The sequence below is a fragment of the Dyadobacter bucti genome (assembly GCF_005869225.1).
Classification (GTDB): domain Bacteria; phylum Bacteroidota; class Bacteroidia; order Cytophagales; family Spirosomataceae; genus Dyadobacter; species Dyadobacter bucti.
Window position 1 is genome coordinate 114,959 of record NZ_SWFP01000003.1, and the last position, 57,671, is coordinate 172,629.

Consider the following 57,671-nt stretch of genomic DNA (forward strand, 5'->3'; position numbering starts at 1 on the left):
CAAAAAACTTTCAAAAGATCTGTTTGCTTCAAAACGAATCCACTCATGATTTCGATATCCCCATATATTCAAGAAATCCTTCATCTCAACTACGACTTTGCCGATAGCAATCTGGTAAAGCCGTGTCCTTGACTTGGTATTGCCCGTCAGAACAATATAGCGGCTCGGATGTTCTTTTAAATACTCAAGAATTACTGCCATCACTGTTGCCAACACCTGGGGTAAATCACCATTGTCAGTGACAGTATCGTCAACGTAATCTTGCGTTACGGGATCCAGATCCAGTAGCGCAAGATTATATATTTGGTCAGTTAAAGGCGAAAATGCAACAGCCTTTTCAAAAATGCCGCGTTTGCCAGTGCTCTGAAATTTATAGTGTGTGTTCGTTTCATTGAGAATGAACGGATATGCCTCGTAATTCATTACGAAACCACCTCGATCTTTACTTTTAACAGAAACTCATCCATTTCAATTTCAGTTGCTTCTCCGTTCAGGTCGCCTACCAGGTTGAGGTCGAGGGCCTGTACTTCCTGGCAGATGTAATCTTTATTGGCTGTCACAGCATTGGCGAGCAGGCTGTCATTGTTTTGTAAAGTAATCCTGATTTTATCCGTAACATCAAAGCCGCTGTCTTTGCGCAGGTTTTGAACACGGTTCACAAAATCACGTGCTATGCCTTCCAGGCGAAGATCTTCTGTAATGCTGATATCCAATGCCACTGTAAGGCCTCCTTCGCTAGCTACGAGCCAGCCCGGAACGTCCTCAGCGATGATTTCCACGTCGGAAATAGAAATTTCAATAGCAGCAGGATTCAATACAATGGAGCCTTTTTGCTCGATTTCTTTAATCTCCAATTCGGTCATCGCCGAAATAGCGGCCGCAACATCCTTCATTTTAGGCCCGAATTTCGGCCCCAGGGTCTTAAAGTTCGGCTTGATTTTCTTTTTCAGGATCCCGCTGTCATCATGCACAAACTCGACAGTTTTGACATTTACCTCATTCAAAATAATAGAAGTAACCTTTTCAATCTGAAGTTTTGTTTTATCGCTTAAAACCGGGATCAGGATTTTGGACAACGGCTGACGTACTTTGATCTTATGGCCTTTCCGGATAGAGTGTACCAGCGAGCTTATTTTCTGCGCCAAATCCATCGATTCTTCCAGGTCTGTATCTACCAATTCACTTTCAATTTTCGGCCAATAGGTCAAATGGACGGACTCGTATTTAAACGCTGTATTGTTTTTGACAGAAGCCTCACGGTCAATGTCTGTCAGGTTTTTATATAACCATTCGCCGAAGAATGGCGCGATAGGCGACATAAGCTGGGCTACTGTTGCAAGACAGTGCTGCAAAGTTTCATAAGCCGCCTGTTTGTCCTCGGTAAGTCCGGTACCTTGTTCCTGTGATGGGTTCCAGAACCTGCGGCGATTGAGGCGGATATACCAGTTTGAAAGCTGATCCGTAACAAAATCCTGCACCAGGCGACCCGCTTTTGTAGGATTGTAATCGTCAAACTGCTCGCCAACTTCCCTGATCAGCGTATTCAGTTTTGACAAAATCCAGCGATCCAGCTCCGTGCGTTTTTCAACCGGAACAGAATTCGCCTCATGGAATTCGTAGTTGTCCAGATTGGCATACAAAGCGAAGAAATTATAGGTATTCACGAGCGTACCGAAAAATTTCCGTTGTACCTCTCCAATTCCTTCAATATTGAATTTCAGGTTATCCCAGGGCTCGGCGTTGGTGATCATGTACCAGCGGGTTGCGTCAGGCCCATAGTGCGCGAGCGTCGTGAACGGGTCGATTGCATTTCCGAGGCGTTTGGACATTTTGTTGCCGTTTTTATCCAAAACCAAACCGGTAGAAACTACATTTTTAAATGCAACAGAATCGAACAGCATTCCAGCGATGGCATGAAGGGTGAAAAACCAGCCACGTGTCTGGTCAACACCTTCCGAAATAAAATCGGCCGGATAGCTTTTGTTGAAGATTTCCTGGTTTTCAAAAGGGTAATGCCATTGCGCATAAGGCATTGCACCGGAATCAAACCAAACGTCGATGAGGTCTGGCTCGCGGTGCATCACATGGCCCTTTTTGGAAACCAGCACAACATTGTCCACATAAGGACGGTGCAAATCAAAATCGCCGTTTTCTAACTTTAACAGATAATCTGAGTTCTTGGCAGCCTGCTCCCGGGTCAGGTTTCCCGACATCAATGCATTTTCAAGCTCATCTATAAGCTGTTCGATGGATCCTATGCAGATCTCTTCGCCATGTTCGCTTCTCCAGATCGGCAGCGGTGTTCCCCAGTATCTTGAACGTGACAAATTCCAATCAACCAGATTCTCCAGCCAGTTGCCGAAACGCCCGGTTCCGGTACTTTCAGGTTTCCAGTTGATCGTTTTGTTCAGCTCAACGAGCCTGTCTTTTGCCGCAGTTGTTTTGATAAACCAGCTGTCCAGCGGATAATAAAGTACCGGCTTATCTGTGCGCCAGCAATGCGGGTATGGGTGCTCGTATTTTTCAACTTTAAAAGCCTTTCCTTCTTCTTTCAGTTTTATTGCGATCAGAACGTCGGTTGGCCGGAATTCAGGATTGTTTTGTTCTTCATCAGAATAATACTCAGGCTTCACATAACGTCCTGCGTAATCGGTGATCTCCTTTACAAAGCGTCCCTGTCTGTCCACGATCGGAACTTCCTTGCCTGTTTCGTCCCGGACCATGATAGAAGGAATTCCATTGGCTTGTGCCACCCGGAAGTCGTCCGCGCCAAATGTAGGAGAGGTATGCACCACGCCGGTACCATCTTCGGTAGTTACAAAATCGCCGAGAATAACCCGGAATGCAGGCTGATCAGACAAAGGCTGGACATAGGGAAGAAGCTGCTCGTACTGAACGCCTTCCAAGTCTTTTCCTTTGAATTCCTTGATAACAGACCAGGGAAGTAACTTTTTGTCGCTGGCAGCAAACCCTTCAAAATCACCATCAAGACCTTTATCTGAGAAGTATTTACCGATCAGGTCCTTAGCCAGAACCACATGAACCGGCTCATACGTATAGGGATTGAAGGTTTTTATAAGAACATAATTGATGTTCGCGCCAACAGTCAGCGCAGAGTTGGCAGGGAGTGTCCAGGGAGTGGTTGTCCAGGCGAGTATACGGATATCCGTATCTTCCATACCTTCAAAAACCGCATAGCTGCCAGCCGTCTTCACCTTGAACATCGCCACGATTGTGGTGTCCTTCACATCTTTATATGTGCCGGGCATGTTCAGCTCGTGGGATGAAAGTCCGGTTCCTGCGGCGGGAGAATAGGGCTGAATGGTATATCCTTTGTACAATAAACCTTTGTCATACAGCTTTTTAAGCAGATTCCAGAGGCTTTCTATGTATTCACTTTTGTAGGTAATATACGGATCGTCCAGATCGACCCAATAGCCCATTTTTTCGGTCAGGTCGTTCCACTGATCCGTAAATTTCATCACAGTCTGGCGGCACCTTTCATTGTATTCTTCAACCGAGATCGTTTTACCGATATCCTCTTTGGTAATGCCTAATTCCTTCTCAACCTGCAGTTCCACGGGAAGTCCGTGCGTATCCCAGCCGCCTTTTCGTTTTACCTGAAAGCCCTGCAACGTTTTGTAACGGCAAAAAATATCTTTGATAGACCGCGCCATCACGTGGTGTATTCCCGGGGTTCCGTTTGCAGACGGCGGGCCTTCGTAAAATGTAAATGAGGGCGCTCCTTCGCGGGTTTCTACGGACGCTTCAAATATCTTTTTATCTTTCCAGAATTGTAGTACCTCGTTTCCGATTTGCGGATAACTCAGATTTTTATATTCGTTGTATTTCATGTTAGCTGTCGGCTGTTAGCAGTTGGCTACCAGCGTTGTAATGTAAAAGCGATTTATTTCTTGGCCCTATCAGGGATTTTAAGAGTGCAAAATTACAGATTTTTTCGGCTAAAGGAATGAGATGATTTTAAGGATTATGTGATACATTGTATTATTGCAGCGTCAACGGCCTTGATAAAATCGAGTATCTCAACACCAAACTCACATGGAATTATACCATAGACTATTACTTGCCAACAAGACCTGGGCGGCAAAGCAGCTCGACCTGGACGAAAAATACTTCGAGAATCTGTCCAAAGACCAGAAACCTGATTTCCTCTGGATTGGCTGTTCTGACAGCCGTGTGCCTGCCGAAGATCTGACGGGATGCAGCCCGGGTGAAATGTTTGTCCACAGAAATGTCGCCAATCTGGTTGTACATACAGATATGAACATGCTGAGTGTCCTTCAGTATGCAGTGGAGGTATTGAAGGTGAAACACATTCTGGTCGTCGGGCATTATCAGTGCGGAGGTGTAAAGGCATCTATGACGCACGATGACCTTGGTCTGATCAACAACTGGCTCAGGAATATTAAGGATGTTTATGATAAACATGCCGGAGAACTTAATGCGATAGAGGAAGAAAAAGCGCGATTCGACAGGCTTGTAGAGCTGAATGTAGTGGAGCAGGTCCGCAATCTGGCGAAAACAAACATTATTCAGCAGGCATGGCATAAGAAGCAACCTGTGCATTTGCACGGCTGGGTTTTTGGGATGCATGACGGGATCATCAAACCTATTCTCAGTATGCCGGCCGGAAGTGAGGTAGAAGGTATTTTTAAGTTTGATTTTTAGAGAAAGAACCTGCTGAAACGTCGGCAGGTTCTTTTTTTGTCCTTTCAGCCCGGTTTCCAGAAGCAATTTTCCTGTTTTTTGAGATGAAATTATTATCAAAAAGAATAGATGCCTTAAATTAGTAGCTGTAACAAGTCTAAATATAGATTTCAATGACTTTTAAAAAGCTGGCCGGAAAAGTGCATCTGATTCTGGGACTTACCTCGGGTGTCGTCGTGTTTGTGGTAGCTATAACCGGGTGTATACTGGCTTTTGAGCAGGAAATAAAGAGCATCATACAACCATACAGGTATTCAGACGCTCGACCCGCAACAAGCATATTGCCTCCGTCAGCTCTAAAGGCTTTTGCAGAGAAGGCGCTGCCGGGAAAAAAGGCAAACGGGGTTTTGTACAATGTGCCCGGCAGGAATGCGGAAGTAGGCTTTTACAATATTGATCCGGAATATTACAATGTAGTTTATCTCAACCCTTACACCGGAAAAGTGGCCAAGGTATGGGACGAAGACGAAGACTTTTTCCATTTTATACTTCACGGGCATTATTACCTGTGGTTACCCGAAACCATTGGACAGTTTGTCGTAGCTTCCTTTACATTGGTTTTCCTCGTGATGATGATCAGCGGGCTGGTTTTATGGTGGCCCAGGAATAAAGCAGCCAGAAAGCAAAGGTTTTCGGTTAAATGGGATGCGGCGTGGAGGCGCAAGAACTATGATGTGCACAATGTCTTCGGATTTTACATGATGTCCATCGGGGTTATTTTTGCGGTTACGGGCTTGGTTTGGGGTTTTCAATGGTTTTCTCAGGGATTGTATACAGTGACGGGTGGAAAAGGATCCGACGAATTTAAGATTCCGCCTTCAGATACGATTTCTACTTCGGTTGTTTCATCGCCGGCAGAAGCTACGGACCGGGCATGGTATGCTTTGAAAAAGGAATATCCTGAAAATGAGGGTATCAATATCTCATTTGCCACACAGAAAGCGGAGTCGATTTACTCTTATGTTAATTTTCGGGACGGGACTTATTATAAAGTCGATTACAACTATTTTGATCAATATTCACTGAAAAAAATAACTGTTGACGGACCTTATACCGGGAAATACAGCGAGGCTAATTTGGGCCAGCTGCTGCGCCGTATGAACTATGATATCCATACGGGGGCGATTCTCGGCTTGCCGGGAAAAATTCTTGCTTTTCTTGCCAGTCTGGTCTGTGCTACGCTGCCAGTTACCGGGTTTATGATTTGGTGGGGCAGGCGAAAAAAAGGAAGCAAAAAAAACGTAAGAAAATTAAGAGCCATGAAGCCGGATCTGATGAGTAATAGCACCAACTGATTGTTCAGTTAAACAGATTCAGATCAAAAACCCGGTCGGCGGCCATGAGTAACCGTACAGGAAATGGTTCTACCCAGATAATCCTGTTAAATCCCATCGTGAATAAAAGCGGGTGGAACACACATATAAATGCCGCAACAAACAGGATCCCCCGCATCACAGGGAGTGAAGCCTCCTTTGATAAAATAAACAGCCCCATTAAAAGAAAGGGGAATCCGTATGACAAAGCCCGGTCAACGTCCTGCACGTAAACGGCAGTGGATATCAATACTGTAAATCCTGCGGCCAGGACAAAGAGCAGTGCGTACTTTCGGGTTAAACAGAGTGCGAGTACCCCAGCGCCAATTATAAGCCACATTCCTTCAAAAACCGTCCACAGGCTGCTTCCAAGTCCGTAACGATTCAAGTCTTTCAACATGATCGGCGCCCAGTCGTAGGTGTATCTGTGGTTGGGAAAGTAACTTTTTCCAATATAATAACGGAGGGCAAAATACAAAATCCAGGACATCCATATAATCTGGCTTTTACCCAGAAATGCATTTTTGATCAGTGTTTTGAAACGAAAATCGCCTGTTTCATAGGCTTTGCGCAGCATCCACCAAAGCAGGACATATCCGCCCGCGACCACTGCCCGCTCATCGGTAAAGAATGCCATCATCAGAAAAACGGAAGCTAAAGCCCGGCTGCGTGCAAGGACAGCGATCAGCAGGAAAGAATAGGCGAATGTGTCTCCGTAGCCATGAATATCCACAAATGCCCAGGAGCCGATAAATATATTTGAAAAGGCCAGAGCAAAAAGGCAAGCGGTCACCTTATCGTTCGACTGTGCATATACGTACCTTGCAATCAGATAAATGTTTCCTATACCCAGCAAAGCCTGAAGAAAGATGATCAAAATGATATTATGCCCTGTAATAAAGGATAGAAAGGGCAGCGTCCACCTGTAAATAACGGCGTTTCTGCGCGAAAAAACGCCATAGCCGATCTCTTTGGGATGTAACAGATTATCGGCCTGATTGTGTACAAATGTCCAGGCATCGAGAACACCGGAATGTTGATAAATGTACTCATGTAGCAGGGTATAAGGCGGGAAAGCCAGAAAAATGGAAACAGCCACGCACCAGAAGGTGAGCGTAAGCAGCCAGTTTCCCGATTTTAGCTTTTCTTCAAGCCAAAGCAGCGTCGATTTGTAAAAGTCTTCAAAGATCATTAAAATGATTTTTAAATATTCAGCTGGCAAATTCAAATCGAAAACTTCGTGGGCGCAGACTTGTTATTTCCAAATGTAATGAAAACAGGGAATCAAAAATATAGTCCTTGTAAGGACTTAGTTTGCGGTGTTTTGTTATTGAATATCTATATTCCCGGAAACAGAATGGATTTACCTTCGTTCTGTTAATTTACGTAGCAATTATTTTTTTGTATGAATAAAGTCGTTGAGATAGCAAGGAAATCAGGGTTAGACGGATTCATGCTCGCATTGCTGAGTATGATTCTCCTGGCTTGGTTGTGGCCCTTTCCTGGTATGAAAGAAAGCCCTGTTCCGTTGTCGGAGATCTCCACTTATGCAGTTTCGTTGATCTTCTTTTTCTATGGATTGCGCCTCAGCCCGGAGAAGCTGCGTGCCGGGCTTGTGAACTGGAAACTTCATACCATGGTGCATTTGTCTACTTTCGTCCTTTTCCCACTGATTGCCCTGGCTTTTCGTCCATTCTTTAAATCGGAAGAAGGGGAGACGCTTTGGCTTGCTATCTTCTTTTTAACAGCCCTTCCGTCTACTGTATCGTCCTCGGTAGTAATGGTTTCCATTGCCAGAGGTAATATTCCGGCGGCCATATTCAATGCAAGTATTTCAAGTTTGCTCGGCGTTTTTATTACACCGCTCTGGTTGGGGCTGGTTATGGAGTCCGGAGCTGAACATTTTGACCTTTTGTCCGTAGTCGGAAAGTTGTCATTGCAAGTACTATTACCGGTGTCGGCAGGCATCATGCTGAATAAGCGTTGGGGTCATTTTGCTGAGACAAATAAAAAGTATATCCGCTATTTTGATCAGTCTTCTATCTTGCTGATTGTGTATACATCCTTTTGTGAATCCTTCGGCGAAAACCTGTTCAGTGCGCTCGGATTAAAAGATATTGTATTTTTAGGGATAGGAATGCTGGCTTTGTTTTTCGGCATTTATTTTTTGCTGATCTTCATCAGTGATTTATTAGATTTTAGCCGGGAAGATAAGATTACTACCGTATTTTGTGGCTCCAAAAAGTCGCTGGTACAGGGTGCCGTGATGGCGAAAGTGCTGTTTCCGGGGCCGCAGGCAGGTGTTATGCTGTTACCCATCATGATCTATCATGCCCTGCAGCTGATTGCAGCCAGTATCCTCGCCCAACGACTGGCGCAGGAACCCTTGCAGCCAGAGGAGGATAGAATTATAGTTAAAAATTAACGTATGCGGTTGATATCCCTTGTGGTGCGTTTGGCAGTATTGGTTCTTTTGCTGATGGGAATCCAGTCTTTGTGGACTAATTTTCGTTCGGGAAACTGGTTTCCCGACTGGATCGGCGGCGAGGATAAAACGGAAGCTGTACATACGGTGGTTTTACAGGAGATTAGTGCAATGGGCAAGCTTGAACTTGTGAAATACAATTTCAAAGATGTGGTGGAGCAGGAAATTGTAAAAATGTGGCTTCCTAATGCCAAGGCTGTGCTGATTGTTCAGGGAGAAGCGATCGGCTGCGTGGATCTGACCAAAATCGCGATTGCCGACATTAGTTCCAATGATACGACTCTGGTGGTGAACATGCCCGATCCTGAATTATGTGTATTTAAAATAGACCACGAAAAGTCAAAGGTTTACAATACCGAATATGCTTTCATGGAGGAAGCAAGGCTGGTGCAGGAAGCCTATAAACAAGCTGAAAAACAAATCCAGAAGTCAGCATTGGATATGGGCATTCTGGATCAAACGCGGGAAAATGCAAGAAAAATCCTGACACCTGTGCTGGAAAAAGCTTCGGGAAAGAAAGTGGTCCTGAAATTTCCGATGCATGCCAAAATAGACAAGTTACGCTAAACATAGACCCGTAAAACCAAGCCCTTCTGATGAGTAAAAAAGGATTTCTGACACAACAAGAACTTGAAAGTAAAGTAGAAGACGGTTTAATTGAAACCATTGTTGTGGCTTTCACAGACCATTACGGAAGGTTGATGGGGAAGCGGGTAGATGCGGATTATTTTCTGGAAACGGTCATTAAATCGGGTACCCACGGATGTAACTACCTCCTCACTACGGACATGGCGATGGAACCGGTCCCTGGCTATGAATATGCAAACTGGGAACTTGGTTACGGGGATTTTCATCTGGTCCCGGATCTGGCAACGCTTAGAATCGCCGACTGGCTCGACAAAACAGCTTTGATCATCTGCGATCTTCATAATGAAAAATCACATGCATTAGAATCCATTGCGCCGAGGTCAATCCTGAAAAAACAGCTTGACGAACTTGGAAAGGATGATATGCAATGTTTCGCAGCGTCCGAGCTGGAATATTATCTTCTGGAAAACAGTTACAAGCAAGCTTTTGAACAAAATTATCATAATCTGACACCTGCGGGTTATTACCTGGAAGATTACCATATCATGCAGGGCACACGAAATGAAAAGTATACATCCGCCGTGCGGCGGCACCTCAAAAATTCAGGCATACAGGTTGAAACTTCAAAAGGAGAGTGGGGATTGGGGCAGCATGAGCTGAATGTCAAGTATTCGGAAGTGTTGCCGATGGCGGACAATCACATTGTTTATAAGCAATGTATGAAGGAAGTTGCGGATGCGATGGGGCTGTCGGTTACGTTTATGGCGAAATTTGTTTCTGATCAGGCAGGTTCGAGCAGTCACATTCACATGAGTTTATGGAAAGATGGTAAAAATGCATTTTCCGGAGATACTTCATTCGGCCCGGTAAAAGGTTCGGATTTGTTCCGGTGGTTTCTGGGCGGGTGGATCAAACACGTACCGGACGTGATGCCGTTTTATGCGCCGACGATCAATTCATATAAAAGATTTGTGGATGGTTCATGGGCGCCTACACGTCTGGCGTGGAGCTACGACAACCGTACTGCGGGTTTCAGAGTTGTAGGAAGCGGACAAAGCCTGCGCATCGAATGCCGTATACCAGGGGCAGACTGTAATCCTTATCTCGCGTTTGCGGCATCTCTTGCATCAGGTTTGGATGGAATACGGAATAAAATTGAGCCGCCGGAATGTTTTGTGGGGGATATTTATGCTGCGGCGCATTTACCCCGCGTCCCCTACACGCTGGCCGAGGCGACAGCCATGTTTGAGCATAGTAAGTTTGCGAAGGAAGTGTTTGGAAAAGAAGTAGTTGAACATTACACGCATTTTTTCAAAACCGAACAAAGGGCGTATGATACCTATGTGACGGACTGGGAAAGAAAAAGATATTTCGAGCAGATATAGCAAATAATGTTATCTCACTCGTAAAGAAAGAAAAACCGGCCACAGCGTGGCCACCCATTATTAACTAAAACATATCCCAATGCGCTTAGAAAATAAAGTAGCCCTCATTACAGGTGGAAGTGGTGGAATCGGACGGGAAACCGCCTTGTTATTTGCCAAAGAAGGAGCCAGAATTGTTGTTACCGACGTAAACGATGCAGCCGGTCAGGAAACGGCTGATGAAATTAAAAGCAATGGGGGAGAAGCCTTTTTCCTTCATTCCGATGTCTCGAAAGCGGCTGACTGTGAAGCGGCAGTTGCATTTGCAGAAGAGAAATTCGGGAAACTGAATATCATTTTCAATAATGCGGGTATTATGCATAGCGACGATGATAACGCCATGACGACGGAGGAGTCTATCTGGGACCTGACGATGAATATCAATGCCAAAGGCGTTTTTCTGGGTTGCAAATATGGTATTCCGGCTTTGCAAAGAGCAGGTGGCGGCTCTATTATCAATACGGCATCCTTTGTAGCAATTCTTGGTGCGGCAACTCCGCAGGTGGCATACACTGCGAGTAAAGGTGCTGTTCTTGCACTGACACGTGAACTGGCAGTTATCCACGCCCGGGAAAACATCCGTGTCAATGCTTTATGTCCCGGTCCGTTGCGTACTGAGCTGTTAATGAAGTTTTTAAATACAGAAGAGAAAAAGCAGCGCCGGTTAGTGCACATTCCGATGGGGCGGTTTGGAGAGGCAAAAGAAATGGCTTACGCCGCACTTTTCCTGGCATCAGATGAATCATCATTTGTTACGGGAACCGATTTCCTCGTCGATGGCGGAATTACTTCTGCTTATGTGACGCCGCTCTAAACGGGAGAAATGGGAGGAGGGAAGAAAGGGGCGAGGAGAAAATCGAGGAACCGATAAATTTATTAAATTAAAAAAAGAGCGAATCAGGGATTAGGGAATATGGTACTTCCTCCATCCTCCCTTTCCTCCTTCCTCCATCTAATAATATGTCAATACAAAAAACAATCAGCCCTATTGACGGCTCGGTCTATGTGGAACGCGAGCTTGCCGATTCTGCCGCGGTGGAATCAGCTTTGAGTAAAGCTGTGCTGGCGCAGAGAGAGTGGCGCAAAACTTCGTTGGCAGAACGGGAAGCAATTTGCCGGAAAGCCGTTGAATATTTTCTGAACAACGCGGATGAAATTGGTCTGGAACTTACCTGGCAAATGGGCCGGCCCGTGAGATATACTGCGAATGAGATCAGAAAAGGGTTTCAGGAGCGGGCCAACTATATGATATCTGTGGCAGAACAAGCGCTGGCGGATGTGGAAGTTGCCGAAATTTCAGGCTTCAGGCGGTTTATACGCCGCGATCCTTTGGGAGTAGTATTTGTAGTGGCTCCCTGGAATTATCCCTATCTGACATCGGTCAATTCGGTTATCCCGGCTATTATGGCTGGCAATGCAGTGATTTTGAAACACGCGCAGCAGACACCGTTGTGTGCCGAGCGTTATGCAGCTGCATTTGAATATGCCGGTTTACCAGAGGGCGTTTTCCAGTACCTGCATCTCAGCCATGAACAGGTGGCTGGCGTGATCGGTGACAGCAGGATCGATTATGTGGCATTTACCGGTTCGGTTGAAGGCGGACATGCCGTACAGAATGCAATCAATGAGCGGTTTATTATCGGTGGCCTGGAACTGGGCGGGAAAGATCCAGCTTACGTACGTGCCGATGCCAATTTGGCTGATGCCGTTGAAAACCTGGTGGACGGGTCCTTCTTTAATTCAGGACAATCCTGCTGTGGAATCGAGCGGATTTATGTTCATAAAGATGTTTACGACCAGTTTATAAATGATTTTGCCGAACTGACAAAAACGTATACGCTGGGTAACCCGCTGGAACAGGCTACTACGCTGGGACCGATGGTCAGGACGTCGGCGGCGGATTTTGCCCAGAAGCAAATTGATGAAGCTGTTCAAGCCGGCGCCAAAGCATTGATTGATCCGGCCCTTTTTCCTGAACATAAATCTGGCACTCCCTATCTCGCGCCTCAGGTATTGGTGAATGTGGATCATTCCATGCAGGTGATGACGGAGGAAACTTTTGCCCCGGTAGTCGGTATTATGCCTGTGGACAGTGATGAAGAGGCGATCCGATTGATGAATGATAGCCAGTATGGCCTTACTGCTTCAATCTGGACAACCGATCTTGATACTGCTTTACAAATTGGTGAACAAGTGGAAACAGGGACGTGGTTTATGAACCGTTGCGATTATCTGGACCCTGCACTTGCCTGGACGGGCGTGAAAAATTCCGGTCGCGGATGTACACTTTCGACGGTCGGTTATGAAGCGTTGACCAGGCCGAAATCATTCCATTTGAAAATTAACGCCTAATACATCGGATTGAAATGAAAGTCGGACTACTGGAATGCGATCATGTTCGGGAGGAATTGCTGCAAATTGGAGGGGACTATAATCAGATGTTCCCGTCCTTATTTTCAAAAGTGGCGCCTGATTGGGAGTTTGAATTCTACGACGTTTGCAATAATATTTTTCCCGGGTCCGCAAATGCATGCGATGTTTACATTTGCACGGGATCCAAAAGTTCTGTTTACGACGATGAGCCATGGATTGCCAGGTTGAAAGAATTTGTCCGTGAAATCCAGCACTCCGGCAAAGCATATGTCGGAGTGTGTTTCGGGCATCAGATGCTGGGCGAAGCATTGGGTGGAAAGGTCCGGAAATCGGAGGTTGGCTGGTGTGTGGGTGTGCATCATTTTGAAACAATAAAATTTCAGAACTGGATGATGCCGGCCCGGTCTTCGTTCGATCTTCTGATGATGTGCCAGGATCAGGTCGTGGAGCTTCCCGAGGGCGCAGTACTGCTCGCTGAGACTTCTGATTGTCCCTTTGCCATGTTTCAGGTTGGCGACAATATGCTGGGAATTCAGGCCCATCCCGAATTTCCAAAAGCATATGATCAGGCTTTGATGGAATTACGGGTGGAGCGGATAGGGAATGCAAAAGTAGATCTTGGAATAGCCAGTCTTGAACTCCCCACACATGAAATCATCGTGGCAGAATGGATAAAGAACTTCGTTACGTTATGAAGTAGCGCGATGTATTCTTAATTTTACGAAGGCTTAGTTTAGTACCAATCAGACTTAAAATGACCAGCAGCAGCACTATTTCCCGGAGGCAGATACTCAGTTCCCACCAGACGGGTCAGAAAATCCGGCGGATTGCTTTTGAAATATATGAGCAGAATTTTGAGGAAAAAGGTATCATCATCGCAGGTATTGCTGGCGAAGGGTATGCTTTTGCCAAAAGGCTTGCTGCCGAACTCAGTGACATTTCTCCCCTTGACGTTCAGTTCATCGAACTCCGTTTTGACAAACATATTCACCACCAGAGCCCGATCTTGTTTGATAAAGACATAGTTGTCGAAGACCAGGTGATAGTGATCACCGATGACGTACTTAATACCGGAAGGACGCTGGCTTTTGCTTTGGAGCCGTTTTTGAAAGTCAGGATGAAAAAGGTGCAAGTTGCTGTTATTGTTGATCGCAGCCACCACCTTTTTCCGGTTCATGCTGATTACGTAGGATATTCGCTCAGTACCACCCTCACGGAACATGTGGAGGTGATCCTCAGTCTGCCGGAGGAAGAAGGTGTTTATTTGAAATAGGATTACATTTTTCTTTTCTGATCCAAATATTCACACTTACAACATAGGCATAGATGGCCCAAGGGACGAAACTCAATTTAATGCCATTCAGCTCAACTGTACCTTCTTTGTCTATTGTTGTTACCAATGCGGATTTCAGGTTGTTCTTTTCACAGAACTGGAAAAGGCTTTTTGATTCCTCGGCTCTTGCAAAATAACGATTACTCCATTTGACCTCAATGGTCCAGTTGGGCTTCTGGGATTTTTCATCGAGGCTTACCATGTCCACCTCTCCGTTGAATTTACCGGACGACCATCTTGCATACCAGGGAGTAAACCAGTCGCGGTGCATCCATTGGGAGAAAATGGCGGTTTCTACCATAGTACCGATGGCATCGTCCGTTGCCTGCAATGGCGAAAAAGTGCGCTTCGGAGCGACGGATTTGTGAGGAATACCTTATAAAAATTTGCTCTCTGGAATCGTTTGGGATTGTCGTCGATCCGGTGGACAAGGCGTATAAGAAAAGCCGCTTCCAGATATTCGAGGTATTTTTTCAAAAGGTTCTTATCAATTCCGCTGTTTTTAGATAAGGCATCCAGTGATACTTCTGTCCCGCAGAAATATACCAGCGTCGGAAAAAAAGCATTTAATTCCTGAACATCCTGAATTCCGTACAAGCTGGGCAGATCGCGAAGCAATACTTTGTCTACAATGTCACTTTTGATATACCTAATTTAATGTAGATCGATCTATACTAAATTGACATTTTTGTCGGAATGAGAAAAACCCTATGATTTTGATTCTTATTTTCACTAATTATAAACCCGTCTCAGTTTAATGTTTTCTACCGGACGGATAATCAGCGGTACTTTTTCAATTTTTACGGAACTGCTGTCCAGTCCAAACCACTTGTCTTCCGGCGTCGTAAAGTCTTTGACAAAGAAGTAAGTTTTCATGACGAGCTGTTCAACGAAAGGCAGGTCGTTTTCAAAAGAAAGAAAGCGTTCGAGTACAACGAAACGAAAATCCCCGGTAATGTTCTGGCGGTTCAGGGATTCATACCGGCTGGTAATGTCCACTTCTTTGTTCATCACCATATCTTCCACTACTTTCCTGAAGAACATATTGATCCGCTGGTCAACCCTGAACCCCAGCCTGAAATTAATTTTGATGACATTATCATTGTTATCATCGTCGGAAAGGACCTTGTATTCCATAGTGTACGGATCATCGGTAGTATCCACGTGGATAAACCAGTACACATCCGCACGCTTCGGCCTTTTCTGAAAAATCGAATAAATAACCTTGGTTTCAATTTCCGTTGCCCGGGAGGCATTGGTCATAAACACAAGGTGTGTAGTGTATTTCGGGATGCTGATATCCCGGCTGAGCTCGTGCAGCGCTGGAAGATATTTTTCAAGCTTGGTATATTCAGTCAGACGCAGTTTGATATAGAATGCTTTCAGCCAAACGGTCATCAAGCCAGCGACCAGTGCGCCGATCATGATTGTAAACCAGCCGCCGTGCGTAAATTTAAGCAGGTTGGCGCCGAGGAACATACCTTCGATACACAGGTACAAAAGCATGAAAGCAATCACGATCCAGAGATTGACCCTTTTGATATACAAATAGTAAGAGAACAAAATGGTGGTCATGATCATTGTGAGTGTGATCGCCAGACCGTAAGCAGCCTCCATATTAGATGATTTTTCAAAATAGAGCACTACTCCCGAGCAGCCCAGCCATAAAAGCCAGTTGATACTCGGTACATACAATTGTCCTTTTTGATCACTAGGGTAAACCAGGCGGACTTTTGGCCAGAAATTCAGCCGTATAGCTTCGGAAATGAGTGTAAATGAACCTGTGATAACGGCCTGGCTTGCTATAATGGCGGCCAATGTAGCGATGGCAACGCCTGGTAACAGCCACCATTCAGGCATGATTTCATAAAAAGGCTTGCGGGAATTCAGCAGATTTCCCATTTCGGAAATAAGCCATGCACCTTGCCCGAAATAGTTGAGCAACAGACATATTTTGACAAATATCCAGCTGATCCTGATATTCTCGCGTCCGCAATGTCCCAGGTCGGAGTACAATGCCTCGGCTCCGGTCGTACACAAAAACACAGCTCCAAGTATCCAGAAACCACCAGGGTGCTTGGCAATAAGGTCAAAACCATAGGCAGGATTAAACGCTTTGAGGATTTCAGGATGCTCAATAATCTGAAAAAGACCGAGCACGCCCAGCATGACAAACCAGGTGACCATAATCGGACCGAATGCACGGCCGACTACTTTGGTACCAAAAGCCTGGATGACAAATATCAATGTGAGAATCCCGATAACAATGGGGATAGTCTGGATGTTGGGATACAAAAGCTGTAAACCCTCCACAGCAGAGGAAACTGAAATGGGCGGGGTTATGATACCGTCGGCTAAAAGCGTACTACCTCCGATCACCGCCGGAATGGTCAGCCATTTGGCGTGCTTCCTAACCAGCGCGTAAAGTGCGAATATCCCTCCTTCGCCTCTGTTATCGGCACGTAAAATAAGGATTACATATTTGATGGTGGTCTGGAGGGTCAAAGTCCAGAAAATGCAGGAGATAGCCCCGTAAATAATTTGCTCCGTTATCTTCTCACCGAGAATAATGGCCTGCATTACATATAGCGGAGAGGTTCCTATATCGCCATAAATAATGCCAAATGCAACGAGTACTCCTGCGGCGCTAACCTTGTCGGTATGATGTTTGGATTCCATTAACCTTTTTTGAAAAAATCGTTGAAAGTTAGGAAACCAAAGTCAAAGAAGATATCTGAAGCCGCAAATTTAATTTACGCACCGGTTTTTATCCGCTGAAAGTATTGAAAAGGAGGTAGCCGTTCAAGGCGATGATAATCAGTGTAATTATCCAGCTTAATGCAGTAAGGAGTTTAGAGTTCGCAAAGCTGCCCATGATTTTACTTTGAGATGTAAAAAATACGAGCGGCACAACTGCAAAACTCAGTTGTAAGGATAAAATTACCTGACTGAAAACAAGCAGCTCAGCAGTACCTTTTTCTCCGTATAGTGAGGATACGATCAAAGCAGGAATAATTGCGATGCCGCGGGTAATCAGCCGTCGCAGCCAAGGTTTCAGGCGGATGTTCAGGAAACCTTCCATCACAATCTGTCCCGCCAGCGTGCCCGTCAGGGTCGAACTCTGGCCTGACGCCAGTAGTGCCAGGGCAAAGAATATGCCTGCCATGCTCACGCCGAGCACAGGGTCCAGTAAATGATAAGCATCGGTAATGTCGGCAATTTCAAAATGCCCGTTGGCATGAAAAGCAGAAGCAGCCAGAATGAGGATCGATGCATTGATAAAAAATGCGAGTGCCAGTGATACCGTGGAGTCAATCGTAGCAAAACGAATAGCCGTTTTTTTGCCTTCCTCATCTCTTTTAAAAGCACGGGTCTGAACAATGCTGGAATGCAGGTACAAATTGTGCGGCATAACCGTCGCACCGAGGATTCCGATAGCAATATAGAGCATGCCGGGATTGGTGATGATATCTTTTTTAGGCAACAATCCATTCGTAATTCCTGCCAGGGAAGGTTCTGAAACAATCATTTCATACAAAAAGCTTAGCAGTATGATGCTCATCAGACCAGCCACGATGCTTTCGATGATCCGGAAACCTTTTTGCTGAAAATATAGCACAATCAGAACATCAAAAGCGGTAAACAAGACGCCTACCGGCAAAGGGATACCGAACAAAAGGTTGAGCGCAATCGCAGACCCGATCACTTCTGCCAGGTCGGTTGCAGCAATTGCAATTTCTGAAAGCACCCAAAGCACAAAGGACACCGGCCTGGAATAATAATCGCGGCAGGCCTGCGCAAGGTCCCGTCCGGAAGCAATCCCGAGTTTGAGCGACAGGTGTTGCAAAAGCATCGCAAAAAGATTTGAAATCAGGATTACCGACAATAATGCATATCCAAACCGGGAACCACCTTCGATATCAGTTGCCCAGTTGCCCGGATCAATGTAGCCCACGGCGACCATCAGCCCTGGCCCGGTGAAAGCCATCAGTTTTTTCCAAAAGCCAGCTCCTTCCGGGACTTCAATAGTAGAATGGACCTCTGAGAGTGAAGCCAGCTGATTGGAGTCATCCATTCCTTTTTTCTGCAGAGATTCTTTCAATTTTATGTGGTCGATCATTTTACGAGCCTTCGAAATAAACAATTCACTAGTGCTGAAATCAAAGATAAGGAAAATGTTGGTTTCATTTTTAGGGTAGTCTAAATTTTTTTTATTATGGTTTGTAAATTGTACTTTTACCAAATAGTAAGATAGAAATCGGTGTATACCTGAGATGCAAAATTCCTTCACAGAAGAAAATTACCTAAAAATTATCCACGCGCTTTCCGGAAGGGACGGCCTGGAAGTGAGCACAAACGCCCTGGCGGAGAGTACTGCTACCCGTGCAGCGTCGGTAACAGACATGCTGCGGAAACTAGCAGAGAAAGGCTTGATCCATTATAAAAAATATCAGGGAGTGAGGCTCACGGAGCTAGGCGAAAAAGTAGCCATCAAAGTGATCCGAAAACACAGGCTCTGGGAAGTTTTTCTTGTAGAAAAGCTAGGTTTTGGCTGGGACGAAGTGCATGATATCGCAGAAGAACTTGAACATATTCCCTCGGAAATCCTGGTTGAAAAGCTGGACATGTTTCTGGGGCATCCGCGTTTTGACCCGCACGGAGATCCTATTCCCGACGCCAAGGGCAATCTCACAGACCCGGACTATCATGTGCTGACGGACATCAAGCCTGGTGAAAAGGTTTTGATGATGGGTGTTCTGGATCACGCGCCTTCTTTTTTACAGCATCTGAACAGGTCGGGTATTACACTGGGCTGTGTAATTGAAGTGAAGGAAATAAATGAATATGATAAATCTGCTTCCGTACAAATAAATGGCGAACAGACGTTGTTTATCAGTCTCGAGGTATCTAAAAATTTACTGGTACAATTTCGGTGAGACGCCCCAGCCATGAGATTTAAAATATTGGACCGTTATCTGATCAAGAATTTTCTGATAACGTATGTGTTTGTTGCTTTCGTGATCGTGCTGATCATCTGTATGATCGACTATACAGAGAAAGTCGATGACTTTCTGGATAAAAAAGCGCCGCTCAATGAAATCATCATTGATTATTATCTTAATCTGATTCCTTACTGGATCAACTATATCAGTCCGCTGATGGTTTTCATCGCGACTGTTTTTTTTACTTCACGCATCGCGGCCCGCACCGAAATTGTTGCCATGCTGAGCAGTGGAATTAGTTTTGGTAGAATGCTTTTGCCATATATGGCGGGGGCGGTTGTGCTGGGGATCCTCACTTTTGTACAGGTCGGCTGGATTTTACCGAAGGCAAATAAAATCCGTAACAGCTTCGAAAAAACTTACGTGAAGCAGGAATTCTATTTCAGCGGGCACAATGTGCACATTACGATAGCACCGGATGTATACGCTTATCTTGAAAGTTACAATACTGCAACACAGACAGGAAACAAATTCACGCTTGAAACGATCAAGGGAAATCAGCTGATCCAGAAATTTTATGCTGACAAAATTGTCTGGCAGCCCAAGAAAGGAAAATGGACTTTACAGAATTATCAGGTCCGTACACTCGACAGCCTCGGTGAAAAACTGAGCAGCGGTATGGAGATAGATACCACCATTAATCTTTCCCCCAAGGATTTTGAAAGTGATTATAATCTTTTTGAGACATTCACGCTGCCGGAACTGAACGCTTACATTGATCTGCTGAAAAGCCGGGGCGCCGACGGTCTGGAAGTTTATCTGATCGAAAAATATATCCGGTTTACGCAACCCTTTGCAATTCTGATCCTTACGGCCATAGGTGTGATTGTATCGGCCCGAAAGAGCAGGCGAGGCGTGGGCTGGCAGATCGCACTGGGTTTTATGCTGGCGTTTATCTACATCCTGTTTTTTCTACTGTCCAAAGGCGTGGCGGAAGCCGGTACCATCAATACACTTTTTGCGGTATGGCTACCGAACATCGTTTTTTCATGCATAGGGTTGGTTTTATATAAAACATTGCCCCGCTGACAGAAAAGGCGCATGTTAATATATTACTGCTATTTTTGTCGATTCAATCAAAAGGATCTTATATGAATCCAACCCGTTTACTTTTAGTAATACCTTGCTACAATGAGGAGTCCATCTTGTACCTGACCTATTCTAAACTAAACAGTTACTATAACAGCATTAAGGAGCAGGGACTGATTGCGCAAAACAGCCGGATTTGTCTCGTTAATGATGGGAGCAGGGACAAGACCTGGGATATCATTGAGGAATTGTGTGAACGTGATGCCGACATTATCGGTGTGAGCCTGTCGAGGAATTTCGGGCATCAGAGTGCTATTATGGCCGGCCTGGAACACAATATCGATGATTTTGATTGCTTTATTACCATTGATGCCGATTTGCAGGATGATATCAATGCGATCACTGGCATGATCGAAAAACATGGCCAAGGAGCGATGGTAGTGTACGGAGTCCGGGGCGACAGGAGCTCCGACAGCTGGTTCAAGCGTTTTTCAGCAGAAGGATTTTATATTCTCATGCAAAAAATGGGCGTGCCGGTAATTTTCAACCACGCGGATTTCAGGTTAATGGACCGCCGGGTGCTCAAAGAACTCGGCAATTTCAAGGAAATTAACCTGTTTCTCCGGGGCATTGTCCCGCTGGTCGGTTTCCGGAATGATAAGGTGGTTTATAACAGACTGGAACGCGAGGCGGGGGAAACGAAATATCCGTTAAGCAAAATGCTTCTTTTCGCCTGGAACGGGATCACTTCCTTTTCTACCTTTCCAATGCGCCTGGTACTTTATTTTGGCCTTTTTAATTTTCTGGTCGCGATGGCCATCGTGGTTTATATCCTTTTTTCCTACCTGGTGGGGTATACAGTTCCGGGCTGGACTTCCACAATGCTTCCGCTCACATTTTTCAGTGGTTCCAATATGATGGCACTTGGCCTGATAGGTGAATACATCGGTAAGATATATGAAGAAGTAAAAGGACGCCCCCGCTACATTATTGAAAAAATTGTCAATGAATAGATTTTATAGAAAATACCGCATTTTTGGCAACTGGGTCAACATTTTGTTGATGTTCACAGTGCTCCTTCCTTTACTTGCGCTGTCGTATTACAATCACCCTTCACCTGCAGACGACTATTGTTACATTGACACTGTTTTTAAATTCGGGTGGCTCGAAGCCATGAACTATTATTATTCAGGATGGACGGGCCGTTATTTCGGGATTTTCCTGAATCACTCCAATCCGCTGTTATTTCACTGGGTAAACGGCTTTAAAATATTGCCGGCAGTATTACTCTCCGGGTTGGTGTTCGCATTGTACAGCCTCTTCCGGCATCTGACACCGACATTGTCCAAAATGGCTCATTTCGGTTTTGCCGGGGTTGTTTTTTTTCTTTACATATTAAAAATGAGCAGCATTGCCGAGGCATTTTACTGGATGGCTGCTTTCGTGACTTATACGATTCCCAACATTTTTACATTATTATGGATCGTCCTGGTATTACGATGGTACCGGCAGGATACACAGCCAGCCAAGATTTTATTGGGTTTTCTGTCAGGATTTCTGGTATTCGCCGTGATCGGAAGCAGTGAAACCAATCTCCTGATCATGGTCCTGCTGATAGGGGCGTGGTGGGCCTATCGTTTGCTTTTTCATCGGAAGGTCGACGCGTTCATGGTCGCCATGCTGCTCGTTTCGGCAGCTTCCTGTTATTTCTATTTCAGCTCACCGGGGAATCAGGCGCGTATCGGGGGTAATCCGCTCGGGGGCAATATTCCGTTTTCAGTTCTGTCATCTTTTGATAAGCTTGGTACGTTGAGTTACGACTGGGTTTTTCGGACACCGCTTATTTTCTTTTCCCTTGCCTGGCTGATCGTACTTTCACGGTTGTCGGCAGGTGCGAGAAATTATTTTTCAATTCCGGTATGGTATGCAATATTATTGTTCATAGGCGTTCTTGCGGCCCAGTTGTTTCCTTCCTATTATGGTGTGGGTATAGAGCCCACGGCGCGCGTGATCAACTGCGTTTATTTCTTTTTCCTGATCGGCTGGTTTTATGTGATCGGAGTGATATTTCACCATTTCCGAACAAGCAAAAACGGTCAGTTCCCTTTTTCAGTCGCGAGGTACGGAGTTTTGTATGCAGTATTAATCTTGTCGATAGGGTTATCATTTTTTAAAAGCATGAATGTCCGCCTGGTTTACACCGACCTTCTGAAAGGGAAAGCCGCAGCATTCGATAAGGAAATGTGGGAACGGTACGCGACCATCAGAAATACCAAAGAGGACGTTGTTTATCTCGACCCGATCCGTTCCAAGCCGTTATCTATATTTTACGACGACGATATCAAAGCCGATGAGGGTCACTGGTGGAATAAATGTCTGGCCGGGTATTTTGGAAAGAAAACCATTTATTTGAAAAATCCGGATGGTGACCAGCAATAAAAAGATCCTAGTTGGTTCTGCAATGGTGCTGCCCGTTTTGGTCTGGATGTTTGTTATCCTGTACTATTCGGTTAATGTGCCTTGGTATGACGATTTCGACCCTTTTCCGGATTTTCTGCGTCATTGGATCGCCAATGATTCTTTTTTCGACAATCTGAAGCTCCTGTTTAAGCCCAATAACGAGCACAGAATGGTCATCGGTAAACTCGTTACCCTTCTGTATTTCAAACTTACTGGGACGCTTAATTTTACTTTTCTGCATATTGCCGGCGCCTGCTTTACGTTGGGAACGCTGACTCTGTTCTGGCTGGCATTCAAAAAAAACAATGTGAAATGGTGGTATTTTTTACCGGTGCCGTTTCTGCTCTTTCAATTGCAGTACCATCTTGTATTCCTTTGGGCAATTTGCAGCCTGCAGCATCAGCCCGTTATTTTCTTCGTATGTCTTTCCATGTTCCTGTTGTCGAGAAATCGTTTCGGCTGGGCTGTTTTTGCAGGTCTATGCGCTACTTATGCGATGAGCAACGGAATTTTTGTGTGGGTGGCAGGAGCCGTTGTTTTGGTGCTAAGAACAAGTTACAGGCAGCTTTTGCTCTGGCTTCTTGCCGGTGTGATAGCGGTAGGGTTTTATTTTTACGGATTGTCAGCGCAGGGAAATGAATCCAGCATGGCATTTTTTATAAAATACCCGCATTTATCTGTTCTGGGGTTCTTTGCGTTTTTGGGCGGACTATTCGATCTCTTTCCGGAGAAATCCATCTTTGCCCGCTCGGTACTACCTGTTTTGATGGGATTCACGGTGATGATCTGGATTGCAACCTGGCTTCTTCGTCAGATTGTTCCCTGGCTAAAAAGTACATTAAACTGGCCCAGGACTATCCCCGCCTGGCTTAAAACCGACAGTCCGCAGCAAAACGAGACCAAAAGCCTGAATGAATTTTTACTCGGTATTTTAGTATTTCTGCTGGTTAATGCATTCGTCATCGGCCTTTTGCGTCCACGTTTTGGGTTTTTTGTAATGATTGTCAGCAACTACAAGATGTATCCCGCGCTGTTTTTGATTGTGGCCTATGCTGTGTTTATCACATCTTCCGTCAGAGAAAATATCAGGCAAAGGGTATTTTTATTGTCAATAACATTGAGCATCGGCATCTGGGTCATGTCCATTTTTACTTACCTGCCAGGTATTGCCGAACGAAGAAAATATCTTTTGGTCAATGCATTTAACCAGGAGCACGAGGCATTTGGCCTGGGACACGTACCTTTTTCGGAAGGGGCAAGGTACGTAGATGTGCTGATGAAGAACATGGTGGATTCCGGGGTGTACAAATATCCTTTGGAGCCGTCGGTTCTCGCCAAAAAAGCATTTGCGATCACTACCAGCATTTCCGACGGTGAGAACATCAGCATAACTACCTCTGACAATTCTTTTTTGATCAATGATCCCGAAGGAGAAATCTCCTGGAACCGATACGACGGCGAATATGCCTTTGTGCGAAACAGTCAAAGATTTTATTTCTTCAAAATGACCGCACATAAATACACGGGGAGAAACCCTTTCCGGCAATACGATACAGGTTCTGGTGTGGAAATTCCTTTTGCTACCCTGAAACCCGGAGAATATGATCTGGGCATTGCCAAAGTCCTGAAAGGGAAAACGACCGGCGGAGTTCTCAAAAGAATCACAATCCCCTGACGAAGGATTTTTTCTATAATACGCCGAAACGTGTATTTTTGCCTTCATTGCTCAAATCGAAAAACCAAAGAATTTGAAAATTCCACAAATATCTATTGTTGCTCCGCTTTACAACGAGTCCGAAACATTCCCTCTGCTTGTTGAGCGTATCAATGCTTTAATGGATTCAAGTCCGCTGGCGATTGAAGTTGTATTAATTGATGATGGGAGTAAAGATGATACCGCCCTCAGGATGCGCCAGCTTGCACTTACAGACGAACGGTACCATGGCGTATTTTTGTCCAGAAATCATGGTCATCAGCTCGCACTTACGGCAGGAATCGCTTCGGCAAGAGGTACGGAGGCTATTTTTGTAATTGACGGTGATTTGCAGGACCCACCTGAACTGCTTCCTGATTTTTATAAATTGTTACAGGAGGGCAATGATGTGGTATACGCCGTCCGGAAAAAGCGAAAAGAAGGTTTTGTGAAAAAAACAGGATATCATCTTTTCTATCGGTTGCTCAGGTCCATATCTTACGTGGAAATTCCGCTCGACAGTGGAGACTTCGCGCTGATCAGCCGGCGGGTGGTGGATGTGCTCAACAAAATGCCTGAGGAAAGCCGTTATCTGCGCGGAATGCGCTCCTGGATCGGTTTCAAGCAAATAGGTTTTGAATATGAAAGGGACGCCCGGGCTGCAGGGGAGTCTAAATATTCCTTCAGGCAATTGTTTGGACTGGCCTATAACGGTATTTTCAATTTCAGTGAGTTTCCGATCAAATTTATGAGCAGGATGGGTGTGCTGGCCATTCTGATTTCACTGATCTACTTTTTGACGGTGGTGGTCAAAAAAATGTTTTTTTCACATGTGATCGAGGGTTTTACATCATTGCTTTTTGTGATCATATTATTTAGCGGGGTACAATTACTGGCGCTGGGAATTATCGGGGAGTATGTACTCCGTATATTCTTTCAATCGAAAAACCGCCCTTTGTTCATTATAAAGGAAGAGATAATCAATCGCGAGTATATCTGATCGGATGGTTTTTAACTCAATACAGTTCATCATTTTCTTTATTGTCGTTACGCTGGCGTATTTCAGTCTGTCGTGGCGGGGCCGTTGGATGCTTTTGCTGGCAACCAGCTGCTATTTTTATATGGTTTTCAAACCGGTATTCATACTGATACTGTTTGGTACCATTATCATCGACTATTATGCGGGCATCTGGATAGAAAAATCAAAAGATCCCAAACAGAAAAAACTGCTGTTAATCATCAGCCTGATCTCTAATATCGGGATCCTCGCTTTTTTCAAATACTACGATTTTTTACAGGATTCGGTCAATAGCGTGCTCAATAGCATGGAAATCCGATCGATCGTCCCGCCGCTGACACGGTTGATACCCCCGAGGATCGCTGAATGGATGGTGACTGGTGAAGGCAGAGTGCTGCTGCCGATCGGGCTGTCATTCCATACTTTCCAGGCTATGAGCTACACAATTGAAGTGTACCGTGGAAATCAGACTGCCGAGCGGCATTTCGGGATTTATGCATTGTACGTCATGTTTTATCCCCAGCTGGTGGCGGGGCCTATTGAGCGTCCGCAGCACATGCTTTTCCAATACCACTCTTTTTTCAAATATGATTTTGAGCAGGTTAAGCAAGGTCTGATGCAGATGGCGTTTGGTATGTTCAAGAAAATTGTCATTGCCGACCGGCTCGCGGAAGTCGTTGATTTTAATTACAATGATATAAATGGCACCAATGGCCTTTCTTTGCTGGTCGCCACCGTATTTTTTGCATTTCAGATCTACTGCGATTTTTCGGGGTATTCCGATATCGCAATTGGCGCGGCCAGGGTGATGGGTTTTACATTAATGGACAATTTTCGTTCGCCTTACCAATCCAAATCGGTGGCCGAATTCTGGGGCAGATGGCATATTTCCCTGTCTTCCTGGTTTAAAGATTACCTTTATATTCCACTCGGAGGAAACCGGAAAGGAGAATTTAGGAAATACATCAATCAGTTTATTGTCTTTTTAGTCAGCGGATTGTGGCATGGTCCGAGCTGGAATTTCGTGATCTGGGGTGGGCTGCACGGGACCTACCAGGTAACCGCATCCATTCGGGACAAATGGATGAAAAAGGCAGGCATCGATATTCCCAAAAATAATTTCACAAATGCACTAAGCGTAATTTTTACCTTCATTCTGGTAACATTCGCCTGGGTATTTTTCCGTAACAAGGAAGCACCTGTTAAAAGGTCGTTCACGATTTTGGGTAAAATTGCAGACCTTTCCTGGGCAGACCCCTTGCTTACTCCTTTCAACAATGTCGAAATGTGGTTTTGCGTCTTTCTGGTAGCTTTCCTTTTGGTAAAAGAACATTATTACGAGAAGATCCCTACCGGAAGCACAACGCTGTTTTTCATTTTATTTCCGTTAATTGCCTTTCTGACCTATTTCCTGGGTCTGGTAACGGAAAACCAGTTTATATATTTTCAGTTTTAGAAAGCTGATGCAGCGCACAAACATTTAGGGGCAAATATTTGTTACCCAAATCATAATGGACATTTTATGTCCTTCTCAATCGATCCAAGTTCTTAATAAAATGTACGAAGTAACATCTGACAACCGGTTAAAAAGTCTAATAGTAGTAGGGGACAGAGTATTGATCCGTCCCAAAAGTCCAAGTGACCGCACCAACAGCGGACTGTATTTACCTCCCACCGTCACAGAAAGAGAACAGGTACAGAGCGGATATGTGATCAAGGTCGGCCCCGGTTATCCGATCCCGGTAGCGGCCGAGGACGAACCCTGGAAAGCAACCGAGGAAAAAGTAAAATATATGCCATTACAGTCTAAGGAAGGCGATCTGGCTATTTATTTACAAAGAAATGCGATTGATCTTGAATATGATGGCCAAAAATATGTGATCGTACCCCAGTCCTCCATATTGATGCTCGAACGTTCAGAAGATCTTTTTGAATAGCCGAAAGAAAAAATGCCAGTCTAAATTAAACTCAATGTTAATCGGATGAAATACAAGTTTTTAAGTAACACAGGCGTGCTTGTTTCAGAACTTTGTTTTGGAACAATGACATTTGGAGGAGACGGTTATTGGGAGGCAATCGGAAGGTTGCAACAGGATGAAGGCAGTGCTTTGGTTAAAACAGCTCTCGACAGCGGCATCAATTTTTTTGATACTGCGAATGTGTACTCCTACGGAAAATCCGAAATCATCCTGGGTCAGGCGATCAAAGATCTTGGTGTAAAAAGAAGTGATGTGGTTATCGCAACGAAGGCCAGAGGCCGTATGGCGGCAGGTGCAAATCAGATCGGCCTGTCGAGATTGCATATCATGGATTCTGTGAATGAAAGCCTGGAAAGGCTCGGTACAGACCATATAGACCTATTTTACATTCACGGTGTGGATGCTGAAACTGCATTGGAGGAGACTATGCGTGGACTGGAGGATATTGTCCGTTCGGGAAAAGTACGTTATTTAGGCGTGAGCAATCATGCTGCCTGGCAGATTATGAAAGCAAATGGTATTGCTGAAAAGAATGGCTGGACGAAGTTCGTGGCCTGCCAGCATTATTATACCATTGCCGGCCGTGACATCGAGCGTGAACTGGTACCTATGATGAAGGATCAAAACCTCGCTTTAATGCCTTGGAGTCCCCTGGCTGGTGGTTTTTTATCGGGCAAATACACCCGCAACAATGCTACCTCGGGTGATAACCGCCGCGATAGTTTTGATTTTCCTCCGATAGACAAAGAAAAAGCTTACGATATCATTGATGTAATCCAGCCTATCGCAGAGGCACATTCAGTTTCTGTGGCGCAGATTGCACTGTCGTGGCTGTTGCATCAGCAAAGTGTCACCAGCGTGATTATCGGAGCGAAAAAGCCAGAGCAATTGAAAGATAATATTGCGGCTACGTCGGTGCTGTTAACTCAGGAAGATCTGGATAAATTAAACAAGATCAGTGAATTAAATACCGAGTACCCTGCCTGGATGTTTGCCCGCCAGGGCCGCGACCGGGTCCCTGAATAATTTTACTATCAATTTTAGTGGTGGCACCTGAGCTCTTTTAAGTTGACCGAACTTTAAAAGAGCTCAGGTGCCATCGATTTTGTAAGTACCTTTGCCGCATGTCAGAAACAGAAAATACCGGCCCTATTCTTGCCGCATTAGGAATCACTGCATTGAACGAAATGCAGGTAGAGGCAAATATCGCCATTCAGGAAAATAATGAGGTGGTTCTTCTTGCCCCCACCGGATCGGGTAAAACACTTGCATTTCTGTTGCCGGTGCTGTCACTTTTGAAAACGGATGTAACGCATGTTCAATGTCTTGTGATTGTTCCTACACGTGAACTCGCATTGCAGATTGAGCAGGTCTGGAAAAAAATGGCGACGGGCTTTAAAGTTACATGCTGCTACGGCGGGCATGATATGCAGACCGAAGTGCGAAGCCTCGCGGAGCCGCCTGCATTAATGATCGGGACCCCTGGCCGCCTTGTTGACCATATCCTGAGAAAATCTTTTTCCTGCAAAAATATATCCGCGCTGGTGCTGGACGAGTTTGATAAATCACTGGAACTGGGCTTTCAGGAAGAGATGACGGAAATCATCGGAAACCTGCATGGGTTGAGGAAGAAAGTTTTGGTATCGGCCACCGCAATTGCAAAAATTCCGGCATTTACCCGTGTCAAATCGCCTCTGGTACTTGATTTTGTTCAGGACAAAGCGCAGAAAAGCAAACTGACGGTCGTCCAGGTTCTGGCTGAAAAGCGTGATAAAATGACGCGACTTATTCAGTTGCTGAGCTACCTGGGGGCGGAATCTACTTTGATATTCTGCAATCTCCGCGATAGTGCCGAACAGATCAGCAATATTTTAAACGAAGAAGGAATCGAATGCGCATTTTTTCACGGGAAAATGGAACAGGAGGAAAGGGAGCGGACTTTGATTCGTTTTCGCAATGGTTCGGTCCTTTACCTCGCAGCCACAGATCTTGCGGCCAGGGGTCTGGATATTCCTGACATGAAGCATGTGATCCATTATGAGCTTCCGATGAAGGGCGATGAATTTACACACCGGAACGGTCGTACAGCCCGTATGCTCGCTGAGGGAACAGCTTATATTTTGACCAGTGACGACGAGGTTTTGCCTGATTACATCACCAGAAAGCCAAAAATCCTCGATCTTCCTTCCAAATTACCTTTACCGGGAGGATCAGAATGGCGGACGATCTATATCAGCGGCGGCAAAAAGGACAAGCTGAATAAAATGGATATCGTTGGATTTTTAATACAAAAAGGAAAATTGGAAAAGCAGGATCTGGGATTGATCGAAGTAAAGGATAATATTTCCTTTGCAGCAGTAAAAAAGGATAAATTGAAATCGATGCTGAATCTGGTATCGACCGAGAAAATGAAAGGTAAAAAGTTCAAGATCGAAGTTGCAAGATAACAGAACGGACTCTAAAGCAAAAAAAGCATGCAGTACAGCATGCTTTCGAAATGTCTTATTATGACTAAACTTAGATAACGCGAACGTTAACTGCATTTAGACCTTTTTTTCCATTTTCTACGTCGTAAGACACTTTGTCATTTTCACGGATATCGTCTTGAAGACCTGAAACGTGAACGAAAATGTCTTTCTCACCAGTTGATGGTTGGATGAAACCAAATCCCTTGGAATCATTGAAAAACTTTACTGTACCTTCTGCCATTAGTATTGATCTTATATATTTTTAAAAACCAAATGTATACAGAAAAAATATATAAACAAGATTAAAAATTTAAAAACGTTTAGAATAGTTCTATTTAAATAACCCGCTGACAGCAATGCCTGTAATTCACAATTCCTCAGTAACATCTCCATACTGGCTTCCAAACGGGCATTTTCAGAGCATTTATCCTGCACTTTTCCGTAGGGTAAAGGGGGTGAATTATCAGCGCGAAAGAATTCTAACACCCGATGAAGATTTCCTGGATATGGACTGGTCGCTTGCAGATGATGGTGAGAAAAGATCTCTCGTAATCCTTTCTCACGGACTGGAAGGCAACAGCTCAAGGCAATATATATTGGGTATGGTTCGGCTCTTGAACCAGGAAGGATTCGATTGTCTGGCTTGGAATTTCCGGAGCTGTGGCGGGGAAATGAATAAAACTGCGAGATTCTATCACAGCGGCGCCACAGAGGACCTGGATCTGATCGTGAGGCACGCATTGGGCAAGGGGTATACAAGTATTCAGCTGGTCGGGTTTAGCCTGGGCGGAAACCTTACACTTAAATATCTGGGGGAATCGGGCAATAACCTGGATAAAAGAATTGAAAAAGCCGTTCTTTTCAGTGTTCCGATGGATTTAAAAGCTTGCAGCCAAGCGATTATCCAACCCCAAAACAGGGTCTACATGCACCGGTTTCTGAATACCCTCAAGCCGAAAGTGGATGAAAAATCGAAAATTTTCCCGGACAAGCTCAATATCAAAGACTACAAACATGTGCGGACTTTGTATGATTTCGACCATATTTACACTGCGCCGCTTCATGGTTTTAACAGTGCAGATCACTATTATGACCAATGCAGTTCTATGTATTTTGTTAAAAACATTAAAATTCCGACGCTGATCGTCAATGCATTGAACGATCCTATCGTGCCTTTTGGCAGTTTACCGGTGACGGAAATTGAGAATCATCCTAATGTCTGGCTTGAAGCCACCAACCAGGGAGGACATTGCGGGTTTCGTCCTGCCAGGCTTTCCGGTGGCATATACTGGTCTGAAAACAGGGCGCTGAGCTTCCTTCGGTCATGATTCTTTTCGGGAAAACTCATCTGTTCAATTTTTTGTTAGTGTCGTAGTAAACAGATTTTGTAATTTTGCGTCACGATAGAATTACCCTAGTTGAAACGACCCTGATCACAGAAACCTTTTTACTTTTAACTCGATCATTATTATTCAGTTATTTCCCGCTTCATGTCCACATTAACACTCAATCCCCCCCCGTACATTATTATTGATTTCGACAGTACCTTTACCAAGGTAGAAGGGCTTGACGAACTCGCTGTGATCGCCCTGAAAGGCCATCCTGAACAAGATCAGATTGTTCAGAAAATATCGGAACTGACCAATAAGGGAATGAATGGCGAAATGTCGTTTGCGGAAGGACTACGCGAACGGATCAGTCTGTTGAAGGCAAACCGTTCGCATATCGATGAATTGATCTCCTTTTTACGTACTAAAATCTCTGATTCCTTTCAGAGGAATACACAGTTCCTGACCGAGAATACGGATCAGATATATATTGTTTCCAGTGGTTTCAAAGAGTTTATTGTTCCTGTTGCTTCCGAGCTGGGTATCCGGCCGGACCATGTGTATGCCAATGAATTTGTGTTCGACGAAGAAGGCAATATCATCGGCATTGATGAGGATAATGTCCTTTCAATGGACGGCGGGAAGATAAAAGTCCTTTCCCAGCTGAATCTGATCGGTGAAGTGTATGCAATCGGTGACGGGTATACAGACTATGAACTGAAATCATCCGGTCTTGCGAACCGTTTTTATGCATTTACAGAAAATGTAGAACGCCCCAGGGTGATGGCGGTAGCGGATCACATCGCTACTTCATTCGACGATTTTCTTTATGATAATAAAATGAGCAGGAGCCAGTCTTATCCGAAAAGCCGGATCAAAGTACTTCTGCTGGAAAACGTGCATCCCGTAGCCTTGCGTGCTTTTGAGGAACAAGGGTTTAATGTAGAGTTCGTAAAGGGGGCGTTGGACGAAGACGAGCTCTGCGAACGTATCAAAGACGTGTCTATCATTGGTATCCGTTCCAAAACCAATATCACCAAACGTGTACTTGACCATGCTAACCGCCTGATGGCGATTGGCGCATTTTGTATCGGCACCAACCAGATTGACCTGGAAGAGGCTGCAAAACGCGGCATAGCAGTTTTCAACGCACCTTATAGTAATACGCGGTCGGTCGTGGAACTTGTGGTAGGAGAGATGATTTTGCTGATCCGTAATATTGTCGGAAAAAGTAATCAGATGCATCTCGGCAACTGGGACAAATCTGCGAACGGAAGTTTCGAAGTGCGCGGCAAGAAGCTGGGTATGGTCGGATATGGAAGTATCGGAACACAGCTTTCAGTGGTAGCCGAAGCGCTGGGCATGGAGGTTTATTTTTATGACGAAGTAGAAAAACTTTCTCTGGGTAACGCACGCAAGGTGACTTCTCTGGACGACTTGCTTTCTATCGCCGATGTGATCAGTATGCACGTAGACGGTCGCAAGGAAAATACGAACCTGATCGGAAAACGTGAGTTTGAACTGATGAAGGACGGCGTGATCTTTTTGAATCTGTCACGTGGGCATGTAGTGGATATTCATGCATTGGCGGAAGCTGTGAAAAGCGGAAAAGTGGCAGGGGCCGGTGTGGATGTTTTCCCGAAAGAGCCTAAGACCAACGACGAATCTTTCGAAAGTGAATTGCGCGGATTGCCTAATGTGATCCTTACCCCGCATATAGGAGGAAGTACCGAGGAAGCGCAGGAAAATATTGGGCATTTTGTGCCGGCCAAATTGCTGGAATTTATGAATAACGGCAGCTCTTATGGAAGCGTGAACTTCCCGGAAGTTCAATTGCCAAAATTGAAAGACTCGCACCGTTTGCTGCATATCCACGCAAATGTGCCAGGCGTTCTGGCGAAACTGAACCATATTTTTGCCAAAAATAATATCAACATCACGGGCCAGTATCTGAAGACGAATGAAAATATCGGTTACGTGATCGTGGATATTGCAAAAGATTATACGGAAGAATTTATTCAGGAAGTAAAAGAAGTGGAGGGAACGATCCGGTTCAGGATGTTATACTGAGTTATTAAAAAGCTTAGGCCGCGCAAACAGCTCTTGCTTGCGCGGTCATTCCCCAATTCTGTAATTGATTTTATATGTCTTTAACTTTCTTTACGCCGGGTCCTGCTCAGTTGTATCCAACATTTGAACAGCATTTACAAGATTTTGTAAAAAATCAGCTCGGGTCGATATCGCATCGCAGCCAACAATACCGCGATCTGCACAAGTTTACGGTGGATCAATTGAGGATTCTCCTAAATGTTCCCGATTCTCATGCCATTCTTTTCCTTGGCTCAGCGTCCGAAATCTGGGAACGGATCTTATTCAGCTGCGTGGAACTTGAGAGTTTTCACCTTGTGAATGGCTCTTTTTCGAAAAAGTTTTACGACTATTCCAATGCATTGAACAAATATGCACATAAGTTGGAAAAGCCTATGGGCGAAGGTTTTATGGCCTCGGAAATTGTCGTGCCGGAATATGCGGAATTGATTTGTACAACCCACAATGAAACCAGTTCCGGTGTTCAGATGCAGGTTTCTGAAATACAAAAACTGAAACAGAAAAACCCTGATAAGTTTGTCGCTGTAGATATGGTTTCATCCGCGCCATATCCTGATCTGGATTTCAGTATCATTGACACAGCTTTTTTCTCAGTTCAAAAAGCCTTCGGGTTGCCAGCCGGACTAGGTGTATGGATTGTCAGTGAAAAGTGTCTTCAGAAAGCTGAGTATATCAGAAATCAATATTCCATTGGCGCGCACAATGACCTGCCTACATTATGGAAAAACGCGTTGAACAATGAAACGCCTGCTACCCCGAATGTAATGGGGATCTATTTGCTGGGGAAAATTGCAGAAGATTTCAATAAAATTGGTGTAAAAACAATGCGCAAAGAGACAGAGCAGAAAGCCGCTTTGCTTTACAAGTTTATTGAAAAATCGTCCGCCTTTTCACCTTTTGTAAAAGAGAAAGCTTTCCGTTCACAAACCGTTATCGTGGCTGATACCCAAATCCCCGCAGCTGATGTGATTAAAAACATCAAGGCAAAAGGAATGGTGATCGGAAGCGGTTATGGGCAATTTAAATCCACCCAGCTTCGTATTGCTAATTTCCCGGCTACTTCGCTTGGACAGGTCGAGGAGCTTATCGAGGAATTGGGAAATTTATAATAATATTTTTTAAAAGTGACCAGGGCCGGGTTTCAACGTATTGATGTTGAAACCCGGCCCTCGTTGTTTATGAAAAGAAATGATATACTCTGGAAGTCAATACTGGAAGATACTTTTGATGATTTTCTGAGATTCTTCTTCCCGGACGCAGATGAGCTTTTTGATTTTGACCTCGGATTCGAATATTTGGATAAAGAGCTAGAACAGCTTTTTCCTCCCGAAAAAGACAGATATGCCCCGAAATATGTGGATAAGCTAGTGAAGGTTTTTACAAATGAAGGTTCTGAGGAATGGATACTGGTTCACATTGAAGTGCAGGGATACGCCGACAAGTTTTTTGCTGACAGGATGTTCACCTATTATTACCGCATTTGGGATAAATATCGGAGGCGGACCATAGCTTTTGCGATCCTTACAGACGAAAATGAAAGCTTCCGTCCATGCAAGTTTGAACATTCATTTCTAGGCACCGCACTGACTTATCAGTTTAATACATTCAAAGTACTGGATCAGTCGGATCAATGCCTCGCTGAGAGTAATAATCCGTTCTCGCAGGTTATATTGACTGTTAAAGCTGCCCTGAGTGGTAAGAAATTGGGAGAAGAGGATTTGCTTTCATTAAAAATTCAACTTGCGAGACGTCTGCTTTCCAGGAATATACCGAAAGCTAAAATTGGAAAGTTGATGATTTTTTTGAAATTTTATGTGAGACTTGGAAAAGAGGAATTGGATGAAAAGTTTGATTCAGAAATTGATACACTAACACATAACGATAAAACTACCATGGGAATCGAAGAGTATTTATTATATGATGCTGAGATGACGGGACTGGAGAAGGGTATTGAAAAAGGCCGCGAGGAAAAGAATACTTCATTTACCAAAAAATTACTTCAGGAAACGTCTTTTCCGCCTGAGGAAATCGCCCGGCTAGTTGATGTCCCGCTGGAGTTTGTAATGGAAATAAAAGAAAAACTGTAAAAGTGTCGGTAATGTCGGCTTGTCAAATAGCATTTTGGGGATAAATATTTAGCTTTATACTTTGAAAGCAAAAAAGACAGGCGGTGATCACTTTTGAGACATTAACCAAAGGGAAGGCGGACCAGCATTTATGGAAACGAATTCGTGAGGGCGATGAACAGGCGTTCACCCTTATTTTTGAGAAATATCACCGCACGCTGTACAACTACGGAAGCAAGCTCTGCCATAATTCTGCGATTATTGAAGACGCTGTTCAGGATGTATTTATAGATATCTGGCGCCTGCGAAATAACCTCACGGAAAATGTCACTTCTGTTAAATTTTACCTGTACAGGGCGCTTAGAAGGAGGATTCACCTGGCTCTTGATAAATTTCCTTTGACCGAAGAAATCACACTACTCCGGGATCGGGAAACTCCTGCTAATTTTTCTGATTCAGAAACCATCCTGATCGACACCGAATCGTCTTTGCTGCGTACAAAACGGATTCAGGAACTACTTTCACAGCTTCCCGAGCGCCAGATCGAGGCGCTGACTTTGAGATATTTTGATGACTTCAGCATTGAAGAAATTGCCGGTATCATGGGTGTGAGCGAAAAGTCGGTTCGAAATTTTATTTATAGAGCTCTTACTTCACTCCGTCAAAACCGCCAGGCTCTTATCATTTCAAGCCTGATATTCTGGTTGTTATTGGTTTTTTGAAACTTTCCTTCAAAATAATTTCATTTTGCAGGGGTCATTTTTCAGATAGTCCGCTCTTTCTTTTTGAAAGACGATGATCCGTATCCAGCTAGTATGAAGCATGATCCCTATTCTTTAACCGAACTGATCCGCAACGAAGATTTTATTGCCTGGGTAACAAATCCGGATGTTGATAGCGATAGCCGTTGGCGGCTTTTTCTGGAAAATTATCCGGAAAAGAAAAAGACGGTGGAGGCTGCCAGGGAATACGTGATCCTGCTGGCGAAGGACACCGGCCGCGACATGCCAAGCGATAAGCAAAGCAACCGTATGTGGAGTGTGGTCGAAAGTCAGATGCATGCCGCTCGGGAGCCGTCATCCGGTTCGACGGAGAGTTCTTCTGAAGGGAAAGTAGTTGTGGGATGGAGATGGTTGCGGGTGGCAGCTTCGGCTGCATTGATTTTAGGCATTGGCTCCGCCAGTTACTGGTTTTACTATCAAAAAACAGGAAGGGGTGAAGGCTCAGCCGTGGTTCCTTACGCCTCGTCGAAAACCGGGGCCATTCAAAAACAGAATAATACAGACAAGCCAATGATGATCCTGCTGACAGACGGCAGTTCGGTTGTACTGCAGCCGGGAGGGACATTGAGCTATTCGGAAAATGCCGGCGGGAAGCGGAGGGAAGTTACCCTGACGGGCAGGGCTTTTTTTGAAATCCTAAAAAACAAAGAAAAGCCTTTCCTGGTATACAGTTATGGTTTGGCGACGAAAGTGCTTGGGACAAGTTTTGTGATCGAAGCGGAGAAGGAGAGTAAAGAAATCAAGGTCGAGGTTAAAACCGGAACTGTTTCAGTATTTGCGATAGGCGATCTTGATAAAGAGCAACGCGAGTCGGAGTATGATAAGCCCGAGTTGAAAGGTGTTTTGCTTCGGAACGATCAGAAAATAGCCTTTTCACGTGAAAATGGGAAGATTGTTAAGTTGCAGACGTCTGTCATCGAACGCCATATTGGTTCTGATGTCTCCAGTATTCCATTTGTTTTTGATGAGACGCCTGCCTCTGAGGTCTTTTTGACCTTACAAAATGCATACAACATTGAGATAATATATGATAAGTCCAGAATGGGTGACTGTCCGCTCAATGCGACCTTGGTAGGCCAGCCATTCATTGAAAAACTGGAAGTGATCTGCAACGCGCTGGACGCCAGTTTTGACATTACCGACAATAGGGTGACTATTTCGGGGCGCGGCTGTAAGTGACCGGTTGTCCTTAAGGCAAAGGAATAACGGTACCCATGAATTTAAATAACAAACCTAACAAATTTAATCAACCTGAAAGCGCATCTATGACGTAGAGCTACCATCCCTTTTACAAAAAAGATCAGCCATGTTCCAGCATGACTGATCTAAGATTCCCCACACGTAACTGACATTACATGCAAGTTCATTGGAAAATGAATGAAGGGGAAGATTTCGTTGAATCAATCGCGTTAACCAACAAATTCATTCAAACTTATGAAAAAAATTCGACGACCAGAATACTTTCTCATCACTCTCATGCGAATAACGGTTATCCAATGCATCCTGGCGGGTCTGTTTGCAGGCATTGCGTGGGCACACGACGGACTGGCTCAATCCGCTCTGAGTCAGAAAGTGACGATGGACATCCGTAACCAGGATGTGAAAAAGATCCTCAAGCAACTGGAAAAGCAAACGAACATGAAGTTTGTATTCAGCTCGAAACTGATCCAGTCTGACAGAAAAGCGACGGTTAAAGCTCAGAACGAAATATTATCGGAAGTGCTTGATGGATTGTTAAAACCATTGCAGCTCCATTACAAGGTCAAAGACGATCTCATTATTATTAAACCGGATGTGTCTCAGGAAAAGACGCCGGAAATAACCAAGGAAGCTTCTCCGGAGGGAACGGTTATTTTTTCAGTCGAAAAGACGATTACAGGTATGGTCAAGGAAGAATCCGGTGCGGGTTTGCCGGGTGTCAGCGTGGTCTTAAAAGGTACGCAAACGGGAACATTGACAGACGGGCAAGGGAAGTATTCGATCACCGTTCCGAATGGAGAAACTGCCTTGATATTTTCCTTTGTGGGATTTTTGTCCCAGGAGGTGACAGTTTCTGAAAGCCAGAGTACTATCGATATCACGCTGAAAGTTGATGACAAAGCGCTGGAAGAGGTAGTTGTGGTAGGTTATGGAACACAGAAAAAAGAGTCACTTACGGGGGCGATCGCAACTGTAACCAGCAAGGATCTTGACCGTGTTCACGGCGGATCGACGGTCAGTTCGGGATTGGCTGGGAAGATACCCGGTGTAACTTTCCGTATGCCCGACGGCCGGCCCGGTGCCAGTGCAAATGTGCAGATCAGGAATATGGGAAATCCATTGTTTGTAATTGACGGAATCCAGCAGGACGCAGCCCAGTTCAACAACATTTCCCCCAATGATGTAGAAAGCATAACGGTGCTTAAAGACGCTTCTGCAGCAATTTATGGCGTCAGGGCTGCAAATGGCGTTGTTGTGGTTACTACCAAAAGAGGGAAAAACGGAACAAAAAATACAATCAACCTCGACGCATACAACGGCTGGCAAAACTGGTCGAGGTTCCCGAATGTGGTCAACGATTCTTACCAGTGGATGCTTGGAAAAGCAGAGGCTGAAATGAACCAGTACGGGCGGACGTCCATTACCCAGGCTGAGCTTGAAAAGTACCGGGTCGGCACGGAAATGGGTTATCAGACTTTCAACTGGAAAGATTTTATCGTGAAAAAGAATTCACCGCTTTCTTCGATAAATCTCAACATGACAGGAGGTTCGGACAAGATCAGCTATTACATTTCCGCCACGCGTCTGAGCCAGAATTCTGTTCTGGGACGGGAGTTTACTTTTAACCGGAGTAATATTCAGAGTAATGTAGACGCCAAAATTACCGAAGGGCTGAAAGTAGGAGTTCAGATCAACGGCCGGATCGAGATCCGTGACCAGCCCGGGATTCCCGGCGGCGACGATTACTGGCTGCCGCGTTTCGCGATTTTACGTAACAGACCTTTTGAGCGTCCTTATGCCAATGATAATCCCTTGTACCTGAATGATATCAAGCACAACGAAACCAACTGGGCTTATAACAACAAGAAACTTGGTGGCTATCAGACAGATATCTGGCGGGTGCTGCAAACCAACATGAATGCCGAGTACAAAATACCGGGAGTGAAGGGACTCGTTGCAAAAGGCATGTATTCATATTATATCGGAGACAGGGTCCTTAATGGACACGAATACACTTATGAAGCGTACACTTACAATCCAACCGACGACACCTATAAAGTGACCGGTGGAAGTACCAATCCATGGCGCGAAAGGCGGACTCAAAAGATCATCCGTAATGTGTACCAGGGCGGGCTAAATTACAATAATACTTTTGGCAAGAGCACATTAGGTGCCGTTTTCGTTGCCGAGCGGCAGGAGGAAAGAGATCAGGAACAATGGGCACATTCCGTTCCCAAAACCAATGTGCTTCCGCTGATCTACTTCGCTACCATGGATACCTATGACGACAAGGATAACCAGCTGGCACGTATAGGGTACATCGGTAGGGTTAATTATGATTATGCAGGCAAATACTACGTAGAATTATCGGCACGCCGGGATGCTTCCTGGAAGTTTGCGCCGGATAGAAGGGTGGGCTATTCCCCTCGGCTTCTGCGGGATGGAGGATTACGGAAGAAGAGTTCTTTAAAAAGCTCATTGGTCAGCGAAGCATTCTCGATGACCTCAAAATCAGAGGATCTTACGGGATTCTGGGCGATGATAATATTTTGTTCAATAATGACCCGAATCAACCGCTGAGTCCATATGCATATCTTCCGGGATATAATTATAACCAGGGTAATGCGATCCTGAGCGGAGTGCCCGTAGTGACCTCCCGTGATAAAGGCCAGATTATTAATAACATATCGTGGTTCAAGAGTAAAATAACCGACGTCGGTGCCGATTTCTCTTTCCTTGGGACAAAAATTACCGGTTCTGTGGATTATTTCTATCGTCTTCGCACGGGGTTGCTGGGACGTAAGTATGATCTGCTGGTACCAAGCGAACTGGGATACAGTTTGCCGGATGAAAATGTAAACAGCGATTCGCAATCTGGCTGGGAAGCTGCGCTTGCTTACAATGGAAAATCGGGCGATATCAGCTACACGATCGGTGGGAACGTCTCATTCTCGCGGAGCAAGTTTGTCTCATCTTATAAACCCATTTTTAACAATTCTCAGGATCGCTACCGCAATTCTACCGAAGGCCGTTACAATAATATTTTCTGGGGATATGAGGCGTTGGGCCAGTTTCAGTCGCAGCAGCAGATTAATGAATATCCTGTTAATATTGACGGACAGGGCAACCGGACCTTGCTGCCCGGTGATTTGATCTACAAGGATATGAATGGAGATAATGTGATCAATAACCTGGACGAAAAGCCAATCGGCTTTACGACAAATGGTCAGCCGAATGTGAATTTTGGATTGAACTTCATGGTAAGCTGGAAAGGGATCACTTTCAATGCAGACTTCTCGGGCGGCGCAATGTATTCGTGGAACCAGAACTGGGAACAAAGATGGGCATACCAGAACGATGGGGCTTTGAATAAGATTTTTCTGGACCGGTGGCGGCGCGCTGATCCTTTCGACCTGAACAGCGAATGGATCCCCGGGAAATATCCTGCTTTGCGCTACAATGATGGCGGGCACAGCAATTACAATAAAAACTCGACTTTCTGGCTGCATAATGTGAGATACCTTCGCGCAAGAACCATTGAACTCGGCTATTCTTTGCCTAAAACATTGCTTGAAAAAGTGAAATTGCAGCGTGCGCGGATTTATATCAATGGCTATAATCTGTTTTCAATTGATAACCTGAAAGAGTTTGGTGTGGATCCTGAAATTGCCGACGACAACGGTCTGCAATATCCTCAGAACAAGTTTGTGAACGTGGGGATCAACCTTTCAATCTAATTTTTTAAAGCAATTCAAGATGAAAAAGATATTTTATACACAGGTAATATTCATGCTTTTGCTGAGTTGGGGCTGCAACGACGACGATTTTTTAAACAGGCCGCCAACCAATATTTTGACAGAAGAACAGGTGTGGGGAGATGAAGGCCAGGTTTTATCTGTACTTGCCGATTTATACAACCGGTATGTTGACCTGTCCAATTTCAGGGATTTCCCGCGTCCGGGGCTTTCTACCCTGGCAGGGTGGACAAGAATGGCGGATTTCAACGAAGCATTCTGGTCGGAGGCGGGGCGGTATGGTGATTTCCAGAACAGCGGCTGGGATTACAATACATGGTCGATATGGGATTACGGATACATCAGGGAAATGAATTTATTTATCCGGAAATGTACAGAAGCTGAAAAGCTCTCACCGGCTGTCAAAGAACGTTACCTTGCTGAGGCCCGGTTCCTGCGTGCTTCTTACTATTTTGAGCTGGTAAAACGCATGGGCGGGGTGCCGCTGATCCTGGAACCGATGACCTACGATTTCAATGGTGATCCCACTTATCTGCAGCATGCCCGGGCCAAAGAATCGGAAATATATGATTTCGTCATCAGGGAGGCGGAAGAGATCAAATCCAAACTTCCGGTTAACGCCAGTGAAAAATCCCGGGCCACGCAGGCTGCCGCGCTGGCAATGCAGGCCAGAGCAGCTTTGTATGCAGCGTCTATTGCGAAATATGGTGTTAATACGCCTCAGGTGGCTTTGCCCGGTGGCGAAGTAGGAATTCCGGCCAATCTGGCCACAGGTTATTATACTAAAGCGTTAAGTGCTGCGAAGGAAATCATCAGCGGAAGCGCAGGTGTTTATGCGCTGTACAACAAAAAGCCGGACCTTTCGGAAAATTTTGCCAGCATATTTTATGACAAGGCAAACAACTCCGAGGTTATTTTTGCCGAAGATTACAAGCTGCAAAGCGGCAAGGTGCATTACTTCACAGGCTGGAACCAGCCACGCTATGGCGCCGAGGAGGAAGAAGGCGGCAGGATCAACCCTTCGCTTAATTTTGTGGAAGCATTTGAAAAGCTGGACAATACTTTTGCACCGATCCCGGTAGCGAATGCAGCAGGTACCCCGCTGTATTATACCAATCAGATTGACATTTTCGCGGGCCGGGACGCCCGCCTTGGAGGAACCGTAATGTTACCCGGGACTACATTTAAAGGCCGGGCAGTTGATATTTGGGCTGGGTTTCAGCTGGCAAACGGCACGATCGTGAGTGGTGACGACCGGGGCGCGCAGAAAACTTTGCCAGGCAAAACCGTACCGGAACAAGTCGTAGGCTTTGACGGCCCGATAGATGGTTTCGAGTTTACTGCCCAAACCGGTTTTTACCTGCGTAAATACCTCGATCCGGTTGTCGGTTCCGGCCAGCGCGGGGTGAACAGTGAAGTATGGTTTATCAGATACAGGTATGCAGAAGTGCTGCTCAATGCGGCGGAAGCTGCTTTTGAACTCGGACAACCTGCGGTAGCAGCGGGGTATATGAATCAGGTCCGCGAGAGGGCAGGATTGATTACTCCGCTGAAAGCCGCCGACGTTAATTTCGACCGTATCGCACATGAACGCAGGGTCGAACTGGCTTTTGAAGGACATTATCACTACGATATCCAGCGGTGGAGAATCGCACATCTGGTCATGGACGGAAACGCGATCAGCGCGGCAGATCTATCCAAAGATCTTGGTAAAGCAACAAAGAGGAATACGCAGCCGTGGGCACTTTGGTCTTACAAAATTTACGATCCGGCCTCTCCGAACAATGGAAAATGGATTTACAAACCTGTAAAGCTAAGCCGCGTAACCGGTTCCGACCGTTTCCAGCTTGGAAATTATTATTCCCTGATCGCGGACGACATTATCAACAACAATCCCAAGATTGTTAGAAATCCAAATCATTGATCATTACATTTAAAGACATTTTATATGAAAATCAGGTTTCAAATCAGGACGCTCCTGGCAATGCTTATCCTTTTTGCCTCCTGCGAAAAAGACAATTACACAGCGCCGAAGTCGATCCTTTCCGGCAGAATCGTTTATAATGGTGAGCCGATCGGGGTGGAATACAATCAGGTCCGGCTGCAATTGTGGCAACCCGGTTTCGGAAAGCTGGCCGCTCTCGACGCGCAGGTAGACCAGGGTGGTTCTTACTCCGCCCTGCTTTTTGACGGCAGTTACAAAATGGTTTTCCCCCAGGGAAGAGGCCCGTTCAGGACAATACAAAAAGATGCTGCGGTGAAGGATACATTGTTTGTAAATATCAGCGGAAATCAGGAGCTTGATGTGGAGGTAATGCCTTATTACATGATCCGTACCCCAAAATTCAGCGGTGGCGAGAACAAAGTTTCGGTGACACTGAAACTGGAAAAGATTATTACCGATGTCAATGCAAGGGATATTGAAAGAATTTCACTCTATATTAATAAAAGTCAGTTTGTGTCCAGGGCTACCAATGTGGGGGTTACCGATGTTGCCGGTAGCGAGGTCAAGGATCTGAACAGTATCAGCCTTTCCACAAATGTCCCGGCGCTGGCACCTTTGCAAAACTATGTCTTTGCGAGGGTAGGCGTAAAAATCAAGGATGTAGAGGACATGGTCTTCTCGCCGGTGGAGAAAGTGGCACTTTAATTATATCAGGAATTCCGGGTAAATACAGGTCAAAAAGTGCTCTGTATTTACCCGGACAGTAATAGCGAAACTTTAAGTTTATATAAAAGCAGCAAATATTTTTCATGCCAAAAAATGTGATTAAATGAATCTGGTACAAAAGAAATACTTCGTCGTATTATTGAGTGGATTGCTTGCGGCAGGGTGTGCGCACAACAAAATGAGTTCGTCCGGAGAGAACGCCGGAAGTACCAAAACCACGGGAAAAAGAGCGGAAGTTCTGTTCCTCGGGCACAACAGTAAACACCATGATGCCAATAAGTATGCGCCCTGGCTTTCGGTCAAGTTGTTCAAAAGCGGTATCAACATGTCTTATACCGTCGACCTCAATGACCTGAACCCTGAAAATCTCAAAAAGTACGACGGGCTCATCATCTATGCCAACCACGATTCATTGTCGCCGTCACAGGAAAGTGCCATGAAAGCATTTGTGGAAGGCGGAAAGGGTTTGATCCCCCTCCATTCTGCCTCGGGTTGCTTCCGTAATTCTGCCTGGTATATCAAGACCATCGGCGGACAGTTTGCTTCGCACAAGGTAGATACTTTCAAAAACATCATCCTGAAACCCGACCATCCCGTCATGAAAGGGATCACGGATTTTTCTACCTGGGACGAAACTTACGTACACAAAAACCTGAATCCCGACAAAACTGTATTGGGCGAAAGGATAGAAGGCGATAAACATGAACCTTACACCTGGGTGCGGAACGAAGGAAAAGGACGCGTTTTTTATACCGCTTATGGTCATGAAGATAGTACCTGGACGAACAGAGGTTTCCTGGACCTGGTAAGAAACGGGGTTTTGTGGGCGATCGGGGACGAAGCAAAAGCTAAAATTGATGCGCTGAAACTGCCGCAGGTGGATATATACGAGTCGGACACGATTGCACATTATACCAAACGTCACGTGGTTCCGAAAATGCAGGAATCGCTTTCGCCGGCCGAATCCAACAAACTGACACAGGTTCCTGCCGATTTCGAAATACAGCTTTTTGCCGCCGAGCCCGACATTACCAATCCGATCGCGATGGCCTGGGATGAAAGGGGCAGGTTATGGGTAGTCGAGTCTGTGGATTATCCCAACACATTCAAAGAAACCGACGGAGCAGCTAACGACCGTATCAAAATTTGCGAGGATACAAACGGTGATGGAAAAGCAGACAAATTCACGGTCTTTGCCGACAAGCTCAATATCCCTACCAGTATGGTGTTTGCAAATGGTGGTATCATCGTGTCTATGGCACCTGATTTCGTTTTCATGAAAGACACGAACGGTGACGATGTGGCAGACGTTCGTGAAGTGATCATGACCGGCTGGGGAAAAAACGATACCCACGCAGGCCCTTCCAATCTGCAATACGGATTTGATAACAAAATCTGGGGTGTCCTGGGTTACTCAGGATTTAACGGCACCATCGACGGCAAGAAGTGGAATTTTCCTCAGGGCGTGTATCATTTCAAACCCGACGGCAAGGACTTTGCTTTTCTGGGAAACAGCAGCAACAATACCTGGGGGCTGGGGTTTACGGAGGATAACAATGTGTTCCTATCTACTGCCAACAATACCCACAGCGCTTTTTATTCCATGCCTGCCAGGTATATGCAGCGCACATTATCGGAAGATCAGCCTTCGGTTTTATCTGTACAAAAAATTGACGGACATTATGACGCACATGCGGTAACGCCTAACCTGCGCCAGGTGGATGTAGTCGGCGGGTTCACTTCTGCGGCCGGGCATCACTTTTATACAGCAAGAAATTTCCCGAAAGAATACTGGAACCGTATCGCATTCGTGACCGAGCCAACGATCCGTCTGGTGCATAATGCGATACTGGAACCGGATGGAGCAGGATTTAAAGAAAAAGATGGCTGGAATTTCATGGCCAGTTCGGATGAATGGTTTGGCCCGGTGCAGGCCGAGGTAGGCCCCGACGGTGCCGTATGGATTGCAGACTGGTATAATTTCATTATTCAGCACAATGTATTCGTGCCCGCGCAGTCGCCTTCCGAATTTATACTGCCTTTCAAAGAACAGCCTCACGGCCCGGGTAATGCATTCAGCAGCCCTATGCGCGACCTTAATCATGGACGTGTTTACAGGGTTGTTTATAAAAACGGCAAGAAAACGCCTGCGCTCAAACTTTCCAAAGACGATCTTCCGGGGTTGGTTGCAGCGCTGGAAAATGACAATATGTTCTGGCGTATGACCGCCCAGCGTCTGTTGGTGGAATCGAAAAAGCTGTCCGTGGTTCCTGATCTTTACAAAATCGTGAACAACCAGAAAGTGGATGAAATAGGCTTAAACAGCCCCGCTGTACACGCACTATGGACTTTACACGGCTTGGGCGTGTTGGACGGTTCTAATATGGAGGCACTTCAGGTTGTTAATAAAGCGCTTTCGCATCCGGCAGCCGGCGTACGCAAGGCGGCAGCGACTGTTTTGCCAAAAAATGACCAGAGCTTCGAGATGCTTCAAAAATCAATGAAAGATCCGAATCTCAATACGCGTCTGGCGGTTTTTGTGGCATTGGTAGAATTGCCTTCATCTGAAAAAGCAGGTGAAGCAATTTATCAGGCTTCTCTGGATGAGCAGAACGCCAAAGATGCGTGGCTTTCAAAAGCGCTGCTGGCTGCGGCGATCAGACATGAGAAAGGATTTCTGGCCGCGTCTCAAAAGCAGTCGTTGAAATCGGTTTTCAGCGAGCAGATTGTACAGGCGCTGCATAAAGAAGTTTATCCGCTTGGAAGGAGAAATACGATGCAGTTCCCACCCGATGTAACAGGTAAGGAAATCACCATCAAAGCCAGCGTTACCAAGGCCAAAGACAAAGCTTTGCAAGGTTTCATCGCCGGACAAGGTGGAAAAGACGGCGGATATGCCTTATATATCCAGGACGGAAAACTGGTTATGGCCGTGAAACAACATGGTATGGTCAGTCAGGCCGCAACTACCGGACCGCTTCCTGAAAAATTTGATGTAGTGGCTCATTTGGCTGCATCCGGCGATATTTCTATCGAAATTGACGGCAAACCCGCAGCAAAAGGCAAGGCACATATGCTATTCCCTGCTCCGTTGGGCAATAGCCTGCGTACCGGCGAGGACGTAGAAGGCGAAGACAAGATCGGTACCTATGAAGGACGGTTTGGATTTGTAGGCAATTTTCAAAAGGCTTCACTGGAACTGAGTGATCCTTCCGAGAGCGCGAAAAATGCGGAACCGAATACCAAAACTTCCGATAAAGCTGCTTCAAAATCTTCCAATGCGACGGTCATTGAGCTGAAAGTAGAGAAGGAGATCATGCAGTATGATAAAAAGCTGATTACTGTAAAAGCCGGACAGAAAGTAGTGATCAATCTGGAGAACCCGGATGGTATGCAGCATAATTTGCTGATCATTAAGCCGGGCAGTTTGCAAAAGGTGGGCAAAGCCGCCGACGAAATGTTGAGCGATCCGAAAGCTGCTGAAAAACAATATGTTCCAAAAATCGCGGAGGTGCTTTATGCTACCAAGCTGGTGAACTCGGGAGAGACCGTCAGCCTGGAATTCACAGTTCCGAGCCAGCCGGGCGACTATCCTTATGTATGTACTTTCCCTGGTCACTGGCGTGGTATGAACGGAATTTTAAGAGTTGTGAAATAGTATTGCCGTTTGAAGATGTGCTGTTACTTTATAATTATAAACTTTAAAACCGGAGTTTTTCGATGATGAATTCAATTTTTAAGACTGTTTTTGCTTTGGCGATGCTGATCGCCCCGGCCTTTATCATCAATGTCCGGGCGGAAGTGCCGCCGAAAAACAAGCCGATACGCGTACTGCTCGTAGGCGGCGGATCTTCCCATGATTTTGACAAATGGTACAAGCAGGAAGATGTGCAAACTTTGCAGAAAGACGGTCTGGCGGCCGTGGAATATACCAGCGATCCGACGACAATCTTGTCGAAATTGCCGGAAATAGATGTGTTATTATTGGCAAATAATCAGCCCATTGCTGATGCAGCTACCAGAAAAGCTATTTTTGATTTCGTGGAAGCCGGAAAAGGGCTGGTGCTTGCGCACCCGGCATTGTGGTACAACTGGGCCGATTGGCCGGAATATAACCAGAAGCTGGTAGGCGGAGGCTCAAAAGGTCATGATAAATATGGTCCGTTTGATGTAACAGTTACCAATAAAAAACACCCTGTTACCAAAAATGTCCCGGCGCAATTTCACCTGGACGACGAGCTGTATTACCTTATCGCAGATCCGTCAGGTTCTCCGGTAGAAGTGCTAGCAACAGCCAAAGCTGCCAACTCCGACAAAGTATTTCCAAGCATAGTGATCGTGAAATATCCGAAGTCAAGGATTGTGGGCATAGCACTGGGTCACGATGCTGCATCGCATACGATCGCACCGTACCAGACCATTTTAAGAAATGCCGTAAAATGGGCAGCCGGTAAATAACCCCCCAGCTCCGGACTTCAGTCCGGAGGAGGATGGGACGCAAAAGCAAAAGAACCAGAAAGTAAAATCAATCACATAACCCCGGACTTCAGTTCGGGGACCAAACAAAAAAAAACAATGAGTCAGAAGCAAATCACAGTAGTCATCGTAGGTATGGGATTCGGAAAAGAATTTATTCCAATCTATCAGAGCCATCCCAATATCAAGGCCGTAGGAATCTGTACAAGAAGCAAGGAAACCCGGGACGAGCTGACTGCGAAGTTTAATCTTGACAAAAACCTGGTTTTCGAACATTTCGAAGACATTCCCAAAAGAGAGGATGTGGATGCGATACATATTGTAACGCCTGTTCCTGAACATGCCAAAATGACCCTCGCATCGCTGAATGCCGGCAAACACACAGCCTGCACAATTCCAATGGCTATGACTGTTGAAGATTGCACGGCTATTGTTGAGGCAAAACGCCGGGCCAAAAAAGTATATATGATGATGGAAACCGCGCTGTATACGCGTGAGTTTTTATATGGGCTCAAATTGGCGGAGACCGGAGAATTGGGACGTATCCAGTTTGTACGCGGGTCGCATATCCAGGATATGAGCATGGAAGGCTGGGGCGAATACTGGAAAGGTTACCCGCCGATGCTCAACGGAACACACGCGATTTCGCCCCTTTTGAAAATAAACAATACAAAGGCGGAAACTGTGGTTTGCCACGGATCCGGTAGATTGAGCGAGGACCTGGCGAGCAGATATGGGTCTCCGTTTGCAGTTGAAACGGCGACTTTTACGCTTAAAAACTCCGATGTGGTAGCAGAAGCTACGCGTTCGCTGTTTGACGTGGTGCGTCAGTACCGTGAAAGTTACGATGTGTATGGTACCAAAATGTCGTTTGAATGGGAGCAGCTGCAAGATGAAAGTCATGTTATTTTTGACGGAGGGGAAAATGCAAAACGCATTGACGTGCCCGACACCGACGAGCTGCTGATCGAGCCGATCAAACATTTTACCAAACGTGAGAAAATTGACGACCCTAACCATGTTTCGTTTCTCCAGGGCGCCGGGCACGGAGGTTCTCACCCGCATTTGGTGCAGGAATTCGTAGCCGCGATCATTGAAGAAAGAGATTCGGCGGTGGACGCTGCATTGGCTGCTAACTATACCTGTGCCGGCATTTGCGCACACGAATCGGCCATGAACGGCGGTATCCGCGTCAATGTCCCCACCTTCGAAGATTAAAAAAGCCTTCGCTCCGATCCGTGGGTTGAAACCCACGGTCAGGGAAAAGGCCCGATGGGCCAGAATTCCGGTTCGATGGTGCCGGGGTTAAAACCCACGGTCGGGAAAAGGCCCAACGGGTCAAAAATCCCCGTTCGCGAAAAAAACGGCCCAACGGGCCAAACTATCTCTGCCGTGGGCAAAAACGCCCACGGCAAAAATCTAATCCTGAAAGGATTTAATATCTCATAAACATGTTATTCGGAGCCAGTACATTTATTTGGGTTTCACCCTTTTCCACAAAAAATATTGATTTGCTTACCAAAGTGAAGAATATGGGCTATGATATCATTGAAATAGCCGTGGAAGACACTAGTATCATCGATTGGAAATCTATCAAGGAAGTGGCCCGGGATCTCGATCTGAAAATCACCGTCAGCGGTGCCTTCGGAGAAGAACGGGATATCTCCAGCACCGAACCTGAATACCGCAAGCTTGGCAAAGAATACATTATCGACTGCATCAGAATCGCAGCGGATACGGGCAGTCCCATCTTTGGGGGGCCGGTATATTCGGCAGTCGGCAAAACGAGGATCGTTTCCGAAGAACAAAAAAAGCAGGAACGTGCATGGTGTGTGGAAACGCTGGTTGAGATCGGCAAAATAGCCTCCGATCACGGCGTCGTGGTAGGACTGGAACCATTGAACCGGTTTGAAACGGATATGGTCAATACAGTGGATCAGGCGTTGTCGATTGTTCGGGAAGTGGATAGTCCTAACCTGAAAATCGTGCTGGATACTTTTCATTCCAACATTGAAGAAAAAGATATTCCTGCTTCGATACGCAAGATTGGCAAGGACTTGCTGTGTCACGTTCAGGGTAATGAAAGCGACCGGGGAACACCCGGGACCGGGCATTTGGAATGGGAAGGTATCAGAGACGCTCTGAACGAAATCGGTTACGACGGAGCTGTTGTGATCGAAACATTCGGGCAGCCTTCCAAAGAGCTTGCCAGGGCGGCTTGTATATGGCGGCCGCTGGCAAACAGTGCCGACGAGCTCGCCAGTGAAGGGCTGGATTTTTACAAAAGGCTCTTTTCATAAATCCAATGGAAATGGTAACCACTTTTCTGATCAAGCTGGTATTGCTGGCCTGGCCGACTGCCTGCGGCATTACCGGGAATCCCGTTGTACAAGGGCCATCCAAAATTGACTCGACAAAGTATCGGAACCCGGTTTTTGAACCCATACTCGCCGATCCCACGGTTATAAAGGCAGAAGACGGGTGGTTTTATGCATACGGGACCATGGACAACTGGGGCGACGGAAACGGGCCGCACCTGATCCCGGTCGTCCGTTCCAGAAATCTGACCGACTGGGTTTATGTAAAGGATGCGTTTTTGAAAAAACCATCCTGGAAAGAAAAGGGTGGGATATGGGCGCCGGACGTGGTAAAGGTGGATGGAAAATATTATTTGTATTATGCTTTTTCAACCTGGGGTGATCCCGATCCGGGGGTCGGACTGGCAGTTGCGGATGTTCCCGCCGGGCCGTTTACCGATTTGGGAAAGTTGTTTCTGAGCACCGAAGTGGATGTGCCTAACTCAATCGATCCGTTTTATATCGAAGAAAACGGTAAAAAATACATCTTCTGGGGAAGTTACAGCAATTCGCCTACGCAGGGCACTTATGGCGTGGAGCTTTCGGCAGATGGCCGGAGTGTTCCTGATCTTCACCAAAAGTTTAAGGTGGCAGCCGGAGATTTTGAGGCGGTTATGATCCAGAAAAAAGGTGATTACTACTATTTTTTTGGATCGAAAGAAAGCTGCTGCGAAGGCGCAAAAAGCAAATACCACATCAGGATCGGGCGTTCTAAATCACTTCGGGGACCTTATCTGGACAAAGAAGGAAAAGAACTGACTGCCCGCGGCACAGGTACGATATTGCTCCGCGGAAATGAAAAATATGTGGGGCCGGGGCATAATGCAAGAATCATTACCGATATTCAGGGCGTTGATTGGATGCTATACCATGCAATCAATAAAAGCAAACCACAAGTCTCGACCGGTGCCAACCGAAGAGTTTTAATGCTGGACAAAGTCACCTGGAACGATGGATGGCCGGAAATTTACAATTCGGAACCTGGTCTGAATGATCAGAATGTTCCTATTTTCAGATAGAAAAAGAGTGTATGTGTCTTTATGGTTTATTAAATCATCTAAACATAGTACTCAACGAAAAATTTAACTGATGAACTTCATTAAAAAGACTGCTTTTGGGCTAGTGATTGCCCTCTCCCTCCTGAATTGTTCGAAAAAAGACAGCGCAAAAGACGATTTACATACGGAGACCGCGCATCGCGGTGTGTGGACAAAAGAACAGGCCAAGACCTGGTATGAAAAACAGAGTTGGCTTGTTGGTGCCGACTTTCTCCCAAGTACTGCTATAAATCAGCTCGAAATGTTCCAGGAGGCAACTTTCGATACGGCGACCATTAACAGGGAGCTGGGCTGGGCTGAATCGATTGGTATGAATACCATGCGCGTTTATCTGCATGATTTGCTGTATGATCAGGATTCGGTCGGCTTTATGAACAGGCTGGACGTATTTCTGGATATCGCAGACAAACATAAGATCAAGCCGTTGTTTGTATTGTTTGATTCCTGCTGGGATCCATTTCCGAAATTGGGAACGCAGCGCGAGCCGAAACCCGGCGTGCATAATTCGGGCTGGGTGCAGAGTCCGGGGCTGGAAGCATTGAAAGACAGCACGCAGTATCCGCGTCTAGAAAGGTATGTAAAAGGAACGGTAGGCCAGTTTGCGGACGATAAACGCGTATTGGGTTGGGATATCTGGAATGAGCCCGACAATCCGAATACTAGCTCTTACGGCGCTGTGGAACTCCCTAATAAAGTGGATTATGTGTTGCCTTTGATGAAAAAATCATTTGAATGGGCGCGTTCTGCCCATCCTTCTCAGCCACTTACTGCCGGGATCTGGGCGGGTGACTGGACTTCTCCGGGGACGCTGAAACCGATTGAAAAATTAAGTATCGAAGAATCGGATGTGATCTCGTTCCATAATTATGAAAATGCGAAAGAATTTGAAAAGCGTATCCTGCAATTGCAGCAGTACGACCGGCCGCTGATCTGTACGGAATACATGTCGCGCGGAAACGGCAGTTTTTTTGAAGGTTCACTGCCCATCGCAAAAAAATATAATGTAGGCGCGATCAACTGGGGACTTGTTGATGGGAAGTCGCAGACAATTTATCCATGGGACAGCTGGAAAAAGACGTATACCTCTGAGCCGGAACTCTGGTTTCATGATATTTTCAGGAAAGACGGGAAACCTTACAAGGAAGAGGAAACGGAGCTGATCAAAAAACTGACGGCCCGTTAGGAAGAAGATTGCGGCAGTAAATTGATATATTCACTGCCGCAATTTTTATCCTGATTATTTTATGCTTAACAAGTACTTTGGCCTTTTTACTTCTCTCATTTTTCTTGTTGCTGCGCCGGACGTCTTCGGTCAGAAAAAGCAGCAAAAACCCAATGTAATTTTTATCTATGCCGACGATGTAGGGTATGGTGACCTGAGTTCGTACGGGGCGACAAAAATCAGTACGCCGAATATCGACCGCCTTGGTAAAGAAGGCATCCGCTTCACAAATGCCCACGCAACTTCTGCGACATGTACACCATCCCGGTTTGCGCTAATGACAGGGATCTATCCATGGCGTCAAAAAGGTACGGGTGTTTTGCCGGGTGATGCTTCGCTAATCATACCCACGGAGCGGCTTACTTTACCAACGCTCTTTCAGCATGCGGGCTATAAGACAGCTTCCGTAGGGAAATGGCACCTGGGATTGGGGGCACCTAACAAACAAATCGACTGGAACAAACCAATTACAAAAGGCCCCAACGAAACAGGGTTCGACTACGCGTATTTCTTTCCTGCAACTTCCGACAGGGTACCCACCGTTTTTGTTGAAAATCATGAGGTACAGGCATTGGATCCAAACGATCCGATAGAAGTGGATTATTCCAAAAAAATAGGTCAGGAACCCACCGGATTGGAAAATCCAGAACTTTTGAAACTTCCGGCCGCACCGGATCACGGGCATAACAATACCATTGTCAATGGCATTGGCCGGATCGGCTGGATGAAGGGTGGAAAGCAGGCCCGCTGGACAGATGAGGAAATCGCCCATGTTTTTCTGAACAAGGCGCAGCAGTTTATGGAGGAGAACAGCAAAAATCCTTTCTTTCTGTATTTCTCGCTGAATGATATCCATGTTCCCCGCATGCCGAGTACGCAATTCAAGGGTAAGAGTTCAATGGGGCTGCGCGGAGATGTGATCCTCCAGATGGACTGGACAGTAGGGGAAATCTTGAAAAAGCTGGATGAATTGGGATTGACTGAAAATACGCTGATCATCTTTTCCAGCGACAACGGTCCGGTTCTCGATGACGGATATGCCGACAGGGCCGTGGAATTGTCCAAAGGTCATCATCCTGCCGGTGCGCTGCGAGGCGGAAAATACAGCGCATTTGAAGGTGGGACCCGGATTCCCTGGCTGGCGCGCTGGCCAAAGGTTATCAAGCCTGGGATTGTTTCTGATGCGCTTATTTGCCAGATCGACCTGATCGCTTCTTTTGGGTCTTTTTTTAAGCAAAACATTGAAATGGAGGATGCTCCTGATAGTTTTAATGTGATGGAAGCGCTGCTGGGTAGAACTCAAACGGGTCGTGAAATGCTTGTGAAGCAGGGCGGCGCCTTATCCCTGACACGCGGTAACTGGAAATACATTGAGCCACGGGAGGGTATTGCGCTGCAAAAACTTACAAATACTGAAACCGGAAATAATACCAAACCGCAGCTATACGATCTGAGTAAGGATATTGGTGAAAAAAATAATCTGGCGGCACGAAATCCTGCGAAAGTAAAAGCGATGGCAGAAGAACTTGATAAGATCAGAGAGGCTGGACGCAGCAGGTAGTTTTTAATGCCACGGATACACGGATTTGCACGAATGGAAGCCACATTCCTGTCCATCGGCGTGTCCGTGGCAAAATTGTAACTATTTATAAGTGACCATTACAAAAAGCTGACGTCTAAACGGCATAACATACCATTCGTATTATGCCGCAACTATACCGCACCCCGGTTTTCATTTACGTGCTTTGTATTACATTTTCAAATGCAGTCCTAGCGCAGGTTACATTTTTCAATCAGGATTTCTCCCAGACCCGTTCATTTGTAAATCCTTCTCCCGACACCGGGCAGTTCAGCCATATTCTCCTCACCGCGCCGGAACTGTCTTACCACAAATTCTATAAAGGCTACATGGACCTTACCCGGACGCAGCAGGATTCGGCAACCGGCGGGATCATACGGGCCATGCGGGCCACACCGTTTTCGCCCAACCCGGAAACGCTTTTGATCAGCATACAGCTGAGTGTGGAGACCATGCAGAATCCGGCCGTGAATGCAGTCTATTTTTATGTAGGCGAAGATTTCAATCCTGTCAATAACTCATTTCCCGAAAACAGGCTGATGTTCGGGAAATGTGCGGTCAATTTTCATGGGACTTCTTTTACAGTTAAAGACCTGGAAACGCAGAAAGTCAGCAAAAATATTCCGCTTAAAACAAATACTAAGCTGACCTGGGTGCTTAACAATGCTGCAAAAAGCCTCTCCTACCAGCGCCCGGGTGCGGACACCGTGTTGCATCATGTTGAAGCGGGAAGTTATGATCTCTGGGTGGATGATGAACTTGTCAGCAAGAGTAGCAAGGGTTATCCGGGGAATTCTCCCTATTCCAAAACCAAACTTTCAAATTTTGAAATTAGGTTCAGAAACGGCCTTGGGAAAATCCGTATCCGCAACATCCTGATCCGCGAAGCAGCCGCGGATGGTGAGACTTCAAATCCACTGATCATCCCAAACCCTTCCTCCGCCGCACTGATCCGCCTGAAAGCAGCCGGTATATTAGCCTCTTCACTGCAAATGGTAGGTCTGAACGGGAAATCCGTTGCTTTTCGAAAGCATATTGCATCCGGAAATATCATAGAGATACGCCCGGAACAAAATATTTCATCGGGAATATATGTGTTGTCTTTCATTGATAAAGACAAAAAAAAGAGATTTCTGCGGGTAATGGTACAGTAGCCGGGCAGTGGGAATCTAGGATGAAAGGTGGATAAAATTTGACTAATCTTGTAGGGCCAGTTGAGTTTGACGGGAACTTTGACTTATTTAGAGTCCACGTTCCTGACGTTATGAAATCACAATCCAATTTTTCAGAAGCTTCTGATGATAAAACGGTTTGGCAGCTTTTTCTGGCTGGTAACGTAGAAGCTTTTGAATATTTAATGTCCGCCCATTTCCGCAGGCTTTTTCAGTACGGGAGCAAGTTTTCAAAAGATCAGGAATTTGTAAAAGATTGTATCCAGGATCTTTTTTTAATTCTTTGGGAAAAACGTGAAAACCTGGGCAACGACATTGCTGTAAAACCTTATCTGATGGCTTCGTTACGGCGGCTGATGCATCGCGCGATTTCTTCGAAATCCTGGATGGCAGGCGAATCCCTTGATGAAAAGGAAGGTTCTTTTGAACTGGAATTTTCAGTGGAGCAGGAATACATCGACCACGAGTCGACACTTGCCCGCACGCGTCAGCTTGAAAAGTTGCTTGGAGAACTTCCCAAAAGACAGAAAGAGGTGATTTACCTCAAATACTTCCAGGAAATGAGCCGCGACCAGATCTCGGAAATTATGTCGGTGTCTCCGCAAACTGTATCAAACCTTCTCCAGATCGCGATCAAGCAGTTGAAAAAACACTGGAAAGCTGAATTTCTTACCTTCTTTGTGATTCATTTGTTTATATAAAACCGGATCATAATGCTATCAATCACAAGGATTTATATTTTTTTAAAGAAATAATTCAAAATTTTTTGGTATCTGTACCGTGTTTTCGTCTATCGTAGATCAGACGCTTATATCTGGTATGGATCGCTACAATCACTACACCGTTGAGGATTTTGTTTGGGACGTTTTTTTTCGTCAGTGGGTTTTATCACCTACCCGCGAAACAGATATCGCCTGGAACGAGTGGGCTGAAAATAATCCTGAGAAATCCGATGCCATTCAGCAGGCCAGGTCGATCGTGTTGTCCATGCGGCTGAATGAACCCGAAATATCAGAGCCGGAGATCAGGGAAGTTATCAACAGAACCCTATCCAGGATCCGTACGCATTCCCCTGAATTTGCCCCTAATGAAGAACCCGTAAAACGACCTTTTTATCGCGCAATGTGGCTTCAGGTTGCAGCTTCGGTGGCGTTTTTAATGCTATCCGCTTGGATAGGCTATTCTTTTTATAACAAAAAAGAAGCAAAACAAAGCGGTGAATACACATATGCGGATGCTGGAAAAGACCTGCTGCTTGTCGAAAAAGTTAACACAACTTCTGCCAACATGCTTGTCAGCCTGAGTGACGGCAGCAAGATCACCCTTTCTCCAAAAGGACGGATCAGATATCCCGAACAGTTTGTCGACGCAAAACGGGAGGTTTATCTGGAAGGAGAGGCTTTTTTTGAAATCTCCAAAGATCCGGACCATCCTTTTTTCGTTTATGCCCACGGCCTGATCACCAAAGTACTGGGAACGAGTTTCAGGATCAAGGCCTACGAGCTATCGGATGAAGTCACAGTTGAAGTGAAAACAGGGAGGGTTTCTGTTTTTGCTCAGTCGGATCCTGATGTGGTAGAAAAAGCGTCTAACCGTGAGCTGGAAGGTGTGGTGCTCAACCCAAATCAGAAGATCATTTATACGCGTGAAGAAGTGCGAATGATAAAAACCCTGGTTGAAAAGCCGGAAATTGTTTTGCCAAAAACAGAAGTTCCGCAGTTTGAATTTGAAGATACGCCTGTCAGCGAAGCATTTGTTTCTATTGGCAAAGCTTACGGAATTGATATTTTATTTGATGAAGAGCTGCTCAAAGGATGCCCGCTGACTGCTACCCTTGACAATCAGACCCTGCATGAAAAGCTGACAATTATTTGCAAGGCCGTGGAAGCCAGTTATGAAATCCTGGATGGGCAGGTTGTGATACATAGTAAGGGATGTCGGAATTGATATCTGGCAAGAAGGGGAGGATAGAGGAAGGAAGGATTTTAGCTATTCATTTTTT

47 protein-coding genes (1 of these 47 cut by a window edge) are annotated in these 57,671 nt (G+C 45.6%); 39 read left to right on the forward strand and 8 right to left on the reverse strand.

Annotated elements, in window-relative coordinates; translation table 11 throughout:
* Together FBF61_RS10600 and ileS are read right to left on the reverse strand one after the other, a co-directional pair.
* Nucleotides 1-423: the 5' portion of a DUF6934 family protein gene (locus FBF61_RS10600; protein ID WP_138477212.1), read on the reverse strand. The gene continues 33 nt to the left of window position 1, outside the view; the window shows 423 of its 456 coding nt (coding positions 1-423); it begins with the start codon at nt 421-423; its stop codon lies off the left edge, out of view.
* Nucleotides 423-3,854 carry an isoleucine--tRNA ligase gene (ileS, locus tag FBF61_RS10605; protein ID WP_138477213.1) on the reverse strand — a complete coding sequence of 1,144 codons (3,432 nt, stop codon included), beginning with the start codon at nt 3,852-3,854 and terminating at the stop codon, nt 423-425. The genes FBF61_RS10600 and ileS overlap by 1 nt, the downstream gene beginning before the upstream one ends.
* A gap of 205 nt (nt 3,855-4,059) precedes the next feature.
* On the opposite strand from ileS, the gene can reads away from it, so the two are divergent.
* The gene (gene can, locus FBF61_RS10610; protein ID WP_138477214.1) at nt 4,060-4,689 is read left to right on the forward strand and encodes a carbonate dehydratase; all 630 of its coding nucleotides are present in this window, start codon (nt 4,060-4,062) and stop codon (nt 4,687-4,689) included.
* Nucleotides 4,690-4,841: 152 nt separating this feature from the next.
* Nucleotides 4,842-6,023, forward strand: a complete 1,182-nt coding sequence (locus FBF61_RS10615; RefSeq protein ID WP_138477215.1) for a PepSY-associated TM helix domain-containing protein — start codon at nt 4,842-4,844, stop codon at nt 6,021-6,023.
* Between the two features lie 4 nt (nt 6,024-6,027).
* Here FBF61_RS10615 and FBF61_RS10620 read toward each other — a convergent pair whose 3' ends face one another.
* Nucleotides 6,028-7,233, reverse strand: a complete 1,206-nt coding sequence (locus FBF61_RS10620; protein WP_138477216.1) for a hypothetical protein — start codon at nt 7,231-7,233, stop codon at nt 6,028-6,030.
* Nucleotides 7,234-7,446: 213 nt separating this feature from the next.
* On the opposite strand from FBF61_RS10620, the gene FBF61_RS10625 reads away from it, so the two are divergent.
* The 7 genes from FBF61_RS10625 to FBF61_RS10655 all read left to right on the forward strand — a co-directional run bounded on the left by FBF61_RS10625 (nt 7,447) and on the right by FBF61_RS10655 (nt 14,184).
* Nucleotides 7,447-8,466, forward strand: a complete 1,020-nt coding sequence (locus FBF61_RS10625; RefSeq protein ID WP_138477217.1) for a bile acid:sodium symporter family protein — start codon at nt 7,447-7,449, stop codon at nt 8,464-8,466.
* Between the two features lie 3 nt (nt 8,467-8,469).
* Nucleotides 8,470-9,093, forward strand: a complete 624-nt coding sequence (locus tag FBF61_RS10630) for a DUF4230 domain-containing protein (RefSeq protein WP_138477218.1) — start codon at nt 8,470-8,472, stop codon at nt 9,091-9,093.
* Nucleotides 9,094-9,122: 29 nt separating this feature from the next.
* On the forward strand, nt 9,123-10,499 hold the full coding sequence (locus FBF61_RS10635) for a glutamine synthetase family protein (protein ID WP_138477219.1): 1,377 nt from the start codon (nt 9,123-9,125) through the stop codon (nt 10,497-10,499).
* Between the two features lie 79 nt (nt 10,500-10,578).
* Nucleotides 10,579-11,352 (forward strand): glucose 1-dehydrogenase, encoded by a 774-nt coding sequence (locus FBF61_RS10640; RefSeq protein WP_138477220.1) that lies wholly within the window; start codon nt 10,579-10,581, stop codon nt 11,350-11,352.
* Nucleotides 11,353-11,498: 146 nt separating this feature from the next.
* A complete protein-coding gene (locus tag FBF61_RS10645) occupies nt 11,499-12,890 on the forward strand; it encodes an aldehyde dehydrogenase family protein (RefSeq protein ID WP_138477221.1) in 1,392 nt (463 codons plus the stop codon).
* A gap of 14 nt (nt 12,891-12,904) precedes the next feature.
* Complete coding sequence (locus FBF61_RS10650; RefSeq protein ID WP_138477222.1) at nt 12,905-13,606, forward strand: glutamine amidotransferase-related protein; 702 nt, start codon at nt 12,905-12,907, stop codon at nt 13,604-13,606.
* A 59-nt stretch (nt 13,607-13,665) separates the two neighbouring features.
* Nucleotides 13,666-14,184 carry a phosphoribosyltransferase family protein gene (locus FBF61_RS10655; protein ID WP_138477223.1) on the forward strand — a complete coding sequence of 173 codons (519 nt, stop codon included), beginning with the start codon at nt 13,666-13,668 and terminating at the stop codon, nt 14,182-14,184.
* Here FBF61_RS10655 and FBF61_RS10660 read toward each other — a convergent pair.
* The 4 genes from FBF61_RS10660 to FBF61_RS10675 all read right to left on the reverse strand — a co-directional run bounded on the left by FBF61_RS10660 (nt 14,147) and on the right by FBF61_RS10675 (nt 18,364).
* Nucleotides 14,147-14,575, reverse strand: coding sequence for an ATP-binding protein (locus FBF61_RS10660; RefSeq protein ID WP_138477224.1), 429 nt, complete (start codon nt 14,573-14,575; stop codon nt 14,147-14,149). The genes FBF61_RS10655 and FBF61_RS10660 overlap by 38 nt on opposite strands.
* On the reverse strand, nt 14,539-14,898 hold the full coding sequence (locus FBF61_RS10665; protein ID WP_510185890.1) for a DUF8612 domain-containing protein: 360 nt from the start codon (nt 14,896-14,898) through the stop codon (nt 14,539-14,541). Before FBF61_RS10665 ends, FBF61_RS10660 begins: the two co-directional genes overlap by 37 nt.
* 78 nt (nt 14,899-14,976) lie before the next feature.
* Nucleotides 14,977-16,923 carry a KUP/HAK/KT family potassium transporter gene (locus FBF61_RS10670; protein ID WP_138477226.1) on the reverse strand — a complete coding sequence of 649 codons (1,947 nt, stop codon included), beginning with the start codon at nt 16,921-16,923 and terminating at the stop codon, nt 14,977-14,979.
* 88 nt (nt 16,924-17,011) lie between these two features.
* On the reverse strand, nt 17,012-18,364 hold the full coding sequence (locus FBF61_RS10675; protein ID WP_138477227.1) for an Nramp family divalent metal transporter: 1,353 nt from the start codon (nt 18,362-18,364) through the stop codon (nt 17,012-17,014).
* 154 nt (nt 18,365-18,518) lie between these two features.
* Between FBF61_RS10675 and FBF61_RS10680 the strand changes: the two genes are divergently transcribed.
* From FBF61_RS10680 to FBF61_RS10725, 10 genes are all read left to right on the forward strand, one after another.
* Nucleotides 18,519-19,181 (forward strand): metal-dependent transcriptional regulator, encoded by a 663-nt coding sequence (locus FBF61_RS10680; protein WP_138477228.1) that lies wholly within the window; start codon nt 18,519-18,521, stop codon nt 19,179-19,181.
* Between the two features lie 12 nt (nt 19,182-19,193).
* A complete protein-coding gene (locus FBF61_RS10685; RefSeq protein WP_138477229.1) occupies nt 19,194-20,276 on the forward strand; it encodes an LptF/LptG family permease in 1,083 nt (360 codons plus the stop codon).
* 62 nt (nt 20,277-20,338) lie between these two features.
* Nucleotides 20,339-21,289: a glycosyltransferase family 2 protein gene (locus tag FBF61_RS10690; protein ID WP_138477230.1), complete on the forward strand. Its 951-nt coding sequence runs from the start codon at nt 20,339-20,341 to the stop codon at nt 21,287-21,289.
* Nucleotides 21,282-22,715, forward strand: coding sequence for a DUF6056 family protein (locus FBF61_RS10695; protein ID WP_138477231.1), 1,434 nt, complete (start codon nt 21,282-21,284; stop codon nt 22,713-22,715). The genes FBF61_RS10690 and FBF61_RS10695 overlap by 8 nt, the downstream gene beginning before the upstream one ends.
* The gene (locus FBF61_RS10700; protein WP_138477232.1) at nt 22,699-24,411 is read left to right on the forward strand and encodes a glycosyltransferase family protein; all 1,713 of its coding nucleotides are present in this window, start codon (nt 22,699-22,701) and stop codon (nt 24,409-24,411) included. The genes FBF61_RS10695 and FBF61_RS10700 overlap by 17 nt, the downstream gene beginning before the upstream one ends.
* A gap of 73 nt (nt 24,412-24,484) precedes the next feature.
* The gene (locus tag FBF61_RS10705) at nt 24,485-25,429 is read left to right on the forward strand and encodes a glycosyltransferase family 2 protein (RefSeq protein WP_138477233.1); all 945 of its coding nucleotides are present in this window, start codon (nt 24,485-24,487) and stop codon (nt 25,427-25,429) included.
* Between the two features lie 4 nt (nt 25,430-25,433).
* Nucleotides 25,434-26,903, forward strand: coding sequence for an MBOAT family O-acyltransferase (locus FBF61_RS10710; RefSeq protein WP_138477234.1), 1,470 nt, complete (start codon nt 25,434-25,436; stop codon nt 26,901-26,903).
* Between the two features lie 100 nt (nt 26,904-27,003).
* Nucleotides 27,004-27,384, forward strand: coding sequence for a co-chaperone GroES (locus tag FBF61_RS10715; protein ID WP_138477235.1), 381 nt, complete (start codon nt 27,004-27,006; stop codon nt 27,382-27,384).
* Between the two features lie 45 nt (nt 27,385-27,429).
* Nucleotides 27,430-28,452: an aldo/keto reductase gene (locus tag FBF61_RS10720; RefSeq protein ID WP_138477236.1), complete on the forward strand. Its 1,023-nt coding sequence runs from the start codon at nt 27,430-27,432 to the stop codon at nt 28,450-28,452.
* A 98-nt stretch (nt 28,453-28,550) separates the two neighbouring features.
* The gene (locus FBF61_RS10725) at nt 28,551-29,873 is read left to right on the forward strand and encodes a DEAD/DEAH box helicase (protein WP_138477237.1); all 1,323 of its coding nucleotides are present in this window, start codon (nt 28,551-28,553) and stop codon (nt 29,871-29,873) included.
* A 70-nt stretch (nt 29,874-29,943) separates the two neighbouring features.
* Here the strand turns inward: FBF61_RS10725 and FBF61_RS10730 are convergent, their stop codons facing one another.
* Nucleotides 29,944-30,135 (reverse strand): cold-shock protein, encoded by a 192-nt coding sequence (locus FBF61_RS10730; protein WP_026630672.1) that lies wholly within the window; start codon nt 30,133-30,135, stop codon nt 29,944-29,946.
* Between the two features lie 115 nt (nt 30,136-30,250).
* Between FBF61_RS10730 and FBF61_RS10735 the strand changes: the two genes are divergently transcribed.
* The 20 genes from FBF61_RS10735 to FBF61_RS10825 all read left to right on the forward strand — a co-directional run bounded on the left by FBF61_RS10735 (nt 30,251) and on the right by FBF61_RS10825 (nt 57,616).
* Nucleotides 30,251-31,222, forward strand: a complete 972-nt coding sequence (locus FBF61_RS10735) for a YheT family hydrolase (RefSeq protein ID WP_138477238.1) — start codon at nt 30,251-30,253, stop codon at nt 31,220-31,222.
* 162 nt (nt 31,223-31,384) lie between these two features.
* Nucleotides 31,385-33,292, forward strand: a complete 1,908-nt coding sequence (gene serA / locus FBF61_RS10740; protein ID WP_138477239.1) for a phosphoglycerate dehydrogenase — start codon at nt 31,385-31,387, stop codon at nt 33,290-33,292.
* Nucleotides 33,293-33,366: 74 nt separating this feature from the next.
* Entirely contained in the window at nt 33,367-34,440 is a 1,074-nt protein-coding gene (locus FBF61_RS10745; RefSeq protein WP_138477240.1) for an aminotransferase class V-fold PLP-dependent enzyme, read from the forward strand.
* Nucleotides 34,441-34,509: 69 nt separating this feature from the next.
* Nucleotides 34,510-35,418, forward strand: coding sequence for an Rpn family recombination-promoting nuclease/putative transposase (locus tag FBF61_RS10750; protein ID WP_138477241.1), 909 nt, complete (start codon nt 34,510-34,512; stop codon nt 35,416-35,418).
* 83 nt (nt 35,419-35,501) lie between these two features.
* A complete protein-coding gene (locus tag FBF61_RS10755) occupies nt 35,502-36,119 on the forward strand; it encodes an RNA polymerase sigma factor (RefSeq protein ID WP_229214999.1) in 618 nt (205 codons plus the stop codon).
* Between the two features lie 93 nt (nt 36,120-36,212).
* Nucleotides 36,213-37,358: a FecR family protein gene (locus FBF61_RS10760; protein ID WP_138477242.1), complete on the forward strand. Its 1,146-nt coding sequence runs from the start codon at nt 36,213-36,215 to the stop codon at nt 37,356-37,358.
* A gap of 255 nt (nt 37,359-37,613) precedes the next feature.
* Nucleotides 37,614-39,959: a SusC/RagA family TonB-linked outer membrane protein gene (locus FBF61_RS35050; RefSeq protein WP_229215000.1), complete on the forward strand. Its 2,346-nt coding sequence runs from the start codon at nt 37,614-37,616 to the stop codon at nt 39,957-39,959.
* Nucleotides 39,929-41,116 carry a SusC/RagA family TonB-linked outer membrane protein gene (locus tag FBF61_RS35055; protein WP_229215001.1) on the forward strand — a complete coding sequence of 396 codons (1,188 nt, stop codon included), beginning with the start codon at nt 39,929-39,931 and terminating at the stop codon, nt 41,114-41,116. The genes FBF61_RS35050 and FBF61_RS35055 overlap by 31 nt, the downstream gene beginning before the upstream one ends.
* A 19-nt stretch (nt 41,117-41,135) precedes the next feature.
* Nucleotides 41,136-43,058: a RagB/SusD family nutrient uptake outer membrane protein gene (locus FBF61_RS10770; RefSeq protein ID WP_138477243.1), complete on the forward strand. Its 1,923-nt coding sequence runs from the start codon at nt 41,136-41,138 to the stop codon at nt 43,056-43,058.
* 24 nt (nt 43,059-43,082) lie between these two features.
* The gene (locus FBF61_RS10775; protein ID WP_138477244.1) at nt 43,083-43,784 is read left to right on the forward strand and encodes a DUF3823 domain-containing protein; all 702 of its coding nucleotides are present in this window, start codon (nt 43,083-43,085) and stop codon (nt 43,782-43,784) included.
* Nucleotides 43,785-43,983: 199 nt separating this feature from the next.
* Nucleotides 43,984-47,463 (forward strand): PVC-type heme-binding CxxCH protein, encoded by a 3,480-nt coding sequence (locus FBF61_RS10780; RefSeq protein WP_445438731.1) that lies wholly within the window; start codon nt 43,984-43,986, stop codon nt 47,461-47,463.
* Nucleotides 47,464-47,525: 62 nt separating this feature from the next.
* Complete coding sequence (locus FBF61_RS10785) at nt 47,526-48,263, forward strand: ThuA domain-containing protein (RefSeq protein WP_138477246.1); 738 nt, start codon at nt 47,526-47,528, stop codon at nt 48,261-48,263.
* A 117-nt stretch (nt 48,264-48,380) separates the two neighbouring features.
* Nucleotides 48,381-49,499: a Gfo/Idh/MocA family protein gene (locus FBF61_RS10790; protein ID WP_138477247.1), complete on the forward strand. Its 1,119-nt coding sequence runs from the start codon at nt 48,381-48,383 to the stop codon at nt 49,497-49,499.
* Nucleotides 49,500-49,792: 293 nt separating this feature from the next.
* Nucleotides 49,793-50,581 carry a sugar phosphate isomerase/epimerase family protein gene (locus FBF61_RS10795; protein WP_229215002.1) on the forward strand — a complete coding sequence of 263 codons (789 nt, stop codon included), beginning with the start codon at nt 49,793-49,795 and terminating at the stop codon, nt 50,579-50,581.
* A gap of 11 nt (nt 50,582-50,592) precedes the next feature.
* Complete coding sequence (locus FBF61_RS10800) at nt 50,593-51,657, forward strand: family 43 glycosylhydrolase (RefSeq protein ID WP_205748271.1); 1,065 nt, start codon at nt 50,593-50,595, stop codon at nt 51,655-51,657.
* A gap of 70 nt (nt 51,658-51,727) precedes the next feature.
* Nucleotides 51,728-52,879 carry a cellulase family glycosylhydrolase gene (locus tag FBF61_RS10805; protein WP_138477250.1) on the forward strand — a complete coding sequence of 384 codons (1,152 nt, stop codon included), beginning with the start codon at nt 51,728-51,730 and terminating at the stop codon, nt 52,877-52,879.
* A 61-nt stretch (nt 52,880-52,940) separates the two neighbouring features.
* Nucleotides 52,941-54,479: a sulfatase family protein gene (locus tag FBF61_RS10810; RefSeq protein WP_138477251.1), complete on the forward strand. Its 1,539-nt coding sequence runs from the start codon at nt 52,941-52,943 to the stop codon at nt 54,477-54,479.
* Between the two features lie 143 nt (nt 54,480-54,622).
* Complete coding sequence (locus FBF61_RS10815; protein ID WP_138477252.1) at nt 54,623-55,651, forward strand: T9SS type A sorting domain-containing protein; 1,029 nt, start codon at nt 54,623-54,625, stop codon at nt 55,649-55,651.
* A 110-nt stretch (nt 55,652-55,761) separates the two neighbouring features.
* Nucleotides 55,762-56,370, forward strand: coding sequence for an RNA polymerase sigma factor (locus FBF61_RS10820; RefSeq protein WP_138477253.1), 609 nt, complete (start codon nt 55,762-55,764; stop codon nt 56,368-56,370).
* A gap of 118 nt (nt 56,371-56,488) precedes the next feature.
* Entirely contained in the window at nt 56,489-57,616 is a 1,128-nt protein-coding gene (locus FBF61_RS10825) for a FecR family protein (RefSeq protein WP_138477254.1), read from the forward strand.
* The last annotated feature ends 55 nt before the right edge of the window (nt 57,617-57,671 follow it).

What these genes read in the sequence shown, in the direction of transcription:
- FBF61_RS10670 (WP_138477226.1), bottom strand. Translation starts at nt 16,923, where the DNA reads ATGGAATCCAAACATCATACCGACAAGGTTAGCGCCGCAGGAGTACTC.
- FBF61_RS10690 (WP_138477230.1), top strand. Translation starts at nt 20,339, where the DNA reads ATGAATCCAACCCGTTTACTTTTAGTAATACCTTGCTACAATGAGGAG.
- FBF61_RS10630 (WP_138477218.1), top strand. Translation starts at nt 8,470, where the DNA reads ATGCGGTTGATATCCCTTGTGGTGCGTTTGGCAGTATTGGTTCTTTTG.
- FBF61_RS10810 (WP_138477251.1), top strand. Translation starts at nt 52,941, where the DNA reads ATGCTTAACAAGTACTTTGGCCTTTTTACTTCTCTCATTTTTCTTGTT.
- FBF61_RS10770 (WP_138477243.1), top strand. Translation starts at nt 41,136, where the DNA reads ATGAAAAAGATATTTTATACACAGGTAATATTCATGCTTTTGCTGAGT.
- FBF61_RS10655 (WP_138477223.1), top strand. Translation starts at nt 13,666, where the DNA reads ATGACCAGCAGCAGCACTATTTCCCGGAGGCAGATACTCAGTTCCCAC.
- FBF61_RS10695 (WP_138477231.1), top strand. Translation starts at nt 21,282, where the DNA reads ATGAATAGATTTTATAGAAAATACCGCATTTTTGGCAACTGGGTCAAC.
- FBF61_RS10775 (WP_138477244.1), top strand. Translation starts at nt 43,083, where the DNA reads ATGAAAATCAGGTTTCAAATCAGGACGCTCCTGGCAATGCTTATCCTT.
- FBF61_RS10685 (WP_138477229.1), top strand. Translation starts at nt 19,194, where the DNA reads ATGAGATTTAAAATATTGGACCGTTATCTGATCAAGAATTTTCTGATA.
- FBF61_RS35050 (WP_229215000.1), top strand. Translation starts at nt 37,614, where the DNA reads ATGAAAAAAATTCGACGACCAGAATACTTTCTCATCACTCTCATGCGA.
- FBF61_RS10680 (WP_138477228.1), top strand. Translation starts at nt 18,519, where the DNA reads ATGCAAAATTCCTTCACAGAAGAAAATTACCTAAAAATTATCCACGCG.
- FBF61_RS10820 (WP_138477253.1), top strand. Translation starts at nt 55,762, where the DNA reads ATGAAATCACAATCCAATTTTTCAGAAGCTTCTGATGATAAAACGGTT.
- FBF61_RS10710 (WP_138477234.1), top strand. Translation starts at nt 25,434, where the DNA reads ATGGTTTTTAACTCAATACAGTTCATCATTTTCTTTATTGTCGTTACG.
- FBF61_RS10825 (WP_138477254.1), top strand. Translation starts at nt 56,489, where the DNA reads ATGGATCGCTACAATCACTACACCGTTGAGGATTTTGTTTGGGACGTT.
- serA (WP_138477239.1), top strand. Translation starts at nt 31,385, where the DNA reads ATGTCCACATTAACACTCAATCCCCCCCCGTACATTATTATTGATTTC.
- FBF61_RS10620 (WP_138477216.1), bottom strand. Translation starts at nt 7,233, where the DNA reads ATGATCTTTGAAGACTTTTACAAATCGACGCTGCTTTGGCTTGAAGAA.
- FBF61_RS10650 (WP_138477222.1), top strand. Translation starts at nt 12,905, where the DNA reads ATGAAAGTCGGACTACTGGAATGCGATCATGTTCGGGAGGAATTGCTG.
- FBF61_RS10700 (WP_138477232.1), top strand. Translation starts at nt 22,699, where the DNA reads ATGGTGACCAGCAATAAAAAGATCCTAGTTGGTTCTGCAATGGTGCTG.
- FBF61_RS10615 (WP_138477215.1), top strand. Translation starts at nt 4,842, where the DNA reads ATGACTTTTAAAAAGCTGGCCGGAAAAGTGCATCTGATTCTGGGACTT.
- FBF61_RS10785 (WP_138477246.1), top strand. Translation starts at nt 47,526, where the DNA reads ATGATGAATTCAATTTTTAAGACTGTTTTTGCTTTGGCGATGCTGATC.
- FBF61_RS10745 (WP_138477240.1), top strand. Translation starts at nt 33,367, where the DNA reads ATGTCTTTAACTTTCTTTACGCCGGGTCCTGCTCAGTTGTATCCAACA.
- FBF61_RS10750 (WP_138477241.1), top strand. Translation starts at nt 34,510, where the DNA reads ATGAAAAGAAATGATATACTCTGGAAGTCAATACTGGAAGATACTTTT.
- FBF61_RS10760 (WP_138477242.1), top strand. Translation starts at nt 36,213, where the DNA reads ATGAAGCATGATCCCTATTCTTTAACCGAACTGATCCGCAACGAAGAT.
- FBF61_RS10725 (WP_138477237.1), top strand. Translation starts at nt 28,551, where the DNA reads ATGTCAGAAACAGAAAATACCGGCCCTATTCTTGCCGCATTAGGAATC.
- FBF61_RS10735 (WP_138477238.1), top strand. Translation starts at nt 30,251, where the DNA reads ATGCCTGTAATTCACAATTCCTCAGTAACATCTCCATACTGGCTTCCA.
- FBF61_RS10675 (WP_138477227.1), bottom strand. Translation starts at nt 18,364, where the DNA reads ATGATCGACCACATAAAATTGAAAGAATCTCTGCAGAAAAAAGGAATG.
- FBF61_RS10730 (WP_026630672.1), bottom strand. Translation starts at nt 30,135, where the DNA reads ATGGCAGAAGGTACAGTAAAGTTTTTCAATGATTCCAAGGGATTTGGT.
- FBF61_RS10815 (WP_138477252.1), top strand. Translation starts at nt 54,623, where the DNA reads ATGCCGCAACTATACCGCACCCCGGTTTTCATTTACGTGCTTTGTATT.
- FBF61_RS10800 (WP_205748271.1), top strand. Translation starts at nt 50,593, where the DNA reads ATGGTAACCACTTTTCTGATCAAGCTGGTATTGCTGGCCTGGCCGACT.
- FBF61_RS10805 (WP_138477250.1), top strand. Translation starts at nt 51,728, where the DNA reads ATGAACTTCATTAAAAAGACTGCTTTTGGGCTAGTGATTGCCCTCTCC.
- FBF61_RS10645 (WP_138477221.1), top strand. Translation starts at nt 11,499, where the DNA reads ATGTCAATACAAAAAACAATCAGCCCTATTGACGGCTCGGTCTATGTG.
- ileS (WP_138477213.1), bottom strand. Translation starts at nt 3,854, where the DNA reads ATGAAATACAACGAATATAAAAATCTGAGTTATCCGCAAATCGGAAAC.
- FBF61_RS10780 (WP_445438731.1), top strand. Translation starts at nt 43,984, where the DNA reads ATGAGTTCGTCCGGAGAGAACGCCGGAAGTACCAAAACCACGGGAAAA.
- FBF61_RS10790 (WP_138477247.1), top strand. Translation starts at nt 48,381, where the DNA reads ATGAGTCAGAAGCAAATCACAGTAGTCATCGTAGGTATGGGATTCGGA.
- FBF61_RS10625 (WP_138477217.1), top strand. Translation starts at nt 7,447, where the DNA reads ATGAATAAAGTCGTTGAGATAGCAAGGAAATCAGGGTTAGACGGATTC.
- FBF61_RS10635 (WP_138477219.1), top strand. Translation starts at nt 9,123, where the DNA reads ATGAGTAAAAAAGGATTTCTGACACAACAAGAACTTGAAAGTAAAGTA.
- FBF61_RS10720 (WP_138477236.1), top strand. Translation starts at nt 27,430, where the DNA reads ATGAAATACAAGTTTTTAAGTAACACAGGCGTGCTTGTTTCAGAACTT.
- FBF61_RS10715 (WP_138477235.1), top strand. Translation starts at nt 27,004, where the DNA reads ATGTACGAAGTAACATCTGACAACCGGTTAAAAAGTCTAATAGTAGTA.
- can (WP_138477214.1), top strand. Translation starts at nt 4,060, where the DNA reads ATGGAATTATACCATAGACTATTACTTGCCAACAAGACCTGGGCGGCA.
- FBF61_RS10640 (WP_138477220.1), top strand. Translation starts at nt 10,579, where the DNA reads ATGCGCTTAGAAAATAAAGTAGCCCTCATTACAGGTGGAAGTGGTGGA.